The sequence below is a fragment of the Chelonobacter oris genome (genome assembly GCF_000772535.1).
GTDB lineage: Bacteria > Pseudomonadota > Gammaproteobacteria > Enterobacterales > Pasteurellaceae > Chelonobacter > Chelonobacter oris.
This window is the reverse complement of record NZ_JSUM01000010.1, coordinates 1-57,671: the sequence shown is the minus strand read 5'-3', so window position 1 is coordinate 57,671 and position 57,671 is coordinate 1. Positions and strand designations below refer to the sequence as shown.

54 protein-coding genes and 1 tRNA gene (1 of these 55 running past the window's edge) are annotated in these 57,671 nt (G+C 48.5%); 34 read left to right on the top strand and 21 right to left on the bottom strand.

All coding sequences use genetic code 11. The features are described 5' to 3' along the window. Positions 1-193, top strand: partial view of a glycerol-3-phosphate 1-O-acyltransferase PlsB gene (gene plsB, locus OA57_RS05840; protein WP_034614806.1) — the 3' end only. The gene continues 2,240 nt to the left of window position 1, outside the view; only the last 193 of its 2,433 coding nucleotides appear in the window; the start codon falls outside the window, past its left edge; the stop codon is at positions 191-193. A 30-nt stretch (positions 194-223) separates the two neighbouring features. On the opposite strand, the gene OA57_RS05835 is transcribed toward plsB, so the two are convergent. Continuing rightward, complete coding sequence (locus tag OA57_RS05835) at positions 224-1,078, bottom strand: LysR family transcriptional regulator (protein WP_034614801.1); 855 nt, start codon at positions 1,076-1,078, stop codon at positions 224-226. Between the two features lie 98 nt (positions 1,079-1,176). Between OA57_RS05835 and OA57_RS05830 the strand changes: the two genes are divergently transcribed. Both OA57_RS05830 and OA57_RS05825 read left to right on the top strand, forming a co-directional pair. Continuing rightward, positions 1,177-1,605, top strand: coding sequence for a hypothetical protein (locus OA57_RS05830; protein WP_034614797.1), 429 nt, complete (start codon positions 1,177-1,179; stop codon positions 1,603-1,605). 184 nt (positions 1,606-1,789) lie between these two features. Beyond that, positions 1,790-1,879: transfer RNA gene (locus OA57_RS05825), tRNA-Ser, on the top strand. A gap of 119 nt (positions 1,880-1,998) precedes the next feature. Here the strand turns inward: OA57_RS05825 and corA are convergent. Beyond that, positions 1,999-2,946, bottom strand: coding sequence for a magnesium/cobalt transporter CorA (gene corA / locus OA57_RS05820; RefSeq protein WP_034614793.1), 948 nt, complete (start codon positions 2,944-2,946; stop codon positions 1,999-2,001). Between the two features lie 483 nt (positions 2,947-3,429). Between corA and uspA the strand changes: the two genes are divergently transcribed. From uspA to galU, 5 genes are all read left to right on the top strand, one after another. Continuing rightward, a complete protein-coding gene (gene uspA / locus OA57_RS05815) occupies positions 3,430-3,858 on the top strand; it encodes a universal stress protein UspA (RefSeq protein ID WP_084589881.1) in 429 nt (142 codons plus the stop codon). A gap of 210 nt (positions 3,859-4,068) precedes the next feature. Beyond that, positions 4,069-6,693: an alanine--tRNA ligase gene (gene alaS, locus OA57_RS05810; RefSeq protein ID WP_034614789.1), complete on the top strand. Its 2,625-nt coding sequence runs from the start codon at positions 4,069-4,071 to the stop codon at positions 6,691-6,693. A 187-nt stretch (positions 6,694-6,880) separates the two neighbouring features. Continuing rightward, entirely contained in the window at positions 6,881-7,069 is a 189-nt protein-coding gene (csrA, locus tag OA57_RS05805) for a carbon storage regulator CsrA (RefSeq protein ID WP_034614785.1), read from the top strand. 22 nt (positions 7,070-7,091) lie between these two features. Further along, positions 7,092-8,459 carry a phosphohexomutase domain-containing protein gene (locus tag OA57_RS05800; protein ID WP_034614782.1) on the top strand — a complete coding sequence of 456 codons (1,368 nt, stop codon included), beginning with the start codon at positions 7,092-7,094 and terminating at the stop codon, positions 8,457-8,459. Positions 8,460-8,550: 91 nt separating this feature from the next. Continuing rightward, positions 8,551-9,438 (top strand): UTP--glucose-1-phosphate uridylyltransferase GalU, encoded by an 888-nt coding sequence (galU, locus tag OA57_RS05795; protein ID WP_034614779.1) that lies wholly within the window; start codon positions 8,551-8,553, stop codon positions 9,436-9,438. Between the two features lie 64 nt (positions 9,439-9,502). Here galU and ygfZ read toward each other — a convergent pair whose 3' ends face one another. Next, on the bottom strand, positions 9,503-10,459 hold the full coding sequence (ygfZ, locus tag OA57_RS05790) for a tRNA-modifying protein YgfZ (protein ID WP_034614776.1): 957 nt from the start codon (positions 10,457-10,459) through the stop codon (positions 9,503-9,505). 196 nt (positions 10,460-10,655) lie between these two features. Between ygfZ and OA57_RS05785 the strand changes: the two genes are divergently transcribed. Next, a complete protein-coding gene (locus OA57_RS05785; protein ID WP_034614774.1) occupies positions 10,656-11,105 on the top strand; it encodes a DUF302 domain-containing protein in 450 nt (149 codons plus the stop codon). 91 nt (positions 11,106-11,196) lie between these two features. Here OA57_RS05785 and pckA read toward each other — a convergent pair whose 3' ends face one another. The 4 genes from pckA to yrfG form a co-directional block, all read right to left on the bottom strand. Next, complete coding sequence (gene pckA / locus OA57_RS05780; protein WP_034614772.1) at positions 11,197-12,801, bottom strand: phosphoenolpyruvate carboxykinase (ATP); 1,605 nt, start codon at positions 12,799-12,801, stop codon at positions 11,197-11,199. Positions 12,802-12,984: 183 nt separating this feature from the next. Next, positions 12,985-13,869, bottom strand: a complete 885-nt coding sequence (gene hslO, locus OA57_RS05775; protein ID WP_034614769.1) for an Hsp33 family molecular chaperone HslO — start codon at positions 13,867-13,869, stop codon at positions 12,985-12,987. 81 nt (positions 13,870-13,950) lie between these two features. Beyond that, positions 13,951-14,343: a ribosome-associated heat shock protein Hsp15 gene (gene hslR, locus OA57_RS05770; RefSeq protein WP_034614765.1), complete on the bottom strand. Its 393-nt coding sequence runs from the start codon at positions 14,341-14,343 to the stop codon at positions 13,951-13,953. After that, positions 14,330-14,998 (bottom strand): GMP/IMP nucleotidase, encoded by a 669-nt coding sequence (gene yrfG / locus OA57_RS05765; RefSeq protein ID WP_034614763.1) that lies wholly within the window; start codon positions 14,996-14,998, stop codon positions 14,330-14,332. Before yrfG ends, hslR begins: the two co-directional genes overlap by 14 nt. A gap of 129 nt (positions 14,999-15,127) precedes the next feature. Here yrfG and nudE point away from each other — a divergent pair, with 129 nt between their 5' ends. From nudE to ppnP, 7 genes are all read left to right on the top strand, one after another. Further along, positions 15,128-15,697, top strand: coding sequence for an ADP compounds hydrolase NudE (gene nudE / locus OA57_RS05760; protein WP_034614760.1), 570 nt, complete (start codon positions 15,128-15,130; stop codon positions 15,695-15,697). Next, positions 15,694-16,506 carry a 3'(2'),5'-bisphosphate nucleotidase CysQ gene (gene cysQ, locus OA57_RS05755; RefSeq protein ID WP_034614757.1) on the top strand — a complete coding sequence of 271 codons (813 nt, stop codon included), beginning with the start codon at positions 15,694-15,696 and terminating at the stop codon, positions 16,504-16,506. The genes nudE and cysQ overlap by 4 nt, the downstream gene beginning before the upstream one ends. A 114-nt stretch (positions 16,507-16,620) precedes the next feature. Continuing rightward, positions 16,621-18,120: a glucose-6-phosphate dehydrogenase gene (gene zwf, locus OA57_RS05750; protein ID WP_034614755.1), complete on the top strand. Its 1,500-nt coding sequence runs from the start codon at positions 16,621-16,623 to the stop codon at positions 18,118-18,120. Between the two features lies 1 nt (position 18,121). Then, the gene (pgl, locus tag OA57_RS05745; protein ID WP_034614752.1) at positions 18,122-18,835 is read left to right on the top strand and encodes a 6-phosphogluconolactonase; all 714 of its coding nucleotides are present in this window, start codon (positions 18,122-18,124) and stop codon (positions 18,833-18,835) included. 34 nt (positions 18,836-18,869) lie between these two features. Beyond that, positions 18,870-20,318 carry a decarboxylating NADP(+)-dependent phosphogluconate dehydrogenase gene (gene gnd, locus OA57_RS05740; RefSeq protein ID WP_034614750.1) on the top strand — a complete coding sequence of 483 codons (1,449 nt, stop codon included), beginning with the start codon at positions 18,870-18,872 and terminating at the stop codon, positions 20,316-20,318. Positions 20,319-20,468: 150 nt separating this feature from the next. After that, a complete protein-coding gene (gene ygiD, locus OA57_RS05735) occupies positions 20,469-21,251 on the top strand; it encodes a 4,5-DOPA-extradiol-dioxygenase (RefSeq protein ID WP_034614749.1) in 783 nt (260 codons plus the stop codon). 115 nt (positions 21,252-21,366) lie between these two features. After that, positions 21,367-21,651 carry a pyrimidine/purine nucleoside phosphorylase gene (gene ppnP / locus OA57_RS05730; protein WP_034614748.1) on the top strand — a complete coding sequence of 95 codons (285 nt, stop codon included), beginning with the start codon at positions 21,367-21,369 and terminating at the stop codon, positions 21,649-21,651. Positions 21,652-21,685: 34 nt separating this feature from the next. Here ppnP and OA57_RS05725 read toward each other — a convergent pair whose 3' ends face one another. Further along, positions 21,686-22,039 (bottom strand): DMT family transporter, encoded by a 354-nt coding sequence (locus OA57_RS05725; RefSeq protein WP_034614747.1) that lies wholly within the window; start codon positions 22,037-22,039, stop codon positions 21,686-21,688. Between the two features lie 154 nt (positions 22,040-22,193). On the opposite strand from OA57_RS05725, the gene OA57_RS05720 reads away from it, so the two are divergent. After that, the gene (locus tag OA57_RS05720) at positions 22,194-22,598 is read left to right on the top strand and encodes a DoxX family protein (protein ID WP_407637077.1); all 405 of its coding nucleotides are present in this window, start codon (positions 22,194-22,196) and stop codon (positions 22,596-22,598) included. 50 nt (positions 22,599-22,648) lie between these two features. Here OA57_RS05720 and OA57_RS05715 read toward each other — a convergent pair whose 3' ends face one another. Continuing rightward, on the bottom strand, positions 22,649-22,906 hold the full coding sequence (locus tag OA57_RS05715) for a helix-turn-helix domain-containing protein (protein ID WP_034614742.1): 258 nt from the start codon (positions 22,904-22,906) through the stop codon (positions 22,649-22,651). Positions 22,907-22,982: 76 nt separating this feature from the next. Here OA57_RS05715 and OA57_RS05710 point away from each other — a divergent pair, with 76 nt between their 5' ends. The 5 genes from OA57_RS05710 to OA57_RS05690 all read left to right on the top strand — a co-directional run bounded on the left by OA57_RS05710 (position 22,983) and on the right by OA57_RS05690 (position 28,040). After that, a complete protein-coding gene (locus OA57_RS05710) occupies positions 22,983-23,246 on the top strand; it encodes a hypothetical protein (RefSeq protein ID WP_034614739.1) in 264 nt (87 codons plus the stop codon). A gap of 137 nt (positions 23,247-23,383) precedes the next feature. After that, on the top strand, positions 23,384-24,985 hold the full coding sequence (purH, locus tag OA57_RS05705; protein WP_034614736.1) for a bifunctional phosphoribosylaminoimidazolecarboxamide formyltransferase/IMP cyclohydrolase: 1,602 nt from the start codon (positions 23,384-23,386) through the stop codon (positions 24,983-24,985). A gap of 73 nt (positions 24,986-25,058) precedes the next feature. Further along, the gene (gene purD / locus OA57_RS05700) at positions 25,059-26,348 is read left to right on the top strand and encodes a phosphoribosylamine--glycine ligase (protein ID WP_034614733.1); all 1,290 of its coding nucleotides are present in this window, start codon (positions 25,059-25,061) and stop codon (positions 26,346-26,348) included. Positions 26,349-26,518: 170 nt separating this feature from the next. Continuing rightward, positions 26,519-27,772 (top strand): serine hydroxymethyltransferase, encoded by a 1,254-nt coding sequence (gene glyA / locus OA57_RS05695; protein ID WP_034614729.1) that lies wholly within the window; start codon positions 26,519-26,521, stop codon positions 27,770-27,772. After that, positions 27,765-28,040: a DUF1294 domain-containing protein gene (locus OA57_RS05690; RefSeq protein WP_034614725.1), complete on the top strand. Its 276-nt coding sequence runs from the start codon at positions 27,765-27,767 to the stop codon at positions 28,038-28,040. The genes glyA and OA57_RS05690 overlap by 8 nt, the downstream gene beginning before the upstream one ends. Positions 28,041-28,070: 30 nt before the next feature. On the opposite strand, the gene nhaA is transcribed toward OA57_RS05690, so the two are convergent. Further along, positions 28,071-29,246: a Na+/H+ antiporter NhaA gene (gene nhaA / locus OA57_RS05685; protein ID WP_034614723.1), complete on the bottom strand. Its 1,176-nt coding sequence runs from the start codon at positions 29,244-29,246 to the stop codon at positions 28,071-28,073. A gap of 282 nt (positions 29,247-29,528) precedes the next feature. On the opposite strand from nhaA, the gene OA57_RS05680 reads away from it, so the two are divergent. Genes OA57_RS05680 through OA57_RS05670 form a run of 3 tightly spaced genes read left to right on the top strand, consistent with a single transcriptional unit; the run spans position 29,529 to position 33,042 of the window. Further along, on the top strand, positions 29,529-30,545 hold the full coding sequence (locus OA57_RS05680; protein WP_034614720.1) for a TAXI family TRAP transporter solute-binding subunit: 1,017 nt from the start codon (positions 29,529-29,531) through the stop codon (positions 30,543-30,545). A 54-nt stretch (positions 30,546-30,599) separates the two neighbouring features. After that, a complete protein-coding gene (locus OA57_RS05675) occupies positions 30,600-31,082 on the top strand; it encodes a DUF1850 domain-containing protein (protein WP_235424640.1) in 483 nt (160 codons plus the stop codon). Next, positions 31,030-33,042 carry a TRAP transporter permease gene (locus OA57_RS05670; protein WP_084589880.1) on the top strand — a complete coding sequence of 671 codons (2,013 nt, stop codon included), beginning with the start codon at positions 31,030-31,032 and terminating at the stop codon, positions 33,040-33,042. The genes OA57_RS05675 and OA57_RS05670 overlap by 53 nt, the downstream gene beginning before the upstream one ends. Positions 33,043-33,223: 181 nt before the next feature. On the opposite strand, the gene cysE is transcribed toward OA57_RS05670, so the two are convergent. From cysE to OA57_RS05645, 5 genes are all read right to left on the bottom strand, one after another. After that, positions 33,224-34,054 (bottom strand): serine O-acetyltransferase, encoded by an 831-nt coding sequence (cysE, locus tag OA57_RS05665; RefSeq protein ID WP_084589879.1) that lies wholly within the window; start codon positions 34,052-34,054, stop codon positions 33,224-33,226. A 2-nt stretch (positions 34,055-34,056) separates the two neighbouring features. Then, complete coding sequence (gene gpsA, locus OA57_RS05660; protein ID WP_034614714.1) at positions 34,057-35,082, bottom strand: NAD(P)H-dependent glycerol-3-phosphate dehydrogenase; 1,026 nt, start codon at positions 35,080-35,082, stop codon at positions 34,057-34,059. A gap of 121 nt (positions 35,083-35,203) precedes the next feature. Further along, positions 35,204-35,710, bottom strand: a complete 507-nt coding sequence (secB, locus tag OA57_RS05655; protein WP_034614711.1) for a protein-export chaperone SecB — start codon at positions 35,708-35,710, stop codon at positions 35,204-35,206. Positions 35,711-35,745: 35 nt separating this feature from the next. Beyond that, a complete protein-coding gene (locus OA57_RS05650; protein WP_034614707.1) occupies positions 35,746-36,186 on the bottom strand; it encodes a rhodanese-like domain-containing protein in 441 nt (146 codons plus the stop codon). A 200-nt stretch (positions 36,187-36,386) separates the two neighbouring features. Further along, positions 36,387-37,070: a 2,3-diphosphoglycerate-dependent phosphoglycerate mutase gene (locus OA57_RS05645; protein ID WP_034614703.1), complete on the bottom strand. Its 684-nt coding sequence runs from the start codon at positions 37,068-37,070 to the stop codon at positions 36,387-36,389. A 214-nt stretch (positions 37,071-37,284) separates the two neighbouring features. Between OA57_RS05645 and envC the strand changes: the two genes are divergently transcribed. Together envC and OA57_RS05635 are read left to right on the top strand one after the other, a co-directional pair. After that, positions 37,285-38,502: a murein hydrolase activator EnvC gene (gene envC / locus OA57_RS05640; RefSeq protein WP_052122407.1), complete on the top strand. Its 1,218-nt coding sequence runs from the start codon at positions 37,285-37,287 to the stop codon at positions 38,500-38,502. Positions 38,503-38,635: 133 nt separating this feature from the next. Then, on the top strand, positions 38,636-39,415 hold the full coding sequence (locus tag OA57_RS05635) for a divergent polysaccharide deacetylase family protein (protein WP_235424649.1): 780 nt from the start codon (positions 38,636-38,638) through the stop codon (positions 39,413-39,415). 19 nt (positions 39,416-39,434) lie between these two features. Here OA57_RS05635 and OA57_RS05630 read toward each other — a convergent pair whose 3' ends face one another. Continuing rightward, positions 39,435-40,481, bottom strand: coding sequence for an NADP(H)-dependent aldo-keto reductase (locus OA57_RS05630; protein ID WP_034614696.1), 1,047 nt, complete (start codon positions 40,479-40,481; stop codon positions 39,435-39,437). Between the two features lie 74 nt (positions 40,482-40,555). Next, the gene (locus OA57_RS05625) at positions 40,556-41,371 is read right to left on the bottom strand and encodes an alpha/beta hydrolase (RefSeq protein WP_052122397.1); all 816 of its coding nucleotides are present in this window, start codon (positions 41,369-41,371) and stop codon (positions 40,556-40,558) included. Between the two features lie 186 nt (positions 41,372-41,557). Between OA57_RS05625 and OA57_RS05620 the strand changes: the two genes are divergently transcribed. Beyond that, complete coding sequence (locus OA57_RS05620; protein WP_034614691.1) at positions 41,558-43,720, top strand: FepA family TonB-dependent siderophore receptor; 2,163 nt, start codon at positions 41,558-41,560, stop codon at positions 43,718-43,720. Positions 43,721-43,778: 58 nt separating this feature from the next. Here OA57_RS05620 and srmB read toward each other — a convergent pair whose 3' ends face one another. After that, positions 43,779-45,137 (bottom strand): ATP-dependent RNA helicase SrmB, encoded by a 1,359-nt coding sequence (gene srmB / locus OA57_RS05615; RefSeq protein WP_052122396.1) that lies wholly within the window; start codon positions 45,135-45,137, stop codon positions 43,779-43,781. Between the two features lie 162 nt (positions 45,138-45,299). On the opposite strand from srmB, the gene OA57_RS05610 reads away from it, so the two are divergent. Next, positions 45,300-46,022 (top strand): tRNA1(Val) (adenine(37)-N6)-methyltransferase, encoded by a 723-nt coding sequence (locus tag OA57_RS05610; RefSeq protein ID WP_034614688.1) that lies wholly within the window; start codon positions 45,300-45,302, stop codon positions 46,020-46,022. Between the two features lie 41 nt (positions 46,023-46,063). Here the strand turns inward: OA57_RS05610 and pnuC are convergent, their stop codons facing one another. Next, positions 46,064-46,789, bottom strand: coding sequence for a nicotinamide riboside transporter PnuC (gene pnuC / locus OA57_RS05605; protein WP_235424638.1), 726 nt, complete (start codon positions 46,787-46,789; stop codon positions 46,064-46,066). 207 nt (positions 46,790-46,996) lie between these two features. On the opposite strand from pnuC, the gene rapA reads away from it, so the two are divergent. The 3 genes from rapA to uvrD all read left to right on the top strand — a co-directional run bounded on the left by rapA (position 46,997) and on the right by uvrD (position 52,979). Beyond that, the gene (gene rapA / locus OA57_RS05600; RefSeq protein WP_034614681.1) at positions 46,997-49,909 is read left to right on the top strand and encodes an RNA polymerase-associated protein RapA; all 2,913 of its coding nucleotides are present in this window, start codon (positions 46,997-46,999) and stop codon (positions 49,907-49,909) included. Between the two features lie 6 nt (positions 49,910-49,915). Continuing rightward, positions 49,916-50,575 (top strand): bifunctional tRNA pseudouridine(32) synthase/23S rRNA pseudouridine(746) synthase RluA, encoded by a 660-nt coding sequence (gene rluA, locus OA57_RS05595; protein ID WP_034614679.1) that lies wholly within the window; start codon positions 49,916-49,918, stop codon positions 50,573-50,575. A gap of 223 nt (positions 50,576-50,798) precedes the next feature. Next, complete coding sequence (uvrD, locus tag OA57_RS05590) at positions 50,799-52,979, top strand: DNA helicase II (protein ID WP_034614676.1); 2,181 nt, start codon at positions 50,799-50,801, stop codon at positions 52,977-52,979. Positions 52,980-53,130: 151 nt separating this feature from the next. Here the strand turns inward: uvrD and mazG are convergent, their stop codons facing one another. Further along, positions 53,131-53,829 carry a nucleoside triphosphate pyrophosphohydrolase gene (gene mazG, locus OA57_RS05585; protein WP_052122395.1) on the bottom strand — a complete coding sequence of 233 codons (699 nt, stop codon included), beginning with the start codon at positions 53,827-53,829 and terminating at the stop codon, positions 53,131-53,133. Between the two features lie 96 nt (positions 53,830-53,925). Then, entirely contained in the window at positions 53,926-54,138 is a 213-nt protein-coding gene (gene rpmE, locus OA57_RS05580; RefSeq protein ID WP_034614673.1) for a 50S ribosomal protein L31, read from the bottom strand. Between the two features lie 216 nt (positions 54,139-54,354). Here rpmE and priA point away from each other — a divergent pair, with 216 nt between their 5' ends. Together priA and ftsN are read left to right on the top strand one after the other, a co-directional pair. Next, positions 54,355-56,574 carry a primosomal protein N' gene (priA, locus tag OA57_RS05575; RefSeq protein WP_034614671.1) on the top strand — a complete coding sequence of 740 codons (2,220 nt, stop codon included), beginning with the start codon at positions 54,355-54,357 and terminating at the stop codon, positions 56,572-56,574. A 98-nt stretch (positions 56,575-56,672) separates the two neighbouring features. Then, positions 56,673-57,467 carry a cell division protein FtsN gene (gene ftsN / locus OA57_RS05570; RefSeq protein ID WP_034614666.1) on the top strand — a complete coding sequence of 265 codons (795 nt, stop codon included), beginning with the start codon at positions 56,673-56,675 and terminating at the stop codon, positions 57,465-57,467. Positions 57,468-57,671 lie beyond the last annotated feature (204 nt).

Here is a 57,671-nt window from a genome sequence, read left to right as displayed (position 1 = left end):
TTTCGATAAAGCGGTTTTTTCCACTTTTATCGCCAGTTTGAAAGAAAACGGTTATTTTACCGAGCAGGGCGGGGCGGACAGTGCGAAAGTGGAAGAGTTGGCCGCTAGCTTAAAGGCGTTGCTGTCGAGCGAAGTGTATATGACCATTTCCAGCTCGGTGGAAAGTGCGGTTGAAAAAAACAAACCCGAATAAGTTTACGTTAACGTATCAGGCAAAGGCGGATTATTCCGCCTTTTTATTGTCCAGATTTTCCGCCAGAAAATCGATAAACGAGCGGATTTTGGCGCTGAGGTGTTCACGGTTCATATAGGCGGCATACAGTTTTAAGCGCTGTTCCGGCTTGCCGTCGAACAATTTTTGCAGGCGTCCGTCCTGTAATTCCGATTCCATCGCCCATTGCGGCAGGCTGCCGATGCCGTGACCGGCCACCACCAGTTCTTTCAACATTAAGGTATTGTTGCTGTCCGCTACCCGTGTGAGCGGATAGTCGACACTGGTATAGTTGGGCGCAACCGCCGGATAATCCGCCAGATGTTCACGGCGGAGATCGGCATACTGACGGATAAAGTGCGGTGCGGCAACCCAGTAAAAATCAATCTCGGTCAATGGTTTGACGATAATATTCGGATCAAGACTGCGGTCGACCCGCAATGCCAGATCAAACCCCTGTGCGATCAAATCGTTATGCTGATTATCCAGATAGAGCGACAATTTGACATCCGGATATTGCTGTCGGTATGCTTGCAGCAAACGGGCAAAGTGCGGTGTCGCCAGCCAAATCGGCAGGGTGATTTTCAGTGTTCCCTGCGGATTGACGACGCCTTGCTGTGCGGTTTGGCGGGCAGAATTGAGGATATCCAGCGCATGGCAGCATTCGCGGTAATAATTCTGCCCGATTTCGGTGAGACTCAGGTGGCGGCTTGAGCGATTGAGCAATTTGGCTTGCAGGCAGTCTTCCAAATGGCGCAGGTGCTTGCTCGCCATGGCGGGGGAGATATTCAGGGAGTCGGCGGCTTTGCTGAAACTGCCGAGATCGACCACTTGGCGAAAGACATTCATGCTGGTTAAAGTATCCATCGATTGATTTCCTGAGAAGAAATGCACAAAATATCACAAAGCATAACTGGATTTACGGTAATATTCAATCAACGGAATGTTGTTGGCGGGATAATAATATGAGTCGATTATTGGTCATGAAAACAGCCGCGGCGGCACAGAGCGACAAACTCAACCGAGCTCTCGCCGCCTTTATACGACAAACTTTGCAGAAATGGCCGAATACGGTGCTTGTCGAACACAATCTGAGTGCCGAGACCGCACTGGATTGTACGCTGCTGTCGCTGCAAACCGATTATCTGGCATGGGGCGTGTGCGGACAGGATTTGAGCGCCGACAGTGTTTTTCACGTATATCTGAATCTGATGCAGTGTGGCAAGAATAACGCTCGACCGCACTTGACGGTTTTTACCTGCAATGTCGATGAAACGGAAAAAGTGCGGTTTGAACGGCAGTTAGCCGAATTGGGATTTCGCCAAATCGCTTGGATTGAAAGCGACAGTGTGAGCCGAGCCAAGCAACAGTTGCATGAGATTATGCGGTGTTAGGTGATTGTGCACAGAGAATGCGCAGCTGGCGTATTTTCTTTTTGCCGCACTTAATCCGATGTTGTGTTGATTCGGCAGAATTGATTTATTAATCACCAACCGTGCGTTGAAGTGCGAAAAAATACTTGACGACAGGGCGAGAAATCCCTATAGTTTGCGCCCTGTCAGCATTCAAATTTATCACGGTGAGATGTCCGAGAGGCTGAAGGAGCACGCCTGGAAAGTGTGTATACGTGAAAACGTATCGAGGGTTCGAATCCCTCTCTCACCGCCATTTAATTTCGATTTTTCATCTCCGATTTCCATTTTAAGCTCTGATCGTTTATTCCCGTTTCCCGCATATAAAAAACCGCACTTTGCAGCGCGGCTTGGTTATTATTGTTGCAATCAAAACTACAGCCAACCTTTGCGCTTAAAATAGAAGTAGGGGGCGAGTGCGGCCAGCAGCATTAAACCGAGCGCCATCGGATAGCCGAAACTGAAGCCGAGTTCCGGCATTTCTTTGAAGTTCATGCCGTAGTTGGAGGCAACCAAGGTTGGCGGCAGGAAAATAACGGAAACGACCGAGAAAATTTTGATGATTCGGTTCTGCTCGATATTGATGAAACCCATTGCCGCTTGCATTAAAAAGTTCACTTTTTGGAATAGGGATTCATTATGCGGCTGTAGGGATTCAATATCGCGCAAGACTTCACGCGCCTGTTCCAATTGGCTGGCCGGCAAACGGGTTTTGCGTACCAGAAAACTCAGTGCGCGCTGGGTATCCATTAAACATAACCGCACTTTGGAACTGGCGTCTTCCTGCTCGGTCAGCGTGGAGAGCGCTTCATCAAAGGCTTCGCCCTGTTTGCCTTCCAAAATGACACGGCTCAACTGTTCCAAATCGGCATAGATGGTTTCGATGACGTCGGCCAGTTGTTCGATTTTCGTTTCGAATAAATCCAGCAGTAATTCATAAGCGTTGCAAGCGTCAAGTTTTTGAATACGTGAACGCATCCGGTACAGACGGAAGGCAGGCAGTTCGCGATCACGCAGGGTGAATAAGCGGCCGTCGCGCAAGGTAAATGCCACGGTCGAAATGGCGGCATAGTCGTCTTCGTCTTCACAATAGAAGAAAGAGTGCAGATGCAACCCGTCCTCGTCTTCAAAAAAACGGGCGGACGCTTCCAGATCTTCCAGTTCCAGATAGCTGGCCAGGCTTTGGCCGAGACCCTGTTGTAAGACTTCACGTTCTTCATTGCTGGGGTCAATGAGATCAATCCAAATGGCTGTTTCTAAATTTTGTCCGGTTTCGTCGACACGAACCAGGCGGGCGTTGTCCAATGCAAAAGCACCAATCATATTCCATGCTCCCTTATGGGGTTGTGGACACGCAATGAACAAATTAAGATTCTGGTAAATCGGGCAAAGGAAAAGTAGCGGTGACTCGTACTTGTCCGCGATATTTTTCGCCGGCAAGCATTTGAAAAATGACGGGGAAAATATCAAGGGTAAGCATTAAACCAGTATCGTCTATGACTGTCCAAAGTGTGTTCCTCATATTATCAAATCGTGCGGATCTTACGCTTTCAGCATTGAAAGGTCAAGTTATAATGCGCTTTGCATGCCATGGCATACGGAAAATAAAAACAGGCAATCGGCGCTTGTATTGTCTTGGGTTGTTAAATCGAAGCGATTTATCTGCTCAAATTTTTAATAAGAAAAATAATAATTTGTGATCTGGCACAAGCTCTTTTGTATCGCAGAGTGTTATTATTCGATCAGATTTAACACTCTTTTTCATATGAAACATTTACTTATCCGATGAGTAAAAAGGAGGCGATTATGTACAAACACATTCTGGTAGCGGTTGATTTGTCTGAAGACAGTCCGGTTCTGCTGAATAAAGCGGTGGATATTGCCAAGCGCCATCAGGCGAAATTGTCATTGATTCACGTAGATGTCAATTTTTCCGATCTCTACACCGGGCTGATTGATATCAATATGGCAACGATGCAGGATCGAATTTCGGTGGAAACGCAAGAAGCGCTGAACAAGCTGGCGGGATCGGTGGATTATCCGGTGACGGAAAGGCTCAGCGGCACCGGCGATTTGGAACAGGTGCTGAAAGAGGCGATCGGCAAATATCAGGCTGATTTGCTGGTGACGGGGCATCATCAGGATTTCTGGAGCAAGTTGGTTTCGTCGACTCGTCAGGTGATGAATTCAATTGCAATTGATATGCTGGTAGTGCCGCTGAAAGACGAAGAATAGCTTTTTTTGTATTCTTTTCCTTCGATTGACATACCGCACTTTGTCGAAAAAGCACAAAGTGCGGTATGCTTGCTTTCAATAACGGCATAATTTGCCTGCAACCGCACTTAAACCCCACACAAAGCCATTTCCCACGCCTATTTTTTATGCGAAAATAGACCGTTTTTAAATGACATACCATCAGTTGTTATCACAAAGGATTAAAAATTAATGAAAACAACAGCAGACATCAGACGCGACTTTCTGCGTTTTTTTGAAACCAAAGGACACCAAATCGTCGCCAGCAGCTCGCTGGTACCGGAAAACGATCCGACCCTGCTTTTTACCAATGCGGGCATGAACCAGTTTAAAGAAGTGTTTCTGGGGCAGGATCAACGCAGTTATAAACGGGCGACCACCGCACAGCGCTGTGTGCGTGCAGGCGGTAAGCACAACGATTTGGAAAATGTCGGCTATACCGCACGCCATCACACTTTTTTCGAAATGTTGGGCAATTTTAGTTTCGGCGATTATTTCAAGCATGATGCGATTCAGTTTGCTTGGGAGTTTTTAACGTCGGGCGACTGGTTGAATCTGCCGAAAGAAAAATTGTGGGTAACCGTGTATGAAACCGATCAGGAAGCCTATGATATTTGGCATAACATCGTCGGTATACCGGCGGAGCGGATTGTGCGTATCGGTGATAACAAAGGCGCTGCTTACGCGTCGGATAACTTTTGGCAGATGGGTGATACCGGGCCGTGCGGTCCTTGTACCGAAATTTTCTATGATCACGGTGATCATATCTGGGGCGGCCCGCCGGGATCGGCGGAAGAAGACGGCGATCGTTATATTGAAATCTGGAATGTCGTTTTTATGCAGTTCAACCGTCAGGCGGACGGCAGCATGTTGCCGTTGCCGAAGCCGTCGGTGGATACCGGCATGGGGTTGGAGCGTATCAGCGCGGTATTGCAGCATGTCAATTCCAACTACGATATTGACATTTTCCGCCGTTTGGTCGGCAAAGCCGCTGAAATTACCGGTGCGACCGATTTGAAAAACAAATCGTTGAATGTGATTGCCGACCATATCCGCTCTTGTGCTTATCTCATTGCCGACGGTGTCATTCCGTCCAACGAAGGTCGCGGTTATGTGCTGCGCCGCATTATCCGCCGCGCCGTGCGCCACGGGCATTTATTAGGGGCTCAGGGCGCTTTTTTCTACAAACTGGTGCCGACCTTAATCGACGTGATGGCGGAAGCGGGCAATGAATTGCAACAAAACCGAGCATTGATTGAAAAATTATTGCGTCAGGAAGAGGAGCAGTTTGCGCGCACGCTGGAACGTGGTTTAGTGCTGTTGGACGATGCCTTGGCGAATGTCAAAAATAACGTACTTGCAGGCGAAGTAGTATTCAAACTGTATGATACATACGGTTTCCCATACGATTTAACCGCCGATATCTGCCGCGAGAGAGAAATTACGATTGATCAGGACGGCTTCGATCGGGCGATGGAAGCACAGCGCCAACAAGCGCAAGCGGCCAGCAATTTCGGGATTGATTACGGCAATGTGATCACGGTTGACGGCGAAACCGCTTTCGAGGGCTATAATTCGGCGGAAAGTCTGGCAAAAGTCACCGCACTTTTCCATGACGGCAAAGAGGTTGAGCGCATTCAAGCCGGTCAAAGTGCGGTTATCGTGCTGGAAAACACCCCGTTTTATGGCGAATCCGGCGGTCAAATCGGCGACAGCGGTCGTCTGGAGAGTCAAAGTGCGGTATTTGAGGTGAAAGATACTCAAAAATACGGCAAGGTGTTCGGGCATATCGGCGAATTGCAGCAAGGTGAAATCGTTGTCGGCCAGACGCTGAATGCGGTGGTCGACGATACACGTCGTGCCAAAACATCGCTGAACCACTCGGCGACACATTTGCTGCACGCCGCATTGCGCCGAATTTTGGGAACGCATGTCAGCCAAAAAGGCTCGCTGGTTTCCGACAGTTTGTTACGGTTTGACTTTGCCCAACCGGAAGCGATCGGCAAGGCGCAATTAAATGCGATTGAGGATATGGTCAACCGTGAAATCCGTGCCAATCATCCGATTGTGACCGAAATTATGGATTTGGAGGCGGCAAAAGCCAAAGGCGCAATGGCGCTGTTCGGTGAAAAATACAGCGATCAAGTGCGGGTGTTGTCAATGGGGGATTTTTCAACGGAGCTGTGCGGTGGCATTCATGCCGCTCGTACAGGCGATATCGGTTTGTTTAAAATTATTTCTGAAGGCGCAATTGCGGCCGGTATCCGCCGTATTGAAGCGCTGACCGGTGAAAATGCCATCAACTGGCTGCATCAGCAACAGGCGATTATTCAGCAAAGTGCGGATCTGCTGAAGGCGGACAGTGCCGGTCTGGTTGAAAAAATCCAGCAATTACAGGAACGTAACAAGCGTGCCGAGAAAGAGTTGCAGCTGCTGAAAGAAAAAGCGGCGCAGCAGGCGGGCAGCGATTTGGCAAAACAGACACAAAATATCAATGGTGTGCAGGTCGTGTTACAAAAACTGGACGGCGTAGAAGCGAAATCGTTACGTATCATGGTTGATGATCTGAAAAATCAGCTGGGTTCCGCCGTGATTGCGTTTGCATCACTGACCGACGGCAAAGTGAACCTGATTGTCGGCGTGACCGAAGATTTAACCGCCAAAGTGAAAGCAGGCGAATTGGTCAACTTGATGGCACAACAAGTGGGCGGGAAAGGCGGCGGTCGTGCGGATTTGGCGATGGCCGGCGGAAGCGAGACGGAAAATATCGCCATTGCCTTGGCGAGTGCCAAAACATGGCTTGAAAATAAACTGTAAGTAAATCAAGACGGTACTAAAACAGGGCAATTTGCCCTGTTTTATTTTGTGTGCTACAGCACATTTTGTCACATTTCCGATCACTTTTTTTTACGAAATAAAGTATTATCAATATGTGTTATTTTTAAGTAATAAATATTTGATTACTTCGAAATAAGGCCGTTATTGCGATCTAAAAGAGGGATGTATGCTGATACTGACGAGGAAAATCGGTGAAAGTCTACTTATCGGAGAAGATATTTCTATCTCCGTTCTCAGTGTACGCGGGAATCAGGTAAAAATCGGGGTTAACGCTCCAAAAGAGGTTTCGGTGCATCGGGAAGAAATATATCAGCGTCTTAAAGAAGAAGCAGATGAGAAAAAAAATAGTGATTAATGGGTAAATTGGAGTTGCATAGATGACAAAATTAACATGTTTTAAAGCTTACGATGTTCGCGGTCGCTTGGGGGATGAACTGAATACGGATATTGCTTATCGTATCGGGCGTGCTTTCGGACAGTTTTTGCAACCAAAAAATGTGGTTGTCGGCGGTGATGTGCGTTTGAGCAGTAAAGAATTAAAAAGCGCACTGACGAACGGTTTGCTGGATTCCGGCGTTGATGTGATCGATCTGGGATTGACCGGTACCGAAGAGATCTATTTCGCCACTTCTTTTCTGAAAGTGGACGGCGGGATTGAAGTGACCGCCAGCCATAATCCGATGAACTATAACGGATTGAAATTCGTACGTGCCGGATCACGTCCGATCAGTGCCGACAGCGGTCTTGCCGATATTCAGCGTCTGGCGGAGGAGAACAACTTTCCGGAGGTGGCAAAACGCGGCGAGTATAAACAGCTTTCGGTTTTGACGGAGTATGTGGATCACTTACTGACTTATATTAATCTGGCGAATTTCAACAAGCCGTTAAAACTGGTGATCAATTCGGGCAACGGTGCCGCCGGGCATGTTATCGATGAATTGGAAGCCCGTTTCAAACAAAAAGCGCCGTTAGTCAGCTTTATTAAGGTTCACAATGAGCCGGACGGGTCTTTCCCGCACGGAATCCCTAATCCGATTCTGCATGAAAACCGACAGGACACGATTGATGCGGTATTGGCGAACAAAGCCGATATGGGCATTGCCTTTGACGGTGATTTTGACCGCTGTTTCCTGTTTGATGAAAATGCCACCTTTATTGAAGGCTATTACATCGTCGGCTTGCTGGGACAGGCGTTTTTGGCCAAAAATCCGGGGGCGAAGATTATTTTGGATCCTCGTTTGATGTGGAATACTGTCGAGTTGGTGGAAGAGATGGGCGGTGAGGCTGTGGTGTCCAAATCCGGCCATTCGTTTATCAAAGAAAAAATGCGTGCGGTCGATGCGATTTACGGCGGTGAAATGAGTGCGCACCACTATTTCCGTGATTTCTTCTATTGCGACAGCGGCATGATTCCATGGCTGTTGGCGGCGGAATTGCTTTGCACCACCGGCAAAACGTTGGGGCAGTTGGTCGGTGATCGCCTGAATGCCTATCCGTCTCCGGGAGAAATCAACAGTAAGCTGACCGATGCGAAAACGGCGATTGCACGTGTGCGTGCTTTCTATGAGAAAGATGCGATAGCCGTCGACGAAATGGACGGAATCAGCATCGAATATCCGAACTGGCGCTTTAACCTGCGCAGCTCGAACACCGAGCCGGTCGTTCGCCTCAATCTGGAAACCCGTGGTGACAAAGCACTGATGGATGAGAAAACAAGCGAGATTTTGGCATTACTTCGCGCTTGATTTTCAGTTAGAATAAACACCGTTTTACAGCATCTATGAAACGGTGTTTTTTTATCCATTTACGCGTTGTTTATATTGTGAAGGAAACCCAATGAAAGCGATTATTCCTGTTGCGGGGCTGGGAACCCGAATGTTACCGGCTACCAAGGCCATACCCAAAGAGATGTTGACGATCGTGGACAAACCATTGATTCAATATGTAGTCAATGAATGTGTGAATGCGGGAATTAAAGAAATTGTATTGGTGACGCATTCTTCCAAAAATTCTATCGAGAACCATTTTGATACCTCATATGAATTGGAATCGATGTTGGAGAAACGGGTTAAGCGCCAATTGCTGGATGAAGTGCGCGCCATTATTCCGAAAGATGTTACTATTATGCATGTTCGTCAAGGGAATGCAAAAGGCTTGGGACATGCGGTGCTGTGTGCCAAACCGGTGGTCGGTGACGAACCGTTTGTTGTGGTGTTGCCGGATGTCGTTTTGGCGGAATTCAGCGCCAATCAGCAACAAGAGAATCTGGCGGCGATGTTAAAACGTTTTCGTGAAACCCATACCAGTCAGATTATGGTGGCGCCGGTTGCAGTTGAGGAGGTCAGCAATTACGGCATTGTGGATTGTAACGGCGTTGCATTGGAGACGGGGCAAAGTGCGGTTATTGCCAATATTGTGGAAAAACCGGCTCAAGACCAAGCACCGTCGAACCTTTCCGTGGTGGGGCGCTATGTCTTTTCCGCCGCCATCTGGCATTTACTGGCGAAAACGCCGGTGGGCATCGGCGATGAAATCCAGTTGACGGATGCGATTGATATGCTGATTGAGCAAGAGCAGGTCGAGGCGTTTCATATGAGCGGTAAAAGCTTTGACTGTGGTGATAAGCTGGGCTATTTGCAGGCAATTGTGGAATACGGCGCAAAACATCCGAAATTGGGTGATGAATTTAAACGGTTTTTGCAGCAGTTTAGCCAAACATTGTAATGGGGGTATCAGGGAGAAAGCAGTCTTTCTCCCTGTTTTTTATTACGGCGGCGATGGAATCCGCTCAGGCTTTTTCTTCTAAGGTATAAGGCAGCGGATACAAACAAAGCGGCTGCGGGCTTTCTTCACTTAAGCGGAAGCGATGGCTCGACTCGCTGTCGTTTGCCAGAACCGCCTGCAACCACACCAGCCCGTTATGCTCGACATAATTGATAATAGTACCGGTTTTACGCCAATGCGTGTCGAGTAGCAGCTCGATGCCTTGTCCGAGCGCAGGTGTGTTGCCGATTTGTCCTACCAGAATAAACAGTGCGCGCTTGTTGGCACCGCGATATTTGGCGCGCGCGATGGTTTCTTGTCCGATATAACAGCCTTTATGGAAAGAAACCGTTTGTTCCAAAAGCTGTAAATTCAGCGCCTGCGGAATAAACTGGTTTTGCGTTTCAGCGGTCAATAACGGTATGCCGTCTTGAATATCCAGTAAATCCCACACAATCCCCTGTTCGGTTGCGGTAAGATCGACCACCTGTTCGGTGATCAACAGCCAGCGCGGGCGGATACGCTCGATATACAGCAACAGGTTGCCGTTATTGTTGATTAACGGTGTTTCCGCATTGGGAACTTGTGAGGTAAAACGGCTGAGCGCCTGTGAGGCTTCGGCACCGGCAAAACCGATTAAAGTGCGGTTTGGCACGTCATTGAATGTGACTTTGGAAAAAACGGCATATTTTTTCAGTTGTTCCAATGCAACAGGCAATAATGCTTTACGGATAATAAAATAGAATTGTGTTTGGCTTAAGCGCAGCACCCGAAAGACCGACCAGACTTTGCCTTTCGGATCGCAATGCGCCGTCAGTGTCGAGTGGCCGACCGCCAGTTTGCTGATATCGGTGGTTAATTGCCCTTGTAAAAACTGTTCGCTGTCTTCTCCGTTAACCTCAATCAGTTGATATTGTTGCAAGGCACAAACAATTTGCGGGTTGGTTTCACTCAGTAATGGATGTTGGCAATGTGCGATCATCTCTTGTCCTCTCTTAATGTTGCCAAGTGCGGTATGTCGTCATTCTATACCGATTATAATCAACAATGCCATAAACACGAACGGATTCTGTTTAAAAATGAGATCAAATCCCAAATTGTTTGGTCTTTATGACAATTTTCAAATCGGGATTGCAGCTAGTCTGATGATGATATGATTGGACAAAAAAGGAGCGTGTATGACATTCAGAAAAACACTCGGGCTGCTGGCGGCGATGTTGCCGGCGTTATCTCAGGCAGAATTGGCGGATAATGGCTTGTTGACGGTAACAAGTCGGTACGATGCGCCGGAAACCGTGCAGCGAATCGAACAAGCGGTCACTGATAAAGGCATGACTGTTTTTGGCATCATTGATCATCAAAAAGCGGCGCAGGAAAACGAGTTAACTATGCCGGCAGCGACCGTGATTTTATTCGGCAACCCGAAAGCGGGCACGCCGATTATGCTGGCATCACCGACAATGGCGCTGGATCTGCCGTTAAAAGCACTGATCTGGGAAGATCAGCAAGGTACTGTTTTTGTTTCTCTCAATAAAGCGGCGTTTTTAGGACAACGCCATGGTGTCGCACAAGACATTGTCCGAAAATTGGCAGGCGCGGAAACATTGATTCCGAATGCGGTAAAATAAGTATCGTGATCTGAAACCTGACGAATTGAAGCCAAAAAATAAACCGCACTTTCAAAGTACGGTTTATTCGTATCAGAGATGCTGTACCGTATTACGCTTTAGGACCTGCTGCAACCAAGGCTTTGCCTTCTTCGTTATCGGTATATTTATCAAAGTTTTTCGCAAAACGGGCTGCCAAATCTTCTGCTTTAGCTTGCCATTGTGCCTGATCGGCATAGGTATCGCGCGGATCCAAAATCGCAGGGTCGACGCCCGGAAGTGCGGTCGGCACAGCCAAGTTGAAAATCGGCAGCTGTTTCATGTCGGATTTTTCAATTGAACCGTCTAAAATCGCATCAATAATACCGCGTGTATCTTTAATCGAGATACGTTTGCCGGTGCCGTTCCAGCCGGTGTTAACCAAATAGGCTTCCGCACCGGAAGCTTGCATCCGTTTAACCAAAACTTCGGCATATTGTGTCGGGTGTAACGACAGGAATGCCGCACCGAAACAGGCGGAGAAAGTTGGTGTCGGCTCGGTAATGCCACGCTCTGTTCCTGCTAATTTTGCGGTGAAACCGGACAGGAAGTAGTATTGGGTTTGTTCCGGCGTCAGTTTGGAAACCGGCGGCAGCACACCGAAGGCATCCGCCGTCAGGAAGATCACTTTTTTCGCATGTCCTGCTTTGGAGACCGGTTTTACGATATTCTGAATATGGTAAATCGGGTAGGAAACACGGGTGTTTTCGGTTTTCGAACCGTCGTTGAAATCGACTGTGCCGTCGTCCAACACCACCACATTTTCCAATAAAGCATCACGTTTAATCGCGCGGTAAATATCCGGCTCGGCTTCTTCGGACAGGTTGATGGTTTTCGCATAGCAACCGCCTTCGTAGTTGAATACGCCTTCATCGTCCCAACCGTGTTCGTCGTCACCGATCAGGCGGCGTTTCGGATCGGTAGAAAGGGTAGTTTTGCCGGTGCCGGACAAGCCGAAGAACACGGCGACATCCCCGTCTTCGCCCACATTGGCGGAACAGTGCATGGAGGCCACGCCTTTTAACGGCAGGAAGTAGTTCATCATTGAGAACATACCTTTTTTCATTTCGCCGCCGTACCAAGTACCGCCGATCAATTGCACGCCTTCGGTCAGGTTAAAGGCAACGAAGTTTTCGGAATTCAGACCTTGTTCTTTCCAATCCGGATTGGTGGTTTTAGAGCCGTTCAAGACGGTGAAGTCCGGTTTAAAGCCTTTTAATTCTTCTTCGCTCGGACGGATAAACATGTTTTTCACAAAATGTGCCTGCCAGGCTACTTCGGTAACGATACGTACCGCCAGACGGGTGTCCGGATTGGTTCCGCAGAAAGCGTCAATGACAAACAGGCGTTTGCCGGACAGTTGATCGGCAACCCGTTTTTTCAAGCTTGCCCAAGTATCCTGCGTCATCGGTTTATTGTCGTTTTTCGCTTTTTCGCTGGTCCACCACACGGTGTCTTTGGTTTTATCGTCCAACACGATATATTTGTCTTTCGGCGAACGACCGGTGAAAATCCCGGTATCGACCGCCACAGCGCCGGTGGTGGTCAACGTGCCTTTTTCATAGCCTTGCAAATCTGCTTTGGTTTCTTCTTCAAACAAGAATTCATAACTTGGGTTATACACCACTTCGGTGACATCGTTGATACCCAATACGGCCAATTCTTTTACTACTGACATAATTACCTCGATATAGTTTATTAAGTTATTAAAATTGAAATCCGAAGCTATTGTAGAAGAAAACCGATAAGAAAAATGTTAGCTGGATCAAACTATTCAACATGCTTGTCAGAAAAAGCGCGAAAGCGCGCTTTTTTCGAACGCGCTTTTTAAGAGAGTTATAAATTGCTGTTAAGGAATTGTTTAGGGTTGGTTCGTATTTTGTTTAAGCTGCTCGATCGCCTGCTTATTGAAAAAGTAGTGCGTGCCGCAACATTCGCATTGCATATCGATACTGCCGTTGTGTTCGGCTAAAATTTCATCGATTTCGGCATCGTCCAACAACAAAAGTGCGGTTCCGGAACGTTGATGGGAGCAGCCGCAGTGGAATGTAGCGTTTACCGGCGAAAACAGTTCTACCGTTTCTTCGTGATACAGGCGATATAACAACGCTTCGGCAGGTAAGCCGAACAGTTCCTCTGCTTTTACGGTGTCGGTCAACAGCTGTAAATGCTGTAAGTCGTCCTCTGAGCCGGTGCCGTCAGGCATAATTTGCAATAACAGACCGCCGGCGACCGGTTTGCCGTCAAATTCACCGGTTTTAATCACCAGTGCGGTTTTCAGCTGTTCGGAGCGCTCGAAATAATCCTGTAAACATTCGCTGATGGTCGCTTTGCTCAATTCGACAATGCCTTGATAGCGTTCGCCCTGTGTCGGGTTAATGGAAATGACCAGCACCGCTTTGCCGATCATCTGTTGCAGAGTGCTGTTGTCGGCGATCTCGCCTTCAACTCGTGCCAGCGCACGCAATTGCAGTTGGTTGTCACCGTTGACCAGCGCCAGTTTTAACGGGCCGTCGCCTTGAATCTGCACCGTAATATTGCCTTCAAATTTCAGGGTTGCGGTCAGCAGGCTGGTTGCCACCAGCATTTCGCCAAGCAAATTTTGTACGGCTTTCGGGTAATGGTGAGTATTTAGCGTTTCTTCGAAAGTGCGGTTCAGCCGCACCCATTCGCCGCGCACCGCTCTTTGGCTGAACAGGTAGCGGTGCAGGGTGTCGTTATCTTGGGTATAGTGTTTTTCAGTCATAGGATTTCCGTTGTTTATTCGTTAGGATTGTCGGCTATATATGGGCGTAAACCGGTAATTGCAAGGGCAGGGCAAGTGCGGTTATTCTTGATGCTTGAATTTGATCAAATCCCGCCGCTCTTTTTTGTTCGGGCGCCGTTCGGGGTTCGGCATCGACAACGCATTGGCTTTACGCGCCAGTGCGGTTTGTTCGCGTTTTTTCATGCTCTGCTCGGTTTCACGGTAAAGGGCTTGCGCTTGCGCTGCGCCGCCGCGTTTATCGGACAGGGCGATAATTTCCACTTCTTTTTCATCGCTGCCTTGACGCAGTTTCAGCATGGCGCCGATTTCGACGATTTTACTCGGCTTGCTGCGTTGTCCGTTGTAATGTACTTTCCCGCCGTCAATCATTTCATGGGCGATCGAACGGGTTTTGTAAAACCGTGCCGCCCACAGCCATTTGTCTAACCGCACTTGCAAATTATCCGTTGTCATCGGCTTGCTCCAATAAGCGGTGAAAATCATCAATACTGTGATGGCGTTGAAAGGATTTCGGCGGTAAACGCGAGTCGGGATTTTCAATGCCGATTGTATAAGCCAGTCGGTTTTGCTTCGCCTGATCCAGCACGGCTTCAATATCGTCAAGCAACAAAGTGCGGTTCGGATCAATCTGATAATCCCGATATAGCGCCGTCCAAAGTGTGCTATTCATTTTCGGTTGCTGAAATTCGTGTGACGAAATCAGATGATCGAAATGAGGCGCTAAATCGCAATTTTCCATTTTGACTTGTAGGCTGAACGGGTGGGAATCGGTCAATATCATCAGCCTTTTATCCATGCTTTTCAGCGTTGTTAACAGCGAATAAACGCCCGACCGCACTTGCGTGTTGACGGCATGTGCCCGTTGCATATCCCGAATCGGTAAATTCAGCGTATCCGCCCAATGATCAATGTCATACCACTGCATACTGTGTTCGACTTCATGATAAAGCCGTTTCAATTTCTGCCGGCTTTGTGTCGGGCTGACAGCATTTTTTTCGGCATAGGCTTGCGGCACGATTTCTTTCCAAAAACAAGCGTCCAGCCGCAGATCAATCAGTGTACCGTCCAAGTCGAACAGCACGGTGTCGATCGTGTCCCAGTCAAGCATTTTGATGATGTTTCCCCTGTGTTTTTATGTCGACCCGCAGTGGGAATCGGCAAGATTAAAATCTGGTCATAAGCAGCGATTATATGCTATTGTTGTCCCGATTTGTAGCGAATTTCCCTCGGAGGTGCGATGCGTAAAAATCCCCAAAAACCTGAGATTTTATCAGTGTCGGTGGCGGCAAAATCCCGTATTTTTGAAATTCAGGCGGTTGAACTGGCGTTTTCCAACGGCGAACAGCGTATTTTTGAACGTTTCACGCCGAGCAACCGTTGTGCCGTTATGGTGGTGGCGCTTGAACGGGAAAATCTGTTGCTGGTCAATGAATATGCGGTGGGAACCGAGCGTTATGAGCTGGGGTTTGTTAAAGGATTGATGGACAACGGGGAAACGCCCGAACAGAGTGCCAATCGCGAGTTACAGGAAGAGATTGGCTTTCGGGCGGGGAAGCTGACGTTACTGAGAACCGTAATCACGTCGCCGGGCTTTATGCATAACCCGATGCATATTTTTCTGGCGGAAGAACTCTCCCCGTCTCGTTTGCAGGGCGATGAGCCTGAGCCGCTGGAAATAGTGCGCTATCCGATACAGCAGCTTGAGCGCTTATTGCAGCAGGACGATTTTTGTGAAGCCCGCAATTTGACCGCACTTTACCTGTTGCGGGATCATTTGTCGGCGCGTGCGGCGGGTGTATTGCTATGAACCGAATTGTGTTAACCAATGAATTGCTGCATGCCGCACTTTCAATTGCCAAAAGAGCGGGCGAGAAACTATTGACCTTTTATTACCGTGACATAGACAGTGAATTGAAACAGGACAATACGCCGGTCACGGCGGCGGATTTGGCAGTCAGCCATTTTTTGGTGGACGAATTACAGGCACTGACGCCCGGAATTCCGGTGTTGTCGGAGGAGAGCGGACAAATCGATTTTGCCGAACGCAGCCGTTGGGAGCAATATTGGTTGGTCGACCCATTGGACGGCACTCAGCAATTTCTAGAGAAAACCGATCAGTTTTCAGTCCTGATCGCCCTGATGCAGGATAACAAACCGACTCTGGGCATTGTCTATTCTCCGGTGCCTCGATTGGCATTTTATGCCATGGAGAACAGCGGCGCCTACAAACAGCAAAATGGTGTCATCACCCGTTTACGCACGCAGCCGCCGACTGATGATGTGATTCGGATTGCCGTCGGAAAAAACATCGGGCAGGAACAAGTATTGCAGCGGTTTCGCGACGGTTTTCAATATCACCTTATCCGCTACGGCTCCAGCGGGTTGAAAGGTGCGCTGGTTGCCGAAGGGCGTTGCGACTGTTATATCCGTCTCGGAAAAACCGGCGAATGGGATACGGCGGCGGTGGAATGCCTTTTACGAGAAACCGGCGGCAAGATTATCGATTTGCAAGGCAATCCGTTGCGCTATAACCAACGGGAGAGTCTGATTAATCCCGATTTCATCATGCTGGGCAATGCGGCGTTTCCATGGCAGAAGGTCATCCGTTTTCAATAGCTATCAAAATAATAGATGATTGAAATAAAATAAGCGATTGACGTTGAGAATTGATGTTATTAGACTGAACCGATTGTTGATAGAAAGGGTAGCTAACCTGAGGGAATAAGAAAAATGAAAAAACCGGACAACAACAGCCTTGTGATTTTTGGCGCTTCTGGCGACTTAACCCACCGAAAATTGATTCCTGCACTCTATCACCTGTTTAAAAACGGCCGTTTGGCGGACGATTTTGCCGTGTTGGGGGTCAGCCGCACCGAATACAGCGACGAACAATTCAGGGAAAAACTGAGTGAGATTTTAAGCAAAAGCGAGAAAATCGACAAAAGCGAGATGCGTGAGTTCTTCTCCCATGTTTACTATCAGGCGATTGATACCGCCGATGTAGACGATTATGCCAAAGTCAAAGTGCGGTTGGACGAATTTGAAAAAACGCATCATACGCAAGGCAACGCACTATTTTATCTCTCGACCCCGCCGAGCCTCTATCCGCTGATTCCCGCCTATTTGGCGGCGCACGGATTAAACCATCAAAACCACGGTTGGAAACGGTTGGTGGTAGAAAAACCGTTCGGTTACGATCTGGCTTCGGCAATCAGCCTGGATAAAAAACTGCACGAAGATTTCGACGAATCGCAAATTTATCGTATTGACCACTATTTAGGCAAAGAAACGGTACAAAATATTTTGGTGTTGCGTTTTTCCAACGGGCTGTTCGAACCGTTATGGAACCGTAATTATATCGACTATGTGGAAATCACCGGTGCCGAAGCGTTGGGGGTGGAAGAGCGCGGCGGCTATTATGACGGTTCGGGTGCGATGCGCGATATGTTCCAGAACCACCTGTTGCAGGTGCTGGCGATGATTGCGATGGAATCGCCTGCAGTGATCGATGCCGATGCTATGCGTAACGAAGTGGTGAAAGTGCTGCAAAGCCTGCACCCGCTGAGTGAAGAAGATTTGGAAAAATACTTGGTGCTGGGGCAATATACCGGCGCTAAAGTGCGCGGCGAATACCAAAACGGCTACCGTGAAGAGAAAGGCGTTGATCCGCAATCACGTACTGAAACCTATATGGCGTTGAAACTGAAAATCGACAACTGGCGCTGGAGCGGCGTGCCGTTTTATATCCGCACCGGCAAGCGCTTGCCGACACGGGTGACCGAAGTGGTGATACACTTCAAGAAAACGCCGCATCCGGTCTTTAATGCCAATGCGCCTGAAAATAAACTGATTATCCGCATTCAGCCGAATGAGGGGATTGTGATGAGTTTCGGTCTGAAAAATCCGGGTTCCGGATTTCAGGCCAAAGAAGTTTCGATGGATTTTCACTATCAGGATTTGACCGATACGAATATTCTCGATGCTTATGAACGTTTGTTACTGGATTCGCTGCTGGGAGACGCAACCTTGTTTTCCCGCAGTGATGCAGTGCGAGCCTGTTGGAAGTTTGTCCAACCGATTTTGGATTATAAAGCCAATAATCCGAAACTTTATGGATACGCCAGCGGCACTTGGGGGCCGCAGGAAGCAGATTTTATGATGGAATCCAAAAACCGCAGCTGGCGTTTCCCGTGTAAGAATTTAACGAATACAGAATATTGTGAGTTATAGCATGAAGTATATTAAGTTTGCAGACGCACAAAGTGCGGTAGAAAAGATAGCGGAAGAGTTTGTCACCTATAGTCAACAAGCCGAGCCGGTGCATATTTCGCTGTCCGGCGGCAGTACGCCGAAATTATTGTTCAAAACACTGGCGGAAGATTATGCCGATAAAATCAACTGGCGGAATCTGCATTTCTGGTGGGGCGATGAACGCTGCGTTGCGCCTGACAATGAAGAGAGCAACTACGGCGAAGTTCAGCGCTTGCTGTTTGATCATATCGCCATTCCGGCGCAAAATATCCATCGTATTCGCGGCGAAGACGAACCGGAAACCGAAGCCGCCCGTTTTGCCGAGGAAATGACCGCACTTGTGCCGACAGACGGTGACGGCGTGCCGGCATTTGACTGGATCATTCTGGGCATGGGAACCGACGGCCATACGGCATCGTTATTCCCGTTACAGGTCGATTTCAACAGCCCGTGTTTGGCGATTGTAGCGAAAAATCCGCAAAACCAACAGTTACGGGTGTCCAAATCAGCTTATTTGATTAAACATGCCAAACGGGTGACCTATTTAGTGACCGGTGCCAGCAAGGCGGATTTATTGCACGAAATTCAACAGGCGGGCGAGGTTGACCTGCCGTACCCTGCGGCGAGAGTCAAATCCGAACACGGACGGACGGAATGGTATTTGGATGCCGATGCGGCGTCACAACTGCAATAATTTAATTTCAGCAATCAGATAAAAGGAAAACGGAATGAAAGGTGATATTGGGGTAATCGGGTTGGCGGTAATGGGACAAAACCTGATTCTGAATATGAATGATCACGGGTTTAAGGTCGTGGCGTACAATCGTACCACCAGTAAAGTGGACGAATTTTTGCAAGGCGCCGCCAAAGGCAGCAATATTATCGGCGCTTATTCGTTGCAAGATTTGGCGGACAAGCTGGAAAAACCGCGCAAAGTGATGCTGATGGTGCGTGCGGGGCAAGTTGTCGATCAATTTATCGACAATCTGTTGCCGTATCTGGAAGAGGGCGACATCATCATTGACGGCGGCAACTCCAACTATCCCGACACCAATCGCCGTGTGAAAGCACTGGCTGAAAAAGGCATTCGTTTTATCGGCGCCGGTGTTTCCGGCGGTGAGGAAGGCGCCCGTTTCGGGCCTTCGATTATGCCGGGCGGCAATGAAGCGGCGTGGCCGTTTGTGAAGCCGATCCTGCAAGCCATTTCCGCCAAAACCAAAGACGGCGAACCGTGTTGTGACTGGGTCGGCAAAGAGGGCGCAGGCCATTTTGTGAAAATGGTGCATAACGGCATCGAATACGGCGATATGCAGCTGATTTGTGAAGCCTACCAGTTCTTAAAAGAAGGTTTGGGCTTAAGTTATGACGAATTGCACAGCGTGTTTACCGAATGGAATAAAACCGAACTGGACAGTTATTTGATTGAGATCACCGCCGATATTTTGGGTTACCGTGATGAAAACGGCGAGCCGTTGGTAGAAAAAATTCTGGATACCGCCGGACAAAAAGGCACGGGCAAATGGACGGGAATCAATGCGTTGGATTTGGGCATTCCGTTGACCTTAATCAGTGAAGCGGTATTTGCCCGTTGCGTTTCCGCATTCAAGGAACAGCGTGCGGAAAATGCCGCCTTGTTCAACAAGCAAATCGGCAAAGTAGACGGCGATAAAGCGCAATGGATTGAAGCGGTGCGTAAAGCATTGCTGGCGTCTAAAATCATCTCTTATGCACAAGGCTTTATGTTGATTCGGGAAGCCTCCGAAGTCAATAACTGGGATCTGAATTACGGTAATACCGCACTTTTATGGCGTGAAGGCTGTATTATCCGCAGCGCATTCTTAGGCAATATCCGTGATGCTTATGCCAAAAATCCGGATTTACAATTTTTGGGTGCCGACAGTTATTTCCATGCGATTTTGCAAAGTGCATTACCGGAATGGCGCAAAGTGGTAGCAAAATCGATCGAAATCGGTTTACCGATGCCGTGCATGGCGTCAGCGGTGACCTTCTTGGACGGCTACACCAGCGCCCGTTTGCCGGCGAATCTGCTGCAAGCGCAGCGTGATTATTTCGGTGCGCACACCTATGAGCGTATCGATCAACCGCGCGGTCGCTTCTTCCACACTAACTGGACGGGCAAAGGCGGAGACACGGCATCAACCACCTATGATGTGTAGCGATTAAAATAGCGTATTGCATTAAACCTTATCGGCATGTCCGGTAAGGTTTTTTTCTTTTTAAGAAACTATCCATCAATAAAACCGCACTTTATTTCCTCTTTGTTGGTTCTTATACTGCTTGATATCGATTCAGACCAAGGAGTTTATATGAACAGCAAAATGCCGGCGATTTTTATCGGACACGGCTCGCCGATGTTGGCGATTGAAGATAATCCGTTTACCCCGCAATGGCGGCAGGCTGCGCAACGGATACCGAAGCCAAACGCTGTTTTAGTTATTTCGGCCCATTGGATTTCCGAACAAGTGGCAGAGACGGCAGCGCTTAATCCTGAATTAATCTATGATTTTTATGGTTTTCCGCAGGAATTATACCAAGTGCGGTATCCGGCAAAGGGCGAGCCGCAATTGGCAGAACAGGTGAAAACGCTGATCGGCAATCCGCAGATTACGTTGGATTCAGAACAGGGCTTGGATCACGGCACTTGGGTGGTGTTGTCAAAAATGTATCCTGAAGCCGATATTCCGGTAGTACAGCTGAGTTTGGGCGCAGAATTGAGTATGCAACAGCATATTGAGTTAGCAAAACAACTGAAACCGCTACGTAAGCAGGGAATTTTGATTTTAGGCAGTGGTAACCTGATCCATAACTTGCGTTTACTGGATTGGCAACGTGCTGATCAGCTATTCGGTTACGACTGGGCGCAAACGGCACAGCGAACATTATTGGATCTGATTCATTTAGGCGATTTAGACACACTGGCAAATTATCATACATTGGGAGCTGAAGTGCGGAAAGCGATTCCAACCGCAGAACATTATCTGCCATTGCTGTATATTCTTGCTTTGCGTAATGATGAAGAACCATTAGCGATTTTCAATACCGATTTTGTCGGCGGCTCGCTCGACATGACGTGTGTGAAGGTCGGCTGAGGCGCTGAAGTGCGGTTTGAAACCGCACTTTGCATCACAATAAAAGCCGATTGCATTTTATTGGCGTTTTCACCTAAAATGCTAGCCTTAGGTTATTGATCAAAAGGAAAGCAATATGTTACAAATCAACCAATATTTCGACGGCAAAGTGGCGTCAATCGGTTTACAGACCGAAACATTACCGGCAACCGTCGGTGTGATGGCGGTCGGTGAATATACATTCGGCACCAGTCAGTTTGAAACTATGACGGTGATCAGCGGGGCGTTAACGGTCAGATTACCGGGAAGTGACGATTGGCAAATTTTTGCAGCCGGCGAGACGTTTACGGTGGAAGCTAACCAATCGTTTGATTTGAAAGTGGCGGTGGAAACCGCATATTTTTGTACTTACGGCGAATAAATTACAGCAAAGTGCGGTTGAACCGCACTTTGTGCTATGAATGCGACATCACTTTTGAAAACAGATTCGTGACCACCACGCCGCTGACAATCAGCGTAATCCCGATAATGGCCGCCCAATCCAGTTTCTGCTGATAAAAAATCCGGCCAATGGCTGTGATCAAAAAAATTCCTATCCCGGACCATATCGCATACGCTATACCGATAGGCATCGTACGCAGGGTTAATGCCAGAAAGTAAAAAGCCACGCCATATCCCGCTATCACCATGATACTCGGTACGACACGAGTAAATTCATTTGACAGTTTCAGCATCGACGTTGCAATGACTTCGGCGACAATCGCAATACATAAATACAGCCACGCCGTTTTTTCCTCGCTTAAACGGATTAAACCCTGTCAGGATAACATGTTGATCATTTCCTGTGAGTTAAGAATATCTTTCTTTTTTCTGACTTGTTCCGCAACGTGCGGAAACTATAATGAATGCACTGTTTACACCCTGTTTTATTTCCAATTTAACATTATAGATAGAGAGAAAATGATGAACAAATTAAACCAATATTCCCCGTATGCTTTGGCACTGTTGCGAATTGTGGCGGCCTATATGTTTTTCTGGCACGGCACGGCGAAATTCTTCGAGTATCCGTTGTCGATGACGGGCGGCAACGGTGGCGTAGCACTGTTTTCACAATACGGTTTGGCCGGCGTGCTGGAAATCGGCGGTGCCGTTTTACTGGCACTGGGCTTGTTTACCCGTCCGATCGCATTTTTGCTGTCCGGTCAGATGGCGTTTGCCTATTTTGTGGTGCACGGTGCGGCAGGAAATATTTTAATGCCGTTGTTGAATCAAGGCGAGCTGGCGGCGCTGTATTCGCTGGTCTTTCTGTATTTTGTCTTTGCCGGCCCGGGCGCGTTGGCGTTGGACAACAAAATCACTAAAAAATAGTGTCGGCTGATCGTGATAAAGCCTGTTCGGGGAATGCCGGGCAGGTTTTTTTATGGCTGTTTTTGCAACGCTTCAAGTTGTTGTACTAATTTGACTGGATCCAATTCCAGCGCTTGACAGTATTCGATAAACTCAAATACGTCCAGTCTGCGATCACCGGTTTCAACTTTCCCGATCAATGAATAAATCACATTCAGTTTTTCAGCCAAGCTCCGCTGTGATAAGCCGAGCGTTTTACGTTGTTCGATAAAACGTTCCCTTAACCATAATTGCTGCGTTGTGTGTATAGACGTGCGAAATTTTTTCATTGCACCTATTTTAGGTTTAGTCTATATTTGAACCTGTTTCAGGTGCAAAAATAAAATAAATTAAAGGAGGTCACATATGAGTGAAAAAACAGCGAATTCAGGCGTTATTGCCGGCATTATTGCGTGCGTTTTGGCAGTATTGGGTATTTTGTTTTTAGGTATTGTTTTTGTTCCGCTTGCGGCATTGGTGGCTGTTTTTGCAACGGTCATTGCGGTAAAAAATAAAAATATGGCGGGAATCGGTGTCAGTGTTTTAGCCTGGATTTTAACCTTGGTAGGCTTATTTACCTCACCGTTGTTGCTCGGTATGCTTGGTTTGGCCGGCGCAAGTCAACTGTAAGTCGTTTTTTGCACCTGAAACTGAAAATCGTGGCGGATACCGAATAATTCCTGTTTTCTACTACAGAAGTGTCAAGATCTGGGCTATAATTCCAGCTCGAATTTTATCCACTCAACCAATCTGTAAAGGAAACAACCATGCAATCGAATCGCCCTATTCGCCAAGCCTTGTTAAGTGTATCTGATAAAAACGGGATTGTAGAGTTTGCCCAAGGTCTCGTCAAACGCGGGGTGAAGCTGCTTTCAACCGGCGGTACGGCGAAACTGCTTGCTGATGCCGGATTGACGGTAACCGAAGTGTCGCAATATACCCAATTTCCGGAAATGATGGACGGGCGGGTGAAAACACTGCACCCGAAAGTACACGGCGGCATTTTAGGACGCCGCGGCGTGGACGATGCGGTCATGACCATTCACGGTATTCAGGCGATTGATATGGTGGTCGTGAATCTGTATCCGTTTGCGCAAACCGTCGCAAAACCGGATTGCACGCTGGAAGAGGCGGTAGAGAATATCGACATCGGCGGCCCGACAATGGTGCGTTCTGCTGCGAAAAATCACAAAGATGTCGCGATTGTGGTCAATAATGCCGATTTTCCGCAAATTCTGGCGGAAATGGATCAAAACCAAAATTCATTGACGTTAGCAACTCGTTTCAATTTGGCAATCAAAGCTTTTGAGCATACTGCGCAATACGACGGCATGATCGCCAACTATTTCGGACAATTAGTGCCGCCTTATCAAGGTGCGGAAGAAGAGGATATTACCCGGCCGTGCGGTCAGTTCCCACGCACCTTAAATCTGAATTTCACCCGTAAACAAACCATGCGCTATGGTGAAAACAGCCACCAAAATGCGGCATTTTACGTAGAAAATGAATTGAAAGAAGCCAGTGTTGCAACCGCAGAGCAGCTACAAGGCAAAGCCTTATCTTATAATAATATTGCCGATACCGATGCTGCTTTGGAGTGTGTAAAAGAATTCAGTCAGCCTGCGTGTGTGATCGTAAAACATGCCAACCCGTGCGGTGTTGCATTGGGCGAAGACATTTTGCAAGCCTATCATCGTGCTTATCAGACCGATCCGACTTCCGCTTTCGGGGGGATTATTGCGTTTAACCGCACTTTAGATGCAGAAACCGCAAAAGCCATCATTGAACGCCAATTTGTCGAAGTGATTATTGCGCCAACAGTGTCAGAAGAGGCTAAGAGCGTATTAAAAAGCAAAAAGAACGTACGTGTATTGCAATGCGGCGAATGGCACGAGCGCCAACCGCACTTGGATTTCAAACGAGTGAACGGCGGCTTGTTGGTGCAGGATTGCGATTTGGGCATGGTCGGTTTAGACGATTTGCAAGTGGTGAGCAAACGCCAACCGACAGAAACGGAACTGCGCGATCTGCTGTTTTGCTGGAAAGTGGCGAAATATGTCAAATCGAATGCGATTGTTTACGCTAAAAATAATCAGACTATCGGTATCGGTGCCGGTCAGATGAGCCGTGTCTATTCCGCTAAAATTGCCGGTATTAAAGCCGCCGATGAAGGGCTGGAGGTAAAAGGCACGGTGATGGCGTCTGATGCGTTCTTCCCGTTCCGTGACGGCATTGACGCCGCCGCTGCCGCCGGCGTGAGCTGTGTGATTCACCCCGGCGGATCGATGCGTGATCAGGAAGTGATTGATGCCGCCGACGAGCACGGCATGACCATGGTGCTGACCAACATGCGTCATTTCAGACATTAATGTTCAAAGTGCGGTTTGCGAACCGCACTTTTTGTTTCCCGTAGTTATCACTCGATTTAAGGAACCCCAATACATGAATATTTTAATTATCGGCAACGGCGGGCGTGAACACGCCTTGGCATGGAAAGTTGCGCAATCACCGCAGGCAGATAAGGTTTTTGTTGCGCCGGGTAATGCCGGTACCGCACTTGAAGCAAATGTAGAAAATGTCAGTATTGCCGCGACCGATCTGGCGGCTTTGGTTGAATTTGCACAAAAAAATGAAATCGGCTTGACGATTGTCGGCCCCGAAGCGCCATTGGTGATAGGCGTGGTGGACGCTTTCCGCGCCGCCGGTCTGAAAATTTTCGGTCCGACACAGGCTGCCGCACAATTGGAAGGGTCAAAAGCCTTTACCAAAGACTTTCTGGCACGTCATCAAATTCCGACTGCCGAATACCAAAACTTCACCGAAGTGGAACCGGCATTAGCTTACTTGCAACAAAAAGGCGCGCCGATCGTGATTAAAGCCGACGGCCTTGCCGCAGGCAAGGGGGTGATTGTCGCCATGACATTGGAAGAAGCGGAAAGTGCGGTCAAGGATATGCTGGCAGGCAATGCCTTCGGTGATGCCGGACATCGAATTGTGATTGAAGAGTTTTTGGACGGTGAAGAAGCCAGTTTTATCGTAATGGCGGACGGCAAACATGTCGAACCGATGGCGACCAGTCAGGATCACAAACGGGTAGGTGAAAACGACAGCGGTTTGAACACCGGCGGCATGGGCGCTTATTCACCGGCTCCGGTCGTGACAGCGGAAATTCATCAACGCATTATGCAAGAGGTGATTTATCCAACCGTGAACGGCATGGCGGCGGAAGGCAACGTGTATACCGGTTTTCTGTATGCGGGGCTGATGATTATGCCGGACGGGCAGCCGAAAGTGATTGAATTTAACTGCCGTTTCGGTGATCCGGAAACGCAGCCGATTATGATGCGTCTGCAATCGGATTTGGTTGAACTTTGCCTTGCCGCATGTGACGGCAAACTGGATCAAGTGCGGTCGGAATGGTGTGCGCAAGCGGCGTTGGGAATCGTACTGGCGGCGGAGGGTTATCCGGGCGATTATCGTCAAGGCGATGTCATCAACGGCATTCCTTCAACCGAACAGTCGGGGCAAAAAGTATTTTTGGCCGGCGTGGAACAGAAAAATGGTCAGTTGGTCACGAGTGGCGGCCGTGTGCTGTGCGTAACCGCACTTGGCGACAGCGTTGCCGAGGCACAACAACAGGCGCTACAGCTGGCGGAACAGCTGCAATGGCAAGGGCGTTTTTATCGCCGTGATATCGGTTATCGTGCGGTAGCGAGAGAGCAAGGCAAATAATCGGATTCGCCGCCTGATTGATGCGCGGCGGATTCAAATAATTTTCATACCGACTATGAAATTAACGATACGGATTTAACAAAAAAAGACTGTATAGAACGGCGAAAAAGCCTTAGACTTATTCGGTAATTATCTATCCGAGTGACCAACCCAAAAAGAGGAATTGAGCAATGTTAAGACGTGATATGAATATCGCTGATTATGATCCGGTGTTATGGCAGGCGATTAAAGACGAAGATCGTCGTCAGGACGAACATATTGAATTGATCGCTTCTGAGAACTATGCCAGCCCGCGCGTGATGGAAGCGCAAGGTTCGCAGTTGACCAACAAATATGCCGAAGGCTATCCGGGTAAACGCTATTACGGTGGTTGTGAATATGTGGATATCATTGAGCAGTTGGCGATTGATCGTGCAAAAGAATTGTTTGGTGCCGATTATGCTAACGTGCAGCCGCATTCGGGGTCACAGGCCAATGCCGCCGTCTATATGGCGTTGTTGAATCCGGGCGATACGATTTTGGGCATGAGTTTGGCACACGGCGGACACTTGACTCACGGCGCAACGGTCAGTTTCTCCGGTAAAATTTACCATGCGGAGCAATACGGTATCACCGATGAAGGGTTGATCGATTATGTCGCGTTGCGTGAGCAGGCGTTGCGGGTGAAACCGAAAATGATCGTCGGCGGTTTTTCCGCTTATTCCCAAGTGGTCGACTGGAAAAAAATGCGTGAAATCGCCGATGAAGTCGGGGCGTATCTGTTTGTCGACATGGCGCATGTTGCCGGTTTGATTGCCGCAGGCGTTTACCCAAGTCCGATGGAGCATGCACATGTTGTTACCACGACTACTCACAAAACGCTAGCAGGCCCACGGGGCGGTTTGATTTTGGTGAAAGGTGGTGACGAAGAACTGTATAAAAAACTGAATAGCGCAGTATTCCCAGCCGGTCAAGGCGGCCCATTGGTACACGTTATTGCGGCAAAAGCCGTTTGTTTTAAAGAGGCGATGGAACCTGAATTCAAAACTTTTCAGCAGCAAGTGGTGAAAAACGCGCAGGCGATGGTGGAAGTGTTCAAACAGCGTGGGTTCAACATTGTTTCCAACGGTACCGAAAATCACCTGTTCTTAGTGGATCTGGTCAATAAAGGGCTGACCGGCAAAGCCGCCGATGCCGCATTGGGCAATGCCAATATTACCGTCAATAAAAATGCCGTGCCGAATGATCCGAAAAGCCCGTTCGTCACATCGGGTATCCGAGTCGGCACACCGGCGATTACCCGCCGTGGTTTCAAAGAAGCGGAAGCGAAAGAGTTGGCAGGCTGGATGTGTGATGTGTTGGACAATATTGAAGATGCATCGGTGATTGAAGACGTGAAACAAAAAGCGATTGCTATCTGTAAACGATTCCCGGTTTATGCTTGATTGGATTTTTGTTGGACTCTATCTGGCGGCGATAAATATCGCCGCTTATTTTTTGATGTATATCGACAAGCGGCGTGCGGTTAAAAAGCAATGGCGTATAGCAGAAAAGCGGTTATTGATGTGTTGTATCGGCGGCGGATTCATCGGTGTCGCTTTGGCGATGAAGCGGTTTCGACATAAAACGCAACATATTGCTTTCAACATCGCCGTGGTTTCGGGAGCGATAATTTGGCTGCTGTTTTTGGCGCTGATCGGTTTTCAGCGGTAAAGTGCGGTATGAAACCGCACTTTTGCTTTGTTAAGCATGACGTTCCGGTGCTGAAGTTGAGGCGCGTAATAAGAGCAATCCCAATATTGCCGAAATAGTCGAACCTAACAGAATGCCGATTCGGGAAAGCGTGTTGATGCTTTCACCGGCATTTTCAAATGCCAGCCCCGACAGGAACATCGACATGGTAAAGCCGATACCGCACAGCACCGAAACAGCAAAAATGTGTTTCAGATTGACCAGTAACGGCAGTCGGGCAAGATTTAGTTTGACGGCAATAAAACAGAAACTGAAGACGCCGAGCGGTTTGCCGATGAGTAATCCGAGTATAATGCCCAGCGGCAAAGCGCCGCCTAAGGTATCCAAATTGACCCCCCCCAACGGTACGCCGGCATTGGCAAAGGCGAAAATCGGTAAAATAAAGAATGCAGACCAAGGATTGAGTGTATGTTCCAGACTTTCTAACGGGCTGCTGCCGTCTTTGGCGGTGATCGGCACCGAGAAGCCGAGAATCACACCGGCCAGTGTGGCATGAACGCCGGATTTCAGCACGCAGACCCACAGCACCATACCGACAAACAAATAGGCGCACAATGCGCTGATCCGCATTCTATTCATAATAATCAGTACCAGAATCGACAATCCGGCGCCGATCATGGCTTCGATACTCAAACCGTGGGCGAAGAACAGCGCGATGACAATAATCGCCCCCAAGTCGTCAATAATTGCCAAGGCCAATAAAAAAATTTTTAACGGTAACGGAACCCGTTTGCCGAGTAATGCCATAATGCCCAGCGCAAATGCGATATCGGTCGCCATCGGAATCGCCCAGCCCTCCATAGCAACCGGATCGCCATAGTTGAAGAAGGTGAATACCAATGCCGGCACGACCATGCCGCCGATCGCCGCTAAGACCGGTAAAATGGCTTGCTGATAGGTCGAGAGGGAGCCGAGAATAATTTCACGCTTGACCTCTAGCCCGACCAAGACAAAAAAGATGGCCATCAGACCGTCGTTCACCCATAATAAAAACGGTTTGGCGATGCCTTGTTCGCCGAACTGCACGACAAGCGGCGTATTTAATAATTCAAAGTAATAGGGAGATAAAAAACTGTTGGCGAAAATCAGCGCCAAAGCAGAAGTTACCAGCAGAATAACGCCACCGGAAGATTCCAGTTTTAAAAATTTTCCGATAAATGATTGCATAAAGTCCCTTATATTTTTATATCAAACGGTAACGATAGGATATAACAGCCTTAGTGAGGATTAAAGCAAAACCGACGGATACCCTCATTTTTTCTATGGTTCAAATAAAGCGGAATGTCGATTTAATCTAATTTAGAGATTGACAGCAAATAGCAGAGCTATTATTGTCATTTAACGATATATTTTCAGAATGTTGAAGGATTTTTCAGAAATGAGCGATTTTATTCAATGAAATGTCCGATTCGGGCATATTTATCCATCTGTTCCATAAAGGAGAGCATTATGAAAAAAATGAAAGCATCAGCAATGGCGGTAAGTGCGGTATTCATGGCGGTTTTGCTCGGCGGTTGTGACGATAAAAGTACGACGGCGGCACCGGTTTCATCTGCCGAGCCTGAAGCCGTGGCGCCGGAAAGCGCAACAATACAAAGCCGATTCGTCACCATTGCGACCGGCGGCGCTTCCGGACCGTATAATATTATTGCGACCACGCTGGCAGAGATTTACAGCAACGATTTGAAAACCAATTCGAAAACGCAAACCACCGGTGCCTCGGTCGAGAATCTTAATTTGCTCAATCAGAAAAAAGTCGAAATGGCGTTTTTGATGAGTGATGTACTCAGTGATGCGGTTAACGGTGTCGGCAATTTCCCGAATAAAATTGAGACCGTCAGCGAAGTGGCGGCGTTATATCCGAACTATGTCCAAATTGTGACTTCAAAACGAAGCGGTATTCAGACCATTACCGATCTGAAAGGGCGGCGGGTTGCCACCGGAGCGCAAAATTCCGGTGTTGAAGTCAATGCGCGGAATTTATTGGAAGGGTTCGGTATTACCTATAACGATATCAATGTCGACTATTTAGGCTATGCCGAGGCGGCAGATGCCTTGAAATCCGGTTCGATCGACGCCGCTTTCCTGACCAGCGGTTTGCCGAATTCCTCTTTGATGGAATTGCAACAAGGCTTTGATCTGCAAATCGTCAGTATTCCGGCGGACGGCATTGCGGAAATTGCCAAAGATAAACCGTATTTCAATGCGATGGAAATCCCGGCGGGAACTTACGGCAACGCCGATCCAATCCCGACGGCGGCCATTAAAAATGCGCTGGCGGTGCGCTCCGACTTGAGTGAAAACGATGTTTATCTGCTGACCAAAACGTTTTTTGACAGTTTGCCGCGCTTACAAACCGCACATCAGGCCGCTAAGGATATTAATCTTGAAAGTGCCCAACAGGGACTGGTTGCACCACTGCATCCGGGCGCAAAAAAATATTATGATGAAGTCAATGCTAAATAAAATCATTTTCTTATCATGAAGTTAACAGGCAGGACGGTTTTAGTTACGGGTGGTATGTTAACCGCACTTGCCTGTTTGTTTCCGCTTGAGGTTGTTGTTGTCCGGGCCGCCGATGATAAGCCGTGTTATCTGCATGGCCGTGAGTTTGAACTGAGCTGGCGTCATTCGGTAGAGCATCAGTTGTGGCGTGAACATTATCGGCGTGAAGGCAATGGCTTTCTGCTTGAACAGACTTGGCTGCAAACTTTTGGTGCAGGCACGCCGTCGCAGGGCGAGCCTGTTCGGGCGCCGGAAGGTTATATCGGCTATCGACAACGGATTCGACTGGCGGAAATCAATTGGGTGGTATCGACCAATATGCAGGGTGAACTGACTGCACAACAACAGTCGATACCGATTTATCGGTTAGTATCGGACTACAGCGAAGTGCGGATAACCGCTTCTCGGACAGCATTGATTGTTTTTTTATGGGGGAGAACATGCCATGAATGGGCAAGTGAAGCAGGATTCTCAAGGGTTGCCACACACTTTAAATGATCTGGAAGCGCAGAGTAAAGAACAGCAGATTTTGGAAAAATATGACCGTGAATCGGTTACGCGCCAGCTTAAGAGCGGTTGGAGCAAACGGCTGATCAGCCTGATTGCTGTTTTTTATTCTCTGTTTCATCTGTATATCACCTTTTACCCGATGCCGACATTGTTGCAGCGGGCGATTCATGTGGCGGTCGGTTGTGCGCTGATTTTTTTGCTCTATCCTGCGGGCAGGAACAGCCGTCGGGATAGGATTGCGTGGTACGAATGGCTTTGGGCGACGGCAGCAGTGGCCGGCGCAATCTATCTGATTTATCAATATCAGGCGATTATGACGATCCGAGGCGGGATTCCGAATAGTGAAGATATTGTGCTGGCGATGGTGACGGTGCTGGTGGTGCTGGAAGCGGCACGACGGATTACCGGCTGGGTGTTGGTGATTTTCGCCCTGCTGTTTCTGGTTTATCCGTTTATCAGCTCGATGGGGTTTATGCCGGACAGGTTACTGACCCGCCCTTATGACATTGGTGATATTTTCGGACAACTGTATTTGAAAACCGAGGGGATTTATTCCTCCGCTACCGGGGCTTCGGTGACGTTTATTTTCTTGTTTATCCTGTTCGGTGCCTTTTTGGGCAAATCCGGCATGGGGCAGTTGTTTAATGATTTGGCGTTGGCGATTGCCGGCGACAAACAGGGCGGTCCGGCAAAAGTTGCAGTGATTTCCAGCGGCTTTATGGGCAGTATCAATGGCGCTGCGGTCGCCAATGTGGTGAGTACCGGCGCATTTACTATCCCGCTGATGAAAAAAATCGGCTATCACAAGAATTTTGCCGGCGCAGTTGAGGCGAGCGCCTCTGTCGGCGGGCAGATTTTACCGCCGATTATGGGCGCCAGCGCCTTTATTATGGCGGAAACCACCGGCGTGAGTTACGGTACGATTGCATTGGCCGCACTTTTTCCGGCAATTTTGTACTATCTGGGCGTGATTGCGCAAGTGCATTTCCGTGCCGGCAAGCGCAATTTGAAAGGCATTCCGCGTCATCAGTTGCCACAACTTAAAGAAGTGATGAAAGCACGGGGACATATGTTATTGCCGATTGTGGCGCTGATCTGTTTTTTGGTACAGTCAGTGCCGATTGGTTATGCCGCGGCGTATACCATCGGTATTACGGTGTTGATCAGCCAGCTGCGTAAAGAAACCCGAATGGGCATCAAAGATATCTGGGCGGCACTGGAAGACGGTGCCAGACAGGCATTGCCGGTAATGGCGGCGTGTGCGGTGGTCGGTATTGTCATCGGGGTGGTTAACCTGACCAGCTTCGGCACGGTGATGACCTCTTCTATTGTAACTTTAGGCGCCGGCTCGCTGTTATTAACCCTGATTTTGACCATGTTGGCTTCTATGGTTCTCGGTATGGGGCTGCCGTCCATTCCGGCTTACATCATCACCGCCACCATGGCCGCGCCGGCATTGGCTACCTTTGACGTGCCGGTGCTGGTTGCCCATATGTTTGTGTTCTATTTCGGCATTTTTGCCAATATCACACCGCCGGTCGCCCTTGCCGCCTTTGCCGGCGCAGGGATTGCCGGCGGTGATCCGATGAAGACGGGCTGGCAGTCGTTGCGCTTGGCTCTGGCCGGTTTTATCGTGCCGTTTATGTTTGTGTATAATCCGAATATGTTGATGATTGATGTGACCGATGCCGCCGTCACCGCCCGCAGTTTCCCGTTGCCGGATCTTTGGGTGATTGTCAGCGTGGTTGTCACGGCAACAGTCGGCGTATTGGGCTTGTCGGCGGCAGTGGAAGGTTATTTTAAACAGACGTTTGCCGCTTGGCAGCGATTGATTCTGGCAATCGGTTCTTTGATGTTGATCGTACCGGAGCATATGACCGATTTAGCCGGCATGATTATTGTCGGCGCGATGGTATGGCTGAATTGCCGACATCGGGCAACATCTTGATAATCGGCTAAAGTGCGGTGTTCGTTATGATACCGCACTTTAACATAGTCTTTTACTGTAACGGAAAGGCGAGTGATGATAAAAAATCTAGGATTGCTCGGGGTTATTTTATGCCGTGATCGCACAAACGCAAAACGTTACCTCGGTCGCACCACATTAATGATCATTCCGTTTTTTGCCGCTAAATATTCCTGAATTCATATTGTAATTGTTCATCGTCTTCAAAATATTGATCCATTTCAAATGACGGTTTGGCTTGTTGGTGTTGGGCGATGATTTTTGCCGGTACGCCGGCGGCGGTGGCATATTCCGGTACGGGCTGTAATACCACCGAGCCGGCGCCGATTTTGGCGAAACGGCCGATTTCGATATTACCCAAAATTTTCGCACCGGCGCCGATCATCACACCCTCCCGTACTTTCGGGTGGCGATCCCCGCACTCTTTGCCGGTCCCGCCCAAGGTTACGCCTTGCAGAATAGAGACATCATCTTCGATGACGGCGGTTTCCCCCACGACAATGCCGGTGGCGTGATCGAGCATAATCCCTTTGCCGATGCGGGCGGCAGGGTGAATATCGACATCAAAGGCGACGGAAATTTGGTTTTGCAGGTAAATCGCCAATGCCTTTCTACCGACTTTCCACAAATAGTGGGTAATGCGGTAGCTCTGTAGGGCGTGATAGCCTTTTAGATACAGTAACGGAGTCGAGAACATATTGACTGCCGGATCGCGTTCCCGTACTGCCAATAGGTCGCTGGCGGCATGGGAAATTAAATCCGGATGCTGTTGGTAGGCTTCTTCAATAATCTCTTTTAGCGCAATTGCCGGCATGATCGGATTGGACAGCTTGTTCGCCAAAATATAGCTCAGTGCCAGCCCCAAGTCGTAATGTTTCAAAATAGTGGCATGAAAAAAGCTGGCCAGCATCGGTTCGTTTTCGACCAGTTCTTTGGCTTCATTCCGAATCGAGAGCCATAAATCAAGCAGTTTTTGGGGAGATATTTCGGTCATAATCACGCTCTCGTATATTCTTCTTTGCGTTCGCGTCCCAGCAATGCGATTGCTGCGTCGCGGGCATCTTTACCGCAGAACAACACTTGGTAAATCTGTTCGGTAATCGGCATTTCGATCCCTTGCCGTTGTGCCAGTAAATGCGTTTCCTTGGTATTGTAAAATCCTTCGACCACTTGTCCGATATTGTCTAACGACTGTTGCGCACCGAAACCCTGTCCGAGCATTAAACCGAAACGGCGGTTGCGGGATTGGTTATCGGTACAGGTCAACACCAGATCACCGAGACCGGCCATTCCCATAAACGTTGCCGGCGCTGCGCCCAATGATAAGCCCAAGCGGGTGATTTCAGCAATACCGCGAGTGATAAGTGCGGTTCGGGCATTGGCGCCGAAGCCCATACCGTCGGAAATACCGGCGCCGATGGCAATCACGTTTTTCACTGCGCCGCCCAGTTGTACGCCGATCATATCGTTATTGATATAAACACGGAAATGTTTACTGCAATGAATACGGGTTTGTACTTCACTTGCAAATTGCTCGTCGTTTGAGGCCAACGCAATGGCGGTCGGCATTCCGTTTGCCAATTCTTTGGCAAAGGTCGGGCCGGATAACACGGCTAACGGATAACGGCTGCCGAGTTGTTCTTTTACCACTTCTTGCAATAAACGTCCGCTGTCTCTTTCAAGCCCTTTGGTCGCCCAGATCAGACGACTGTCGTCACGCAGCAGCGGTTTGATTTGCGCAATGACATCACCGAAAACATGGCTCGGCACGACCAGCAGAATATCGCGTGATGCGGCAATGGCCTTGCCCAAATTCGGTTCGATAACCAACGAGTCCGGAAAAATAATTTCCGGCAGAAATTCGCCGTTTTGCCGCTCGTCAGCCAAACGTTGCAGATGTCCGGCGTGATGACCCCAGAGATAAGTCGGATAACCGTTGCGTGAAAAAGCAATCGCCAAGGCAGTGCCGAAAGAACCGGCGCCGAGTACGGTGATAGGGCTGTTGGTCAGTGCGGTTTGCATGGTTTTTTCCTCTGTCTTATAAGTCTGATCTATAACACAATGACTCTATTCTAAAACAAAATCGCAGGATATTGCCTGCGATTTGTGTGATAAAAACCAACTATTTTGAAAATATTGAATTTTAGTGGGTCTGCGTTTCCGCACTTTGTTCGACAGCGTCTTGCTGCGCTTGCAGTTGTTGCATGAATAAGGCATCGAAATTGACCGGTGACAGGTTCAATGCCGGGAAAGTGCCGCGATTGACCAGGCTGGCAATTAGTTCGCGGGCATACGGGAACAGCATATTAGGGCATTGAGCGGTCAAGCAGTGAGCCAGTTGAACGCCTTCCAAGCCTAACACGGTGAACACGCCGGCTTGTTTGACTTCGCAGATAAACGCCACTTCTTCGCTCTCTTCCAGTGTGGTTTCCACCGTCAAATTCAGGCAGACTTCATACAAACCTTCCGCCAACTCGACAGTTTCAGTATTCAGATCGAATTTCAAATTTGGTTTCCATTCCTGTTGGAAAATGGTCGGTAAATTTGGCGCTTCGAACGAAACGTCTTTCACGTAAATGCGTTGGATTTGCAGGGTCGGTTGCACCGCTTGTTCTTCATTGTTTGCTGCTTGAGTATTTTCGTCAGCCATTGTCTGCTCCCTTGAATATGATAGATATAAAAATATTAGTGTTTAACCAGCGGTAAATTTGCCGCTTTCCAACCGCTGATGCCTTCTTTTAAACTGTAAATCGGGTTAAAGCCTTGCTTGTGCAGTTGGTTTGCCAATGATTCCGAACCCAGCCCGCCGGCATCGGCAACGATTAACGGCACGTTTTTGTGTTTTTCCAATACTGCGGCATTGCGGTTTTTAATTTCGCTCGGCAAGACTTGTACGCTGCCGATAATATGGCCGCGCTGGAATTCGTCCAGCGTTCTGACGTCAACCACCACGGCGTTTTCTTTGTTGATCAGTTGGGTCAGTTGTGAATTATCGATCACTTTCACTGCTGAGGTCGCCGATTTGGCAAAGGTGACAATGACACCGATAAATACGATAACCCAAGCCGCAACCATAATAGTGTGATTACCGGCAAATTCGACAGCCTTAGGGATAAAATCTTCCATTTAAAATCTCAATCCGTAAAAATAGTAGTGAGTAAAAGAGTGCTAAGTATAACCGCTCTTGTGTGGTTTAACCAAATAAAACTGGGGCGGGATCGGTTAAATTGTAGCGCGTCGGGCGAAAATATCGGCAGCCGACAAACTAAAGAACCGCACTTTGCGAAAAAGTGCGGTTTGGTCGGGATAAAATCAGGTCGTAAAAATTACAGGTAGTATTTTTTCACGACTTTCAGATTATCGTCCAATTGATATACTAACGGCTGACCGGTCGGGATTTCCAGATCCATAATATCCGCATCGGAAATGCCTTCGATATGTTTTGCCAAAGCACGCAAGGAATTGCCGTGAGCTGTGACTAAAACGCGTTGTCCGCTTAATAAAGCCGGTGCGATTTGATCTTCCCAGAAAGGCAATACGCGCTCTAATGTCACTTTCAAGTTTTCACCGTCCGGCACGACATCGCTCGGCAAATGGGCGTAGCGGCGATCATTGTGGGCGGAATTCGGATCGTCTTGCGCCAACAACGGTGGCAGAGTGTCGTAAGAACGACGCCAGATATGCACTTGCTCGTCACCGTATTTTTCAGCGGTGGCTTTTTTGTCCAGACCTTGCAATTCGCCGTAGTGACGCTCGTTCAAACGCCAGTTTTTGACTTGCGGGATCCACAGCTGCTCGGATTCTTCCAACACGATATTACAGGTTTTGATTGCACGGGTTAAAACGGATGTGAACGCAATATCGAATTCAAAACCGGCTTCTTTTAATTTTTGACCTGCGGATTTGGCTTCTTCAATGCCGCGTTCTGTCAGGTTGACGTCACGCCAGCCGGTAAACAGATTTTTTGCATTCCACTCACTGAAACCGTGACGAATGAATACTAATTCCATAAAAAAGTTCTCCTGTTGTTTTAAGGTGTTCAAAAATTATTGGCTAAATCGTGTGGCATTTATAGCAAATATTTGTTGAAGTTTAAATAGAAAAACCGGATCTTTGCTGATATTCTGCCGGGAACGGCTGATCTTTTGCCGAGAAGCGATTAAAATGTATGAATTTTGTAATCATCAGGTCAAACGGGAGTTACATTCGGTGCCGGTACGGGATATGAAACGCATTTTCTTATTTTTATTTGCCATTGCAGCGTGCAACGTTGTGGTGAGCGTTACAGCGTATGCCAATCAGCAGGATTTGTCCGAAGTGCGGCAGCAGATTAAACGACAGCAACAGCAGTTGTCGCAACAACGCAAAGAGCAAAACCGTTTGCAGCAAGAGTTGAAAAAACAGGAAAACAGCATCAACAATGTGTTGGGAGAGTTGCGCAAAACCGAGCAGGAACTGGACGAATTGCGGCGCAGCATTCGTGAAACCGACAAGCAGATCGCACAGCTGGAAAAGCAATTGGCGGCACAAAAACAGAAATTGGCGGAACAGTTGGATTCCGCCTATCGTGCCGGGTTAAATCCGTCGGTGGTGGAAAAAATGTTGTCGGAAAAAGCGCAGGTCAGTGATCGGATGCTGGCGTATTATCAGCAATTTAATCGCTCCCGTCTTGAATTAATCGAATCGATTCAACAGACGCGGAGCAGTTTGACGGAACAAAAAGCCGAAGCCCAACAACAGCAGAAACAGCAACAGGCGATTTTAAGCAAGCAGAAACAGTCGCAATCGTCATTACAAAAAACGCAGAACGAGCGCAAATCGACCCTGACAAAACTGGATCGTTCGATTAAACAGGGTGAAAACCGCTTAGATGTGCTGAAAGAGAATGAAAACAGCCTGAAACGCTCGATTGCTCAGGCGGAAGCGCGCGCCAAAAAACGTGAGCAGGAAGAATTGGCGGCGTATCAGCGCAAAAAAGCCGAACAAGAGAAAAAGAGCGAGAAGCCGTATCAGCCGACCGAAAATGAAAAAAATCTGACCCGAAAAGCCAACGGCTTGGGCGCCGGCAAGAAACAGTATGCGATGCCGACGAACGGCAGCATTGGCAATCGTTTCGGTTCGGTGCAAATGGGGGAATTGCGCTGGAAAGGGATTGTGATCAACAGCAGTTCGGGCGCTGCGGTGAAAGCGATTGCCGACGGACGGGTGATTTTGTCCGACTGGCTGCAAGGTTACGGTTTAGTGGTGGTGGTCGATCACGGTGGCGGCGATATGAGCCTGTACGGTTACAATCAGCGTTTGAGCGTGCAAAACGGGCAATACGTTAAACGCGGGCAGAAGATTGCCGAAGTCGGCAACAGCGGCGGACAAGGCAAGCCGTCACTCTATTTTGAGATCCGTCGCAAAGGCAATCCGGTTAATCCGTTGAATTGGGTGAAATAGTGGAAAAAATAACAGCAAATAAACAGGGTTTTTACGACAATCCGCAGGCAAGATTAGAAGAAAAAATCGACGGGACGGTAGGGCGATAATGAAACCAATCCAAAAAACCGCACTTTGTCTTTTTTTCCTGCTGATGATCAACAGTAGCCGGGCGGCACGTCTGGCAATCGTGATTGACGATATCGGCTATCGGGCGGACGATCAAAAAATTTATCAGTTGCCGAAAGAGATTTCGGTGGCGATTATTCCGTCGGCGCCAAATGCCGCGGCACGGGCGAAGCAGGCGAAACAGCAGGGGCGTGATATTTTGATTCATCAGCCGATGCAGCCGAAGGCCAATATGCGGCTGGAAAAAGAGGGCTTGCGTTTGGGCATGTCGGCACGGCAAGTGACGGAAAAAATCGATTATGCCCGTCGGCAAGTGCCTTATGCCATCGGACTGAACAATCACATGGGCAGTGCCGCTACCGCCGACCGCACTTTGATGAACCATTTAATGCGGAATTTGGCGCAGCATAAATTATTTTTTCTCGATAGCCGTACCATCGGCAGCAGTGTGGCAAGCAAAGTCGCCAAAGAACATGGCGTGATTGCGCTTGATCGCCATATTTTCCTTGACGATAGCGATGAATATGCCGACGTTCAGCGCCAGTTCAGGTTGGCGCTGCAATATGCCCGTAAACACGGGACGGCGATTGTGATCGGCCATCCGCGTAAAAATACCATTCGTGTCTTACAGCAAGGTCTTGCCAATTTACCGCAAGATATCCAACTGGTCGGCATGGGCAGTTTGTGGCGTAATGAAAAAGTGATTCCGCCGAAGCCGTTCATTCTGTTGTTTCATGATCTGCCGGCATCGACTTCGATTGAGCCGTTCGTTAAATATCCGTTGCTACGCGGCGTGCCGGAATAGACACGCCCTTAAAGCGCCGTTACGGGCAAGGATTACTGATTTCCGCATGAACCGCATTGATTTGGGCGAGGATCTCATCGTTTAAGCGCACGTTGACACTGGCGATATTCTCTTTTAACTGTTCCTGCGTGGTTGCGCCAATAATATTACTGGCGACAAACGATTGTTGATTGACAAAGGCAAGTGCAAGTGCGGTCAGGCTGATGCCCGCCTGTTCGGCAATTTCGGCATAGCGTTCCACCGCTTCGAAGCCCTTCGGTTTGGTGTAGCGTTTAAAACGTTCAAACAGGGTTAGACGCCCTTTTTCGGGCCACGGCTGAGTGCGGTATTTGCCGCTCAACAGCCCGAATGCCAGCGGTGAATAGGCAAGCAGCCCGACTTGTTCACGTAATGAAATTTCGCTTAATCCCACTTCATAGCTGCGGTTGAGCAGGTTGTAAGGATTTTGCACCGACACCACGCGCGGCAGGCTTAATTCCCGCTGTAAGCGCAGACATTCCATGACACCCCACGGCGTATCGTTGGACAAGCCGAAATGGCGGATTTTTCCTTGCTGTTGTAAAGTTTGCAGCGCCTCCAGGCTTTCTTGTAACGGGGTAATATCATCGGCTTCATCAAGTGCGGTCAGGCCGAGTTGACCAAAGAAATTGACTTGGCGCTCCGGCCAGTGCAGCTGATACAGATCCAGATAATCGGTTTGCAGCCGTTTCAGGCTGGCATTACAGGCGGCGATGATCTGCTCACGGCTGAAACGGGAACCGCCGCGGATATAATTTTGGTTATCGTTGGCGCGAGACGGACCGGCGATTTTGCTGGCGACAATCAGCTTGTCGCGCGGCTGTTTCGTCAGCCAGCTGCCGATATAGGTTTCGGTTTTGCCGTAGGTTGAGCCGTTTGGCGGCACCGGATACATTTCGGCGGTATCAATAAAATTCACCCCTTGTGCCACGGCGTAATCTAATTGACGGTGCGCTTCGGCTTCGCTGTTTTGTTCGCCGAAGGTCATCGTGCCCAAACAGATTAAACTGACGTGTAAATCGGTGTTGCCCAGTTGTCGGTATTGCATGTTTGCTTTCCTTATTTTCAGATATAAACAACAAAACTATAACAAATTTTTTGATCGGGTTGTGGTTGAAACGCTTATTTTTTCGTTTGCTGCGCTTTTTGCACCGCCAGTTTTAATGCGACAACCGCACTTCCGCCGTGGTTGGTTTTCGGAATCAGCTTAAAATCACTGATGACGCCTTGTTGCGCCAATTGTTGCCGTAACGCTTGTACGTTCAGAATATTGTGCCGCTTGGTAATGCGCTGAATGCGGGCAGCGTCTTGAGCGGGATCCGCCTGCGGATTGGCTTCATATTCGCTCAGGGTAAACAGGATTGACGCTGTTTTAAGTTGTTCAACGTCGGCTTTACGCTGTTGCAAAATAGTGCCGTTGCCCCACCATAATGACGGGCTGGCAAGGGTGTAATCGTCAAACAAGTGCGGTTTGTTCAGCAAGGCATATAACCCGAACAAGCCGCCGAACGAGTGTCCGAAAAACAGGGTGTGTTGCGGGTGCAATGCGTATTGCTGTTGTAATTGCTGCGGTAATTCGGCGATAAAATCGAGAAAATCCGCCGCCTTGCCGCCATTAGCAAATTCTTCTCCGTCTGCAGCAAAGGTGTAATCCCGTGTCCGTTCTGTGACGGCATAGGCTTGCTCGATCGGATAGCCGATGGCGACAATGGTCGGCAACGGCAATTCGGGATCAACGGCTTGCAAGGCTGCGGTGAAGTGGGCGTTGCCGTCCAATAAATACAGCAGGTTTCCATTATTCGCTTGTTTTGGTGTAGCGATAAACAGACGGTAGGAATGGTGATTGAAAGTGCGGTCCAGCTGCTCGAGTTGAAACAGGGATTCGCTCGTGTTTACCGCACTTGGCTGACGTTCCGCTGTAGAGGGCATGGCGATCATAAATAATCCATATAAAAAGTACAGGAATTTTCTTATAAATATCATATTGATACTGTTTTGCGCTGTAGTCTGAAAAGAATGTTAAAAATAATAATAGTTCGCATTGACCATTTGGTATTGATTATCATATCATGTTTTTGCTTTACAAAACCAACCGATATGAATATTAAAAGTAAGGAACACAACATGCAGTTTGTCAAAAATAAAATTACAGCAGGAATGCTGCTGGCATTCAGCCCGTTGCTTTATGCCGATGAGCCGGCGAGCGGGGAAGAGACGGTGTTGGCGCAAATCACGGTCACTGCCGAGCAACAATTGAAGCAATCGTTAGGTGTCAGCCAGCTGTCGGCAGACGAAATCGCGAAAAGTGCGGTCACTAACGATGTATCCGAACTGGTGCGCAAGATGCCGGGCGTCAACTTGACCGGGAATACGGCGACGGGGCAGCGCGGCAATAACCGCCAGATTGATATTCGCGGCATGGGGCCGGAAAATACGCTGATTTTAATTGACGGTAAGCCGGTTACTTCACGTAATTCGGTGCGTTACAGCTGGCGCGGACAGCGCGATACCCGTGGCGATTCCAACTGGGTGCCGGTGGAAGAGATTGAGTCGATTGAAGTGCTGCGCGGGCCGGCAGCGGCACGTTACGGTTCCGGGGCGGCAGGCGGCGTGGTGAATATCACGACCAAAAAAATCAGCGAAAAATTGAGCGGCGCATTGACTTATTACACCAATCAGCCGTTCGACAGCAAAGAGGGCGCAACAAACCGTGTCGGCTTTAACCTGAACGGACCGATTGTCGATGATGTGTTGTCATTCCGTCTTTACGGCAATTTGAATAAAACCGGTGCCGATGCACAGGAGATCAATACCTTACAAAACGGTTCCAATGCCGCCGGTCGGGAGGGGGTGCGCAATCGTGATATCGCCGGACGACTGGCATGGAAAATCAGCCCGCAGCAGTCAGTGACCGTTGATACGTCTTACAGCCGTCAGGGCAATATTTATGCCGGCGATACTCAACATAACAATCCGACCGAGTTGACACAAAGCCTGTACGGTAGTGAGACCAACCGTATGTACCGCCAAAGTTATTCGATTATGCACGACGGCGATTGGGCTTGGGGAACCAGTAAACTCACCGCAAGTTATGAAAAAACGCGCAATACCCGTTTGCTGGAAGGGCTGGCCGGTGGGCCTGAAGGGCGGATTATGGACGAAAACGGCGAGCTGGTTTATACCGACAGCACGCTGAAAAGTTCCCGCCTTGCCGCTGAAATCAGCGTGCCGTTTGAGTGGTTTGTGCCGCAAGCGGTCACCGTCGGTGCGGAATTCAATCACGACAGCCTGCAAGATCCGGCGTCTATGCGACAAGCATTTGCTGCACGGGCGAATTTTATCGGTTTGAACAATTTGAATAAAGGCAAAACTTCACAGGATAATTTCTCCGCCTTTATCGAAAATAATATATTACTCAGCGAACAAATCAATTTGATTCCTGCGGTACGTTTCGATCATAACAGCCGCTCCGGCAGTAAAGTCAGCCCGGGCTTGAATGCGTTTTACCATATCAATGACAACTGGACACTGAAAGGCGGTATCGCACAGGCGTATAAAGCGCCGAATCTGTACCAAAGTACGCCGGGTTATTTGTTATTCACCCGCGGAAACGGCTGTCCGATTGGTGATGCAACCCAGTGTTATTTGATAGGCAACAGCAATTTGAAACCGGAAACCAGTATCAATAAAGAATTGGGCGTGGAATATAATCTGCGTGACTGGAGCGCATCATTTGCTTGGTTCCGTAATGATTACCGCAATAAAATCGGGGCCGGCAAAGAATTTTTGCAAAGCGTCAACGGATATCAATTGCTGGAGTGGACGAACATTCCAAGAGCGGTGGTGGAAGGACTGGAAGGCAGTTTGACCATGCCGTTGAGCGATGATTTGAAATGGACCAATAATTTCACCTATATGATCCAAAGCAAGGACAAATCGACCGGCAATCCGTTGTCGATCATTCCGAAATATACCATCAATACCTTCTTGGATTGGCAGATTACACCGAAATGGGATACCCAATTGACGGCAACATTCTACGGTCGGCAAAAACCGCGTCAATATGCGGAGAACCGAACTGAAAATAGCAATGGTCTTGATCATTCAGTCTTGGGCAGCTATACCTTGGTAGGTTTCAATACCGGCTATAAAATCAGCAAAAATGTTGATCTGCGTGTCGGGGTGAATAATATCTTCAATAAGAAACTGTATCGCAGCGGCGCAGGTGCTTCGACTTATAACGAAAGCGGAGCGGCGGTGTACGGCAAACTGGCAATCAGTTTTTAATTGATTGATAACAAAAACAAAATGGGGCGAAAAATGTATTTCGCCCCGTTTCTTTTTATTAAGCATCGGTTGGGATCTTTTTAACCGCACTTTCCGCTGCGGCACGTTGCGGATCGCTCGGTTTGCGGCGTTTTCCGATATTTTTACTGTCGCGATGACGGATTTTGACTTTTTTCTTATCTTGCGATTTTTCGCTTTTTTTCTCTTTTAAACGGGCTTTCTGTTTTTTACTGACTGTTTTTTGATCGCCGTCTTTTGGCGGGTTGGTGCGTGGTTCCAAGCCCTCGACAAGTCGGGATTTCAACGCTTCGGCGGTATAACGGCGGATTTTGCCGAGCAGACGGTAATCATGCCCTTCCACTAGCGAAATCGCATTGCCTTTCTTACCGGCACGGGCGGTGCGCCCGATGCGGTGTAGGTAAGTATCGGCGCTGTACGGAAGATCGTAGTTGAATACATGGCTGATGTCGTCAATGTCGATGCCGCGTGCTGCCACATCGGTAGCAACCAGAATAGTGACCACCCCGTTTTTGAGCTTCTCAATCGCATGGTTACGCTGGGTTTGCGCCATTTCACCTTCCAGATAAGTGCTGCGAATACCGCGTTTACGCAAATCCTCTGATAATTCACGCACATCTTCCCGTTTGCGCACGAACACAATTCCACGCTCGACCTGTTCGTTTTCGATTAAACGAGCCAATAATTTGAATTTGTGTTCTTTGTTGTCGGCGTGATACATCCATTGCTGGATTTTCTTGCGTTCACGCCGGCTGGGATCAGCATCGATTTTCACCGGATCATTCAAAATCCGATCGGCAAAATCAACCAACAGCTCGCCTTCCAATGTCGCCGAAAACAGCAACGTCTGTCTGCGCCAGCGGGTTTCGGCGGAAATGGTCTCCGCATCTTGTCCGAAGCCCATTTGTAGCATTCTGTCCGCTTCGTCGAAAATCAGAATTTCCACCGAACGACAGTCAAAATTTTCTTCTTTGATATATTGCAATAAACGTCCGGGCGTGGCGACCACCAAATCCTGATTTTTATTGAAAATTTCTCCGTGATTTTGGTAAGCAACACCGCCGGTGATGGTGGCGATACTCAATTTGGTATATTTCGCCAGTTCTTTCGCCTGTTCGGCAACCTGCATTGCCAGTTCACGGGTCGGGGTCAATACCAGTACACGCGGGGCGCCCGGTTTGCGGCGTGGAAAATCCAATAAGTGTTGAATCGCAGGCAGTAAAAAAGCGGCGGTTTTGCCCGTGCCGGTCGGGGCGGAGCCGAGAATGTCGCGCGCTTCCAGTGCGTGCGGGATCACTTCCGCCTGAATCATCATCGGGCGCTGATAGTTTTTGTCATGCAGCGCTTTCAGCAGCTCGGGCGCCAGATCAAATGCTTCGAAGTGTTGTGCTGTTGTCATAAATGTCCTCATCTTTGTGTGCGCTGATTATAGCCGTCCTGCGCCGATACCGCACTTGTTTTATGTGAATAAAGTCATTTGGGGTAGAATGGGGCTTGTATTTTTCAGTGTCGATGAAAGCCGATGGTTAAATTTCATTATAAAGAGAAAAGAGAACAATCCATGCAACCATTTCAATTCAAACAATTTTCAGTCGCGCATGATCGTTGTGCGATGAAAGTGGGAACCGACAGTATTTTATTGGGGGCGTGGGCGAATATTGCACAAGTGCGGTCAGTGTTGGATATGGGCTGTGGCAGCGGCTTGCTGGCATTAATGTTGGCACAGCGTTTGGCGGAAAATAATACGAATTACCGAATTGCCGCACTGGAAATCGATCCCGCGGCGGCGCAACAGGCGCAACGGAATAGCCGAAATTCACCATGGGCGGATAAAATTGACGTGGTTAATCAAGATTTGGCGGATTATGTTTTGCAAGCCCGAGCGCACTTTGATCTGATAATCGCCAATCCGCCCTATTTTGCACAAGGTGTGGGCTGTCGCAATCCCGAGCGCCAAACCGCCCGCTATTTAGGGGCGGCGCAGGGGCATTTGCTATGGTTGTCGGCAGCGCAAGATTTGCTCAATTCGGCGGGCAAAATCGCTTTTGTTCTGCCGTATGCCGCCGGTGAAAATCTGTTGGCGCAGCTGGATCAAACCGCACTTTATTGCACGAAAAAGACAGCGGTGATAACCAAACACGGCAAAGCGGCACAGCGCCTGTTGTTGGAATTCGGTTTGATTGAAAGTGAGGTTGCTGTAGACGAAATCGTGGTTTATCAGGCAGATAACCGTTATCACCCTGATTTTATTGCACTGACCCGCGCGTTTTATTTGAAATTTTAATATGAAAAGGCGGACACGGCAGCCCGCCTTTCGATGTGAAATCAGGTGTGTTGCTGGGTTTTCACCATTCTTGCCCAGTTATGGTAGCCGTAAATCGAGTTCCAAAGATACATGATGTACATCACCAACAGCGGCAGACTGGTTTCGCCGTTTTTAATCCACATTGCCGTCCAGAGGCTGATCGTCAGCAAGTTGACGATAATCCACAGAGCCCACTGTTCCCGATAGCGCAAGATCATCAGAATCTGCGCCACAATCGACAGCACCACCGTGACCCCGTCCAGTGCCGGCAAGGCGCTGCCCAGATTATGCAACAGTTGGGTGTAGGCAAATGTGCCGATGGCGGAGGCGGCAATCACAATGCCCCACTGCTTCAGAGTGAGGGCTTTGGCAAGCACTTCATCGTATTCGATTTTATGCGCTACATTTTTGGTGTGCATATGTTTGCGCCACATATAAAAACCGATAAATTGCACCGGCACATACACCAGCAGATTCAGCATCATTTCGCCGTATAATTTGAACGTATAGGAAATGTAGGCATAGCAGGTTACGCTGATAAAGCCGAATATATAGTTGCTGATTTTCCCTTTGCTGACGAAAATCACGCATAAAATGCCGGTGATTGCCGCCACAGTGGCGAGAATCGAATCGGGCTGAACGGCAAAGATCGCAATTTGAATGCTTAGAAAGCAGCTGATCCAGATGATCTCAAAGCGAGTCCAGCCGGAAAAAAGTTCGGTTTTGATTTTTGAAGTTATGCTCATAGTGAAAATACCTTATGAACGAGTGGGTTTTGGAAATTATATATGACATCTTTACATTATCAACCGGATTTTCATTAAAATTTGTATTATTTAAATCCGATTTTACAGATTCAAATTTTTTCTCGCAAAGTCATTAAATAAATCTTAGTATTCCTCTATAATCAGCGCTTTTTTCAAGACGACAAGAAACAAGACAGGACGTAAAGAATGACGGCATTTGCAATAGGACAGCGCTGGGTTAGTGAAAGTGAAAACGGATTGGGACTGGGCGTGGTGATCGGCGTCGATCAGCGCACGGTAGCACTGTTGTTTCCGGCGGCGGACGAACAGCGGGTCTATGCGTTCGCTTCTGCGCCGCTGACACGGGTGGTGTTCGGCATCGGCGATGTGGTGAAGAGTCATCAAGGCTGGCAATTGCAGGTACAAACTATAGAAGAACAGCAGGGCGTTGTCCGCTATCAGGGCATGCGAATCGACAGCGGTGAAAGTGCGGTGTTGGCTGAAATGGAGCTGGATCATAATATTTCGTTCAGTAAGCCGCAAGAGCGGTTGTTTGCCGCCCAAATCGACCGTAACGAACATTTTAATTTGCGTTATCAGGCGTTAATCCATCAACAGGCACAGTTTCAATCTCCATTGCGCGGGCTGCGCGGCATTCGGGCGGGACTGATTCCGCATCAGTTACACATTGCGACCGAAGTCGGCCGCCGCATTGCGCCGCGCGTGCTATTGGCGGACGAAGTCGGATTGGGGAAAACCATCGAAGCCGGTATGATTTTGCAGCAGCAGTTGTTCGGCGGCAAAGCGCAACGGGTGCTGATTTTAGTGCCGGAAACGTTGCAGCATCAGTGGTTGGTCGAAATGTTACGCCGTTTCAACCTTAATTTTTCCTTATTTGATGAAGCGCGCTGTCAGGATTTTGATGGTAATCGTGATCAAAGTGCGGTAGAAAACCCGTTTGATTCTGAATCGCTGCTGATTTGTTCACTGAATTGGCTGGTGCAACAGCCGCAGCGTGCCGAACAGCTTTGTCAGGCGCAATGGGATATGCTGATTGTGGACGAGGCGCACCATTTACAGTGGAGCCAAACGCAGCCGAGTGCGGAATATCGGCTGGTGGCAACATTGGCACAACAGACTCCTGCCGTATTGTTGTTGACCGCAACACCGGAGCAATTGGGGCAGGAAAGCCATTTTGCCCGCCTGAAATTGCTTGATCCGGAACGCTTCTATGATTACGCTGCCTTTGTTGAAGAACAGCAACAATATCAACCGGTTGCCGATGCGGTTAATACGTTATTGAATGAGACGGCGCTCAGCGCACTTGAACAAAACAGCATTGCCGAGTTGCTGTCGGAGCAGGATAGCGAACCGCTGTTTAAAATCATCAATAGCCCGAAATCGTCAAATGAACAGCAACAGGCGGCGCGACAAGAGTTAATCGCCAATCTGATTGACCGCCACGGCACCAGTCGAGTGTTGTTCCGTAATACACGCCAAGGGGTGAAGGGGTTCCCAAACCGCACTTTACATCAGATTAAGCTCGAATTGCCGAAACAGTATCAAAATGCGATGAAAGTTTGGAAAATGCTGGGGGAGGAATTGGCTGAAGACGTGGTGTTTTATCCGGAAATGTTGTTCCAAAAGCTCAATCCGGCGGCGGCATGGTGGGAGTTTGATCCGCGTATCGACTGGCTGATCGCATTTCTGAAAAATCACCGTGACGAAAAAATCCTGCTGATCTGTCAACACGCCAATACCGCCATTCAATTGGAACAGGTGCTGCGCGAAAAAGAAGGCATTCGTGCGGCGGTGTTTCATGAAAAAATGACCATTGTCGAGCGGGATAAGGCGTCCGCTTATTTTGCCCAACACGAGGACGGCGCGCAGATTCTGCTCAGTTCGACCATCGGTTCCGAGGGTCGCAATTTCCAATTTGCCTCGAATTTGGTACTGTTCAATCTGCCGACCGATCCTGATTTGCTGGAGCAGTGTATCGGACGGCTGGATCGAATCGGGCAGCAACATGATATTCAAATTTATGTGCCGTTTTTTGCCGACAGCAGCCAACAGCTTTTGACACAATGGTATCACGACGGCCTGAATGCATTTGAAGAAACCTGCCCGATGGGGGCGACGATTTTCGCCCGCGAGCAAGTGCGGTTACAGGCATTTTTACAACAACAGCCTGATGAGGAATTTGAACGGTTCGTGAAACAGACCCGTCAATGGCAGCAACAACTTAAGCACGAACTGGAACAGGGGCGTGATCGTCTGTTGGAACTCAATTCCAGCGGAGGCGAAAGCGCACAGCGGCTGGCAGAAGAGATTGCGGTGGAAGATGCGGCAACGGATTTAATTCAATTCAGCCTCAGTTTGTTCGATATTATCGGGTTGGAACAGGAAGATTTGGGCGAAAAAAGTATCGTTATCCACCCGACCGGACATATGCTGGTGCCGGATTTCCCGGGGATTAAAGAAGACGGCAGCACGGTCACCTTTGATCGCCGATTGGCTTTAGCCCGTGAAGAGCTGGAATTTTTGACTTGGGATCATCCGATGATCCGCAACGGCATTGATTTGATCACCTCGGGCGATATCGGCAAAAGTGCGGTTTCGCTGCTGATTAACAAGGCGTTGCCTGCCGGCACGCTGTTGGTCGAACTGATTTATGTGGTGGAAGTGCAAGCGCCGTCGTCGCTGCAACTGACCCGATTCCTGCCGCCGACCCCGATCCGTTTGCTGCTTGACGGTAAAGGTAATGATCTCGCCGGCAAAGTGGCGTTCGGCGCTTTGCAAAAACAGCTGAAACCGATCGGCAAAAATATGGCGAACAAAATGGTGAAAATGACACGAAGTGCGGTCGAGCAGGCATTACGGCAAGGAGAAAAACAGATTGAAGCCAAAGCACAGGCGTTAATCGAACAAGCCAAATTTGCCGCAGAACAACAGCTTAACAGCGAATACCAGCGGCTTACCGCACTTCAAGCGGTGAATAAAAATATTCGTCGAGACGAAGTCGACGCACTCGAGCGGCTGCAACAACAGTCGCTGCGGCAATTGCAGCAAGCCTCGTGGCGGCTGGACAGCCTGCGGGTGATCGTCAGCAATAAGGAATAACACAACATGGCATTGATTCATTACGATCCGCCGCTCGAACCGTGGCTGGATATTGTTTATCAAGACAATTACATGGCGGTGATCAATAAACCGAGCGGGCTGTTGTCCGTCCCGGGCAATCGTCCCGAATACCTCGACAGCGCCACCACTCGGGTGCGGCAGAAATTCGGTTTTGCCGAAGCGGCGCATCGACTGGATATGTCGACCAGCGGTATTATTCTGTTTGCGTTAAGTAAAAATGCGGAAAAAGAGCTGAAGCGCCAATTTCGTGAGCGTGAAACCAAAAAGCATTATCAGGCGCTGATTTGGGGGCATCCGCAACGGGAGAGCGGTTTTATCCATTTGCCGCTGGTTTGTGATTGGGAGAACCGCCCACGCCAGAAAATTTGTTATGAACGTGGTAAAAAAGCGGTTACGCATTATGAAATACTGGAACGGTATTCAAATAACACTGCACGTGTTCGCCTGACCCCGATTACCGGTCGTTCGCATCAATTGCGGGTACATATGCTGGCATTGGGACACCCGATATTGGGCGATAAATTCTACGCCCACCCTGCCGCCAAAGCCCTCGCTCCGCGCTTATGCCTGCACGCCGAATCATTGACCATTACTCATCCGATTAACGGCGAGGAGATGACGTTTGAGGTTGCAGCGGAGTTTTAATTGTGGATTTTTTCTTATGGCTACTTTTCTTTGCACAAACAAAGAAAAGTAGGCTCGCCGCTTAGGCGAAAACACGATAGTGAATATAAAAATGAAATGTGTTATTAACAAAACCCAAATCACACTCTCAAAACAAATCCCCCGCCACCATTTCAAAACCCGAAAATCCTGCTATAATCCCCCTGTATAAATAACCAGTAAATTATCAGCAGAACGGCAGAATATGGATATTTCAGAATTATTGGACGGTTTGAACGACAAACAACGGCAAGCGGTGGCTGCGCCGTTAGGCAATTATATGGTACTGGCAGGCGCAGGCAGCGGGAAAACACGGGTGCTGACTCACCGTATCGCATGGTTGGTCGGTGTCGAAAATGTCCCCGAATCGCACATTTTAGCCGTTACCTTTACCAACAAAGCCGCAGCAGAAATGCGCCATCGGATCACCGCCACCTTGCAGCGCAGTAGCGAACAGCCACTGTTCGGTATGTGGATCGGCACTTTTCACAGTATCGCCAACCGCTTATTGCGTGCCCATTATCCCGATGCCAATTTACCACAAGATTTCCAAATTTTAGATTCGGAAGACCAAGTGCGGTTGTTGAAACGCTTGCTGAAACTGCATAATTACGATGAAAAAAACTTTCCGCCAAAACAAGCCTGTTGGTATATCAACAACAAAAAAGACAACGGCTTGCGCCCACATCAGATTGACGATCATCATGATCGCAGCGAACGGGAATGGATTCGAATTTATCAAATATATCAAGATGCCTGCGATCGGGCAGGACTGGTGGATTTTGCCGAATTGTTGCTGCGCGCTTATGAATTGTGGCTGAAAAAACCACTGATTTTGCAACGCTATCAACAACGCTTTCAGCATATTCTGGTGGACGAATTTCAGGATACCAACAATATTCAGTATGCGTGGATCAAATTACTGGCGGGAGAACACGGCAACGTCATGATTGTCGGCGACGACGATCAATCGATCTACGGTTGGCGTGGCGCAAAAATCGAAAATATTCAACGCTTTTTACAGGATTATCCGAAAGCCGAAACCATTCGTTTAGAACAGAATTATCGTTCGACCGCCAATATTTTACAGGCGGCCAACCATTTGATCGCCAATAACAGCGACCGATTGGGCAAGAATCTGTGGACGGAGGGCGACAATGGTGAGCCGGTCGGGATTTACTGTGCATTTAACGAGCTGGACGAAGCGCGCTTTGTGATCTCGCAAATCAAACAATGGCAGGAATACGGCGGTCAATACAGCGATTGCGCAGTATTATACCGCAGTAACAGCCAGTCGCGTGTACTGGAAGAAGCGTTGCTGCAAGCGCAAATTCCGTATCGGATTTACGGCGGAATGCGCTTTTTTGAACGGCAGGAAATTAAAGATGCATTGGCATATCTACGCTTGATTGCCAATCGCAATGATGATGCAGCGTTTGAGCGTGTGGTGAATACCCCACCGCGCGGCATCGGCGACCGTACATTGGATACCTTGCGCCAATTAACAAGAGAGCGAGAAATCACCTTATGGCAAGCGACCAATCTGGCGATCAGCGAAAATAAACTGGCAGGGCGTGCGGCGACCGCACTTTTGCGTTTTATGGAATTGATCAATGCGTTGGCGCAAGACAGCCTCGAAATGCCGCTGTTTGCACAGACTGATTTTGTGATTAAACATTCTGGTTTATATCAGATGTATCAGCAGGAGAAAGGCGAAAAAGGCGAAGTGCGGATCGAAAACTTGGAGGAATTAGTTTCAGCCACGCGCGAATTTATCAAACCGGATGAAGCTGACGAGATGAGCGAACTCAGTGCTTTTTTAACCCATGCGTCACTGGAAGCCGGCGAAGGACAGGCGGATCGCCATCAACCGAGCGTAGAAATGATGACCTTGCATTCTGCCAAAGGGCTGGAATTTCCAAGAGTGTTTATTGTCGGCATGGAAGAAGGCATTTTCCCCAGTCGAATGGCGTTGGAGGAGAGCGGACGGCTGGAAGAAGAGCGGCGTTTGGCGTATGTCGGCATCACCCGTGCTAAAAAACAACTCACTATCAGCCATGCCGAAAGCCGCCGTTTATACGGCAAGGAAGAACGCCATGTGGTTTCTCGCTTTGTGGCGGAATTGCCGGCGGAAAATATTCGAGAAATCCGTTTGCGCGGCACGGTAACCCGCACTTTCAGTTCAAGTGCGGTCAGCCGTAACGGAATTAATTTACTTAATCAAAGTGAATGGAAACCGGGGCAAAAAGTTAGTCATGCTAAATTCGGCAACGGCACAATTATCAATGTCGAAGGCAGCGACAACAACACCCGCCTGCAAATTGCCTTTCAAAATCAGGGCATTAAATGGCTGATTGCGCATTTGGCGAAGTTGGAGAAAATTTAGCCTGTGGTTTAAATAAATAATCGGCGAATATCCCGCTCAAAAACGGATTAAGTATTAGAATAGAAGCCAAGTATTTTGACTAAATTCTTATAATCAGCTATCACCGAAAAACCGGTTTAAATTATTTAAAATACTTGCTTGATCAATATTATTAGGTATTTTTCACTTCAAACTCTCTCGCCGCTTGTTCAAAGCGTTGGTTTTCTTCGCGTAGCAGACTCTCCGCTTGTAAGCCTAATTGGCGGCTGAGGTTGGAAATGGAAAATAGTAGGGAGGAAACTGCACTTTGAGCATTTTGGTTGTCGTGAAGTGCAGTTTTGATTGCGGCCAGTTGCTGCTCCGCTTGGTTTAGGGTTTGCTCGACGGATTGTGTGCCGAAACCCAATTTTTTACCCCGTTTTTGCAGTTTTTCGGCGCGCAATAATGCCGGCAGGGCGTGCGGCACATCGTCTAACAATGAGCTTTGCTGTTTTGCCAACCGCTCTTGCTGTTTTTTGCCTTCCCAGTTTTTTAATGCCTGTTCGCTGTTTTCCGCTTTATTTTCGCCGAAAACGTGCGGGTGGCGGCGAATCAGTTTTTCACATAAGGTTTTGACCACATCATTAAATTCAAAACGTTGGTCTTCTTTGGCAAGCTGGCTGAGGAATATCACCTGTAACAATAAATCGCCCAATTCTTCTTTTAATGCACTGAAATCGGCGGTTTGTAGCGCTTCCACTACTTCGTAGCTTTCTTCCAGCAGATAGGGGATCATGCTTTGGTAATCCTGTTCCAAATCCCATGGGCAGCCGTTTTGCGGATGACGAAGTTGTGCCATGATGTCGAGTAATTGTTGAATTGGTGCGGTCATCATTTTCCCTTATCTGAAAGTGCGGTTGTTGTGGGAATTATAGCAATAAAAAAGCCGATTTCATTGCTGAAATCGGCTTCTTCAAATCAGTTACGATTATTTGCTGCCCGGAATGCTGAAACGTTTGTTGAAACGTTCTACACGACCGCCGGTGTCAACGACACGTTGTTTACCGGTATAGAACGGGTGGCAAACGCCACAGACGTCCAAGTTAATGTCGCGTCCGGCAGTCGAACGTGTTTTGATCACATTACCGCAAGAACAGGTTGCAGTAATTTCTTTGTATTCAGGATGGATACCTTGTTTCATGGAAAACCTCGGATTGAAGCCATATCGCTATCGGAAACCAGTCCGACACCATATGTATTGTTAATAATTATGCGCAGCTGCGCAGGTCTTTTAAAGACGGAAGATTATACAGAATAAAAACCGGTTAAGCAATAGGCGGCGAATGAGCAAAATGGCAAAGTGCGGTCGGAGGACAAATCGGCTATAATGCGACTTTGTTCCATTTTCGAGAATCGTATGCGTTTGATCCGAGTTGCATTGGCAATCCCTTTACCCCGCTATTTTGATTATTGGTTCGATGAATCCGTGTCGCTGCAAATCGGCAGTCGGGTGATCGTGCCTTTCGGGCGACAGGAGCGTGTAGCTATCGTAATTGATTTTCCGACACAAAGTGCGGTGGCGGAAAGTCAATTGAAACCGATTCGGCGTGTCTTAGACGAATGCGGGCTGTTTAATGACGAGCTTTACCGCCTGTTGACATGGGCGGCCGGTTATTACCAAACGGGATTGGGGGAGGTGCTCTTTCAGGCGTTGCCGGTAAAACTGCGGCAGGGCGAGGCAAACCAAAGTGCGGTGCAATCCCGTTGGAAAATCACGCCCGCCGGACAAACCGCACTTGCACAAGGCGACCTAAAACGTGCGAAAAAACAGCAGTTGGCACTGCAACGGCTTGCGGCGGCTGAAAACGGCATTTTGCAAACGGACAGCGAATTGAGTCGGGCAATCTGTCGGACATTGCAAGAAAAAGGCTTGATCATCGGCGAAACGTTGCCTTATCAGCCCGAACTGTGGCAAACCGCACTTGCGACGGCGAACTGGCTGAGGCAGGAAAACAAATTGCGTTTGAACCAACAACAGGCTTTGGCGGTCAGCGCAGTGAACTTTAATCAAGGCTTTCAATGTTGGTTACTGGACGGCGTGACCGGCTCCGGCAAAACTGAAGTATATCTGCATTTGATGGAAAATGTGTTACAGCAGGGGAAACAGGTGCTTCTGCTGATCCCTGAAATCGGCCTGACGCCGCAACTGGTGCGCCATGTGAGCAACCGCTTTAATCTGCCGATTGACGTCTTGCATTCCAATTTGACCGATTCCCAACGTCTATTGGTATGGCAGCGGGCGAAAAACGGCGAAAGTGCGGTTGTCATCGGCACACGATCCGCACTTTTTACTCAATTTCAGGATTTGGGGCTGATTATTTTAGATGAGGAACACGATCTGTCTTATAAGCAGCAAGACGGCGGTTGGCGACACCATGCCCGTGATTTGGCGGTTATGCGGGCGAAAAATAATGCCGTTCCGCTGATTTTGGGCAGTGCAACGCCGAGTTTGGAAAGCTTGGCGAATGTGGAAAACGGCAAATACCGACCGCTAATCTTAAATCAACGGGCAATGAACAGCACGGCATTAAGCCATCGTGTGTTGGATTTGAAAAAACAGCGGGTCGATCGCGGTCTTTCCGAGCAGCTGCTGCATTTAATGCGGCAGCATTTGGAAAGGGGCAACCAAGTGCTGCTGTTTTTAAACCGGCGGGGGTATGCCCCGATTTTGCTGTGCCATGAATGCGGTTGGATTGCCGAATGTTCGCATTGTGATCGTCCTTATACTTACCACAAAAAACAGGCTGTTCTGATTTGCCACCACTGCGAACGAAAAGTAAAAATTCCGCGTCAGTGCCCGATTTGCGGTTCGACGCATCTGATCACCTCCGGAATCGGCACGGAGCAGCTGGAGAATGTATTGGCGGAAAAATTTCCGCAGTACGGTATCGCCCGCCTTGATCGTGACAGCACCGCACGAAAAGGCGTAATGGAGCAACGGCTGGAAGAGATTAAAAGCAAAAAAAGCCAAATTCTTATCGGCACGCAGATGTTGGCAAAAGGACACCATTTTCCGGATGTGACGCTGGTGGCGATGGTGAATATCGACGGTGCGCTGTTTTCGGAAGATTTTCGCAGCGAAGAGCGGTTGGCACAGCTTTATGTGCAGGTGGCAGGGCGTGCCGGACGGAGCGAAAAAGCCGGTGAAGTGGTGCTACAAACCCATTTTCCGCAGCATCCGCTGTTACAAACTTTATTACAGCAGGGTTACGCGCAATTTGCCAAACAAGTGCTGCAACAGCGACAAAGCATGGGCTTGCCGCCGTTTGCTTCACAGGCATTGTTTCGGGCTAAAAGTAAAAACAGCCAAAGTGCGGTTGATTACTTGAGTCAACTGGTGATGTTTTTCGATGACCATGTCAAAAAACAGCAGATTGAGGGATTACAGATTTTGGGGCCGATTGAAGCGTTACAAGCAAAAAAAGCCGGCCAATATCACTGGCATTTGCTGTTACAACACCGATCAAGAGCGGTTTTGCAGCACTGTCTGAACCAATTTGCCGCACACAAGGGCGGATTGAATTTAAACCCGACGGTGCGTTGTATCTTGGACATCGATCCGCAGGATTTCGGCTAGCCGTGATAATAATCGTAAGAGACGCTAGGATTTTGATGGTTTTTTAAGTAAAATCCCCGCTTGTTTATGATGAATGTTAATTTAATAAGGTAATTTGAGTGGTTCAGCGTGATTATGCTGCTCGTGGCAGAACAGTATCGAAAAAGAAAGCAAACAAAGTGAACAAAGGATTATTGTTGACGATTGCTTTGGTCATTGTATCCATTTTTGCAACGGGATTATATTTGTTGAAAGAAAAATCAACCGAGAGCGGTGTGGTTGTCGGAGAAACAGAAAATACAACGGATAATAAGCCGAAAAGCACCTTGCCGAGCCGCCCTGAAGAAGTGTGGAGCTATATTCGCGATCTGGAAACCCGGGAGATTCCGATTGATAATAGTCCGAAAAGTTTGGATAAAGTACAAAATCTGACGGAAGAACAGAAAAAGATTCTGCAAATGCTGGAACGTGACGCACAGGTCACCGAGGTGCCGAAAGTCGATAAAAATGCAGTGGTGCAGTCGACTGTTCAAGCACAAGAAACCGCCAGACAGACTCCGGCGACAATCGAAAAACCGAAACCGCAACCGACACCTCCGACAACAAAAGCGGCGGAGGTTGTACAGGCAAAAACAAAACAAGAGCGTGCCGTTAATTCGGGTTCTTCTGCCGCGAGTAAAACGACAACGCCGACGTCAACCGCGAAATTCGGATTGCAATGCGGTGCGTTTAAAAATCGCGAACAGGCAGAAAACTTGCAGGCAAGGCTGGTAATGGCGGGGTTTGATGCGCGCGTGGCAAGCAGTTCAACCTTTAATCGAATTTTTATCGGGCCGGTCGGCGATCGTGCGGCGGCGAATTCCACATTGCAAAAAGCAAAAAGCGTTGCCGAGTGTGTAGTGGTCGGTATGTAATGACCACACTTTTCGTATACGGGCGAATTGAAAACGGTTGAGAAGAGGTCTCGACCGTTTTACTTTTTACAGTGGCGAAAAAAAGATCAAACGCAAAAAATAGCGATCTTTTTTTATTAAAAGGGGTTGACTTAATTCTTGGGTGCAGTATTATGTGCCTCCTTTCCGCGGCGAAATGCGGAAATTGCTCTTTAACAATTTATC

Excerpts from the sequence above, each read along its gene's own strand:
- OA57_RS05835 (WP_034614801.1), bottom strand. The coding sequence starts at position 1,078 with ATGGATACTTTAACCAGCATGAATGTCTTTCGCCAAGTGGTCGATCTC.
- OA57_RS05830 (WP_034614797.1), top strand. The coding sequence starts at position 1,177 with ATGAGTCGATTATTGGTCATGAAAACAGCCGCGGCGGCACAGAGCGAC.
- corA (WP_034614793.1), bottom strand. The coding sequence starts at position 2,946 with ATGATTGGTGCTTTTGCATTGGACAACGCCCGCCTGGTTCGTGTCGAC.
- uspA (WP_084589881.1), top strand. The coding sequence starts at position 3,430 with ATGTACAAACACATTCTGGTAGCGGTTGATTTGTCTGAAGACAGTCCG.
- alaS (WP_034614789.1), top strand. The coding sequence starts at position 4,069 with ATGAAAACAACAGCAGACATCAGACGCGACTTTCTGCGTTTTTTTGAA.
- csrA (WP_034614785.1), top strand. The coding sequence starts at position 6,881 with ATGCTGATACTGACGAGGAAAATCGGTGAAAGTCTACTTATCGGAGAA.
- OA57_RS05800 (WP_034614782.1), top strand. The coding sequence starts at position 7,092 with ATGACAAAATTAACATGTTTTAAAGCTTACGATGTTCGCGGTCGCTTG.
- galU (WP_034614779.1), top strand. The coding sequence starts at position 8,551 with ATGAAAGCGATTATTCCTGTTGCGGGGCTGGGAACCCGAATGTTACCG.
- ygfZ (WP_034614776.1), bottom strand. The coding sequence starts at position 10,459 with ATGATCGCACATTGCCAACATCCATTACTGAGTGAAACCAACCCGCAA.
- OA57_RS05785 (WP_034614774.1), top strand. The coding sequence starts at position 10,656 with ATGACATTCAGAAAAACACTCGGGCTGCTGGCGGCGATGTTGCCGGCG.
- pckA (WP_034614772.1), bottom strand. The coding sequence starts at position 12,801 with ATGTCAGTAGTAAAAGAATTGGCCGTATTGGGTATCAACGATGTCACC.
- hslO (WP_034614769.1), bottom strand. The coding sequence starts at position 13,869 with ATGACTGAAAAACACTATACCCAAGATAACGACACCCTGCACCGCTAC.
- hslR (WP_034614765.1), bottom strand. The coding sequence starts at position 14,343 with ATGACAACGGATAATTTGCAAGTGCGGTTAGACAAATGGCTGTGGGCG.
- yrfG (WP_034614763.1), bottom strand. The coding sequence starts at position 14,998 with ATGCTTGACTGGGACACGATCGACACCGTGCTGTTCGACTTGGACGGT.
- nudE (WP_034614760.1), top strand. The coding sequence starts at position 15,128 with ATGCGTAAAAATCCCCAAAAACCTGAGATTTTATCAGTGTCGGTGGCG.
- cysQ (WP_034614757.1), top strand. The coding sequence starts at position 15,694 with ATGAACCGAATTGTGTTAACCAATGAATTGCTGCATGCCGCACTTTCA.
- zwf (WP_034614755.1), top strand. The coding sequence starts at position 16,621 with ATGAAAAAACCGGACAACAACAGCCTTGTGATTTTTGGCGCTTCTGGC.
- pgl (WP_034614752.1), top strand. The coding sequence starts at position 18,122 with ATGAAGTATATTAAGTTTGCAGACGCACAAAGTGCGGTAGAAAAGATA.
- gnd (WP_034614750.1), top strand. The coding sequence starts at position 18,870 with ATGAAAGGTGATATTGGGGTAATCGGGTTGGCGGTAATGGGACAAAAC.
- ygiD (WP_034614749.1), top strand. The coding sequence starts at position 20,469 with ATGAACAGCAAAATGCCGGCGATTTTTATCGGACACGGCTCGCCGATG.
- ppnP (WP_034614748.1), top strand. The coding sequence starts at position 21,367 with ATGTTACAAATCAACCAATATTTCGACGGCAAAGTGGCGTCAATCGGT.
- OA57_RS05720 (WP_407637077.1), top strand. The coding sequence starts at position 22,194 with ATGAACAAATTAAACCAATATTCCCCGTATGCTTTGGCACTGTTGCGA.
- OA57_RS05715 (WP_034614742.1), bottom strand. The coding sequence starts at position 22,906 with ATGAAAAAATTTCGCACGTCTATACACACAACGCAGCAATTATGGTTA.
- OA57_RS05710 (WP_034614739.1), top strand. The coding sequence starts at position 22,983 with ATGAGTGAAAAAACAGCGAATTCAGGCGTTATTGCCGGCATTATTGCG.
- purH (WP_034614736.1), top strand. The coding sequence starts at position 23,384 with ATGCAATCGAATCGCCCTATTCGCCAAGCCTTGTTAAGTGTATCTGAT.
- purD (WP_034614733.1), top strand. The coding sequence starts at position 25,059 with ATGAATATTTTAATTATCGGCAACGGCGGGCGTGAACACGCCTTGGCA.
- glyA (WP_034614729.1), top strand. The coding sequence starts at position 26,519 with ATGTTAAGACGTGATATGAATATCGCTGATTATGATCCGGTGTTATGG.
- OA57_RS05690 (WP_034614725.1), top strand. The coding sequence starts at position 27,765 with ATGCTTGATTGGATTTTTGTTGGACTCTATCTGGCGGCGATAAATATC.
- nhaA (WP_034614723.1), bottom strand. The coding sequence starts at position 29,246 with ATGCAATCATTTATCGGAAAATTTTTAAAACTGGAATCTTCCGGTGGC.
- OA57_RS05680 (WP_034614720.1), top strand. The coding sequence starts at position 29,529 with ATGAAAAAAATGAAAGCATCAGCAATGGCGGTAAGTGCGGTATTCATG.
- OA57_RS05675 (WP_235424640.1), top strand. The coding sequence starts at position 30,600 with ATGTTAACCGCACTTGCCTGTTTGTTTCCGCTTGAGGTTGTTGTTGTC.
- OA57_RS05670 (WP_084589880.1), top strand. The coding sequence starts at position 31,030 with ATGAATGGGCAAGTGAAGCAGGATTCTCAAGGGTTGCCACACACTTTA.
- cysE (WP_084589879.1), bottom strand. The coding sequence starts at position 34,054 with ATGACCGAAATATCTCCCCAAAAACTGCTTGATTTATGGCTCTCGATT.
- gpsA (WP_034614714.1), bottom strand. The coding sequence starts at position 35,082 with ATGCAAACCGCACTGACCAACAGCCCTATCACCGTACTCGGCGCCGGT.
- secB (WP_034614711.1), bottom strand. The coding sequence starts at position 35,710 with ATGGCTGACGAAAATACTCAAGCAGCAAACAATGAAGAACAAGCGGTG.
- OA57_RS05650 (WP_034614707.1), bottom strand. The coding sequence starts at position 36,186 with ATGGAAGATTTTATCCCTAAGGCTGTCGAATTTGCCGGTAATCACACT.
- OA57_RS05645 (WP_034614703.1), bottom strand. The coding sequence starts at position 37,070 with ATGGAATTAGTATTCATTCGTCACGGTTTCAGTGAGTGGAATGCAAAA.
- envC (WP_052122407.1), top strand. The coding sequence starts at position 37,285 with ATGAAACGCATTTTCTTATTTTTATTTGCCATTGCAGCGTGCAACGTT.
- OA57_RS05635 (WP_235424649.1), top strand. The coding sequence starts at position 38,636 with ATGATCAACAGTAGCCGGGCGGCACGTCTGGCAATCGTGATTGACGAT.
- OA57_RS05630 (WP_034614696.1), bottom strand. The coding sequence starts at position 40,481 with ATGCAATACCGACAACTGGGCAACACCGATTTACACGTCAGTTTAATC.
- OA57_RS05625 (WP_052122397.1), bottom strand. The coding sequence starts at position 41,371 with ATGATCGCCATGCCCTCTACAGCGGAACGTCAGCCAAGTGCGGTAAAC.
- OA57_RS05620 (WP_034614691.1), top strand. The coding sequence starts at position 41,558 with ATGCAGTTTGTCAAAAATAAAATTACAGCAGGAATGCTGCTGGCATTC.
- srmB (WP_052122396.1), bottom strand. The coding sequence starts at position 45,137 with ATGACAACAGCACAACACTTCGAAGCATTTGATCTGGCGCCCGAGCTG.
- OA57_RS05610 (WP_034614688.1), top strand. The coding sequence starts at position 45,300 with ATGCAACCATTTCAATTCAAACAATTTTCAGTCGCGCATGATCGTTGT.
- pnuC (WP_235424638.1), bottom strand. The coding sequence starts at position 46,789 with ATGAGCATAACTTCAAAAATCAAAACCGAACTTTTTTCCGGCTGGACT.
- rapA (WP_034614681.1), top strand. The coding sequence starts at position 46,997 with ATGACGGCATTTGCAATAGGACAGCGCTGGGTTAGTGAAAGTGAAAAC.
- rluA (WP_034614679.1), top strand. The coding sequence starts at position 49,916 with ATGGCATTGATTCATTACGATCCGCCGCTCGAACCGTGGCTGGATATT.
- uvrD (WP_034614676.1), top strand. The coding sequence starts at position 50,799 with ATGGATATTTCAGAATTATTGGACGGTTTGAACGACAAACAACGGCAA.
- mazG (WP_052122395.1), bottom strand. The coding sequence starts at position 53,829 with ATGACCGCACCAATTCAACAATTACTCGACATCATGGCACAACTTCGT.
- rpmE (WP_034614673.1), bottom strand. The coding sequence starts at position 54,138 with ATGAAACAAGGTATCCATCCTGAATACAAAGAAATTACTGCAACCTGT.
- priA (WP_034614671.1), top strand. The coding sequence starts at position 54,355 with ATGCGTTTGATCCGAGTTGCATTGGCAATCCCTTTACCCCGCTATTTT.